The organism is Chelativorans composti (genome assembly GCF_039541695.1).
Lineage (GTDB): Bacteria > Pseudomonadota > Alphaproteobacteria > Rhizobiales > Rhizobiaceae > Chelativorans > Chelativorans composti.
This window is the reverse complement of record NZ_BAABGS010000068.1, coordinates 1-41,657: the sequence shown is the minus strand read 5'-3', so window position 1 is coordinate 41,657 and position 41,657 is coordinate 1. Positions and strand designations below refer to the sequence as shown.

General features: G+C 62.4%; 38 protein-coding genes and 1 pseudogene. 11 read left to right on the top strand and 28 right to left on the bottom strand.

What is annotated here, in order from left to right; translation table 11 throughout:
* Positions 1-106: 106 nt before the first annotated feature.
* Entirely contained in the window at positions 107-511 is a 405-nt protein-coding gene (locus tag ABD906_RS12165; protein WP_345099674.1) for a winged helix-turn-helix transcriptional regulator, read from the bottom strand.
* 101 nt (positions 512-612) lie between these two features.
* Between ABD906_RS12165 and ABD906_RS12160 the strand changes: the two genes are divergently transcribed.
* The gene (locus ABD906_RS12160; RefSeq protein WP_345099673.1) at positions 613-1,638 is read left to right on the top strand and encodes a zinc-binding alcohol dehydrogenase family protein; all 1,026 of its coding nucleotides are present in this window, start codon (positions 613-615) and stop codon (positions 1,636-1,638) included.
* An 82-nt stretch (positions 1,639-1,720) separates the two neighbouring features.
* Here ABD906_RS12160 and ABD906_RS12155 read toward each other — a convergent pair whose 3' ends face one another.
* Positions 1,721-3,214 carry a CoA-acylating methylmalonate-semialdehyde dehydrogenase gene (locus tag ABD906_RS12155; protein WP_345099672.1) on the bottom strand — a complete coding sequence of 498 codons (1,494 nt, stop codon included), beginning with the start codon at positions 3,212-3,214 and terminating at the stop codon, positions 1,721-1,723.
* Positions 3,215-3,401: 187 nt separating this feature from the next.
* On the opposite strand from ABD906_RS12155, the gene ABD906_RS12150 reads away from it, so the two are divergent.
* A complete protein-coding gene (locus tag ABD906_RS12150) occupies positions 3,402-4,292 on the top strand; it encodes a LysR family transcriptional regulator (RefSeq protein WP_345099671.1) in 891 nt (296 codons plus the stop codon).
* Positions 4,293-4,364: 72 nt separating this feature from the next.
* Here ABD906_RS12150 and iolB read toward each other — a convergent pair whose 3' ends face one another.
* From iolB to ABD906_RS12105, 9 genes are all read right to left on the bottom strand, one after another.
* Positions 4,365-5,162 carry a 5-deoxy-glucuronate isomerase gene (gene iolB / locus ABD906_RS12145; protein ID WP_345099670.1) on the bottom strand — a complete coding sequence of 266 codons (798 nt, stop codon included), beginning with the start codon at positions 5,160-5,162 and terminating at the stop codon, positions 4,365-4,367.
* On the bottom strand, positions 5,155-5,364 hold the full coding sequence (locus tag ABD906_RS12140; protein WP_345099669.1) for a hypothetical protein: 210 nt from the start codon (positions 5,362-5,364) through the stop codon (positions 5,155-5,157). The genes iolB and ABD906_RS12140 overlap by 8 nt, the downstream gene beginning before the upstream one ends.
* A 12-nt stretch (positions 5,365-5,376) precedes the next feature.
* Positions 5,377-6,276, bottom strand: coding sequence for a myo-inosose-2 dehydratase (gene iolE, locus ABD906_RS12135; RefSeq protein WP_345099668.1), 900 nt, complete (start codon positions 6,274-6,276; stop codon positions 5,377-5,379).
* Positions 6,277-6,295: 19 nt separating this feature from the next.
* Complete coding sequence (gene iolD / locus ABD906_RS12130) at positions 6,296-8,122, bottom strand: 3D-(3,5/4)-trihydroxycyclohexane-1,2-dione acylhydrolase (decyclizing) (protein WP_345099667.1); 1,827 nt, start codon at positions 8,120-8,122, stop codon at positions 6,296-6,298.
* Positions 8,119-10,038, bottom strand: coding sequence for a bifunctional 5-dehydro-2-deoxygluconokinase/5-dehydro-2-deoxyphosphogluconate aldolase (locus ABD906_RS12125; RefSeq protein WP_345099666.1), 1,920 nt, complete (start codon positions 10,036-10,038; stop codon positions 8,119-8,121). Before ABD906_RS12125 ends, iolD begins: the two co-directional genes overlap by 4 nt.
* Entirely contained in the window at positions 10,035-10,814 is a 780-nt protein-coding gene (locus ABD906_RS12120; protein WP_345099665.1) for an ATP-binding cassette domain-containing protein, read from the bottom strand. Before ABD906_RS12120 ends, ABD906_RS12125 begins: the two co-directional genes overlap by 4 nt.
* Position 10,815: 1 nt before the next feature.
* Complete coding sequence (locus ABD906_RS12115; protein WP_345099664.1) at positions 10,816-11,970, bottom strand: ABC transporter permease; 1,155 nt, start codon at positions 11,968-11,970, stop codon at positions 10,816-10,818.
* Positions 11,971-12,086: 116 nt separating this feature from the next.
* The gene (locus ABD906_RS12110; protein ID WP_345099663.1) at positions 12,087-13,028 is read right to left on the bottom strand and encodes a sugar ABC transporter substrate-binding protein; all 942 of its coding nucleotides are present in this window, start codon (positions 13,026-13,028) and stop codon (positions 12,087-12,089) included.
* 132 nt (positions 13,029-13,160) lie between these two features.
* Entirely contained in the window at positions 13,161-13,985 is an 825-nt protein-coding gene (locus tag ABD906_RS12105; protein WP_345099662.1) for a MurR/RpiR family transcriptional regulator, read from the bottom strand.
* A 110-nt stretch (positions 13,986-14,095) separates the two neighbouring features.
* On the opposite strand from ABD906_RS12105, the gene iolG reads away from it, so the two are divergent.
* Positions 14,096-15,100, top strand: coding sequence for an inositol 2-dehydrogenase (gene iolG / locus ABD906_RS12100; protein ID WP_345099661.1), 1,005 nt, complete (start codon positions 14,096-14,098; stop codon positions 15,098-15,100).
* A gap of 2 nt (positions 15,101-15,102) precedes the next feature.
* Positions 15,103-16,215: a Gfo/Idh/MocA family protein gene (locus ABD906_RS12095; protein WP_345099660.1), complete on the top strand. Its 1,113-nt coding sequence runs from the start codon at positions 15,103-15,105 to the stop codon at positions 16,213-16,215.
* A 180-nt stretch (positions 16,216-16,395) separates the two neighbouring features.
* Here ABD906_RS12095 and ABD906_RS12090 read toward each other — a convergent pair whose 3' ends face one another.
* The 9 genes from ABD906_RS12090 to ABD906_RS12050 form a co-directional block, all read right to left on the bottom strand.
* A complete protein-coding gene (locus ABD906_RS12090; RefSeq protein ID WP_378188474.1) occupies positions 16,396-16,836 on the bottom strand; it encodes a DUF6644 family protein in 441 nt (146 codons plus the stop codon).
* Positions 16,837-16,876: 40 nt separating this feature from the next.
* The gene (locus tag ABD906_RS12085; protein WP_345099658.1) at positions 16,877-17,254 is read right to left on the bottom strand and encodes a DUF6152 family protein; all 378 of its coding nucleotides are present in this window, start codon (positions 17,252-17,254) and stop codon (positions 16,877-16,879) included.
* A 218-nt stretch (positions 17,255-17,472) separates the two neighbouring features.
* The gene (locus ABD906_RS12080; RefSeq protein ID WP_345099657.1) at positions 17,473-18,363 is read right to left on the bottom strand and encodes a DUF1684 domain-containing protein; all 891 of its coding nucleotides are present in this window, start codon (positions 18,361-18,363) and stop codon (positions 17,473-17,475) included.
* Between the two features lie 42 nt (positions 18,364-18,405).
* A complete protein-coding gene (locus ABD906_RS12075) occupies positions 18,406-19,713 on the bottom strand; it encodes an acyl-CoA thioesterase/BAAT N-terminal domain-containing protein (protein WP_345099656.1) in 1,308 nt (435 codons plus the stop codon).
* Positions 19,710-20,621, bottom strand: coding sequence for an Ldh family oxidoreductase (locus ABD906_RS12070; RefSeq protein ID WP_345099655.1), 912 nt, complete (start codon positions 20,619-20,621; stop codon positions 19,710-19,712). Before ABD906_RS12070 ends, ABD906_RS12075 begins: the two co-directional genes overlap by 4 nt.
* Positions 20,618-21,331: a GntR family transcriptional regulator gene (locus ABD906_RS12065; protein ID WP_345099654.1), complete on the bottom strand. Its 714-nt coding sequence runs from the start codon at positions 21,329-21,331 to the stop codon at positions 20,618-20,620. Before ABD906_RS12065 ends, ABD906_RS12070 begins: the two co-directional genes overlap by 4 nt.
* A 17-nt stretch (positions 21,332-21,348) precedes the next feature.
* Positions 21,349-22,161 (bottom strand): ABC transporter permease, encoded by an 813-nt coding sequence (locus ABD906_RS12060; protein ID WP_345099653.1) that lies wholly within the window; start codon positions 22,159-22,161, stop codon positions 21,349-21,351.
* A gap of 1 nt (position 22,162) precedes the next feature.
* Positions 22,163-22,969, bottom strand: a complete 807-nt coding sequence (locus ABD906_RS12055) for an ABC transporter ATP-binding protein (RefSeq protein WP_345099652.1) — start codon at positions 22,967-22,969, stop codon at positions 22,163-22,165.
* On the bottom strand, positions 22,969-23,982 hold the full coding sequence (locus ABD906_RS12050; RefSeq protein WP_345099651.1) for an ABC transporter substrate-binding protein: 1,014 nt from the start codon (positions 23,980-23,982) through the stop codon (positions 22,969-22,971). The genes ABD906_RS12055 and ABD906_RS12050 overlap by 1 nt, the downstream gene beginning before the upstream one ends.
* 450 nt (positions 23,983-24,432) lie before the next feature.
* Between ABD906_RS12050 and ABD906_RS12045 the strand changes: the two genes are divergently transcribed.
* Entirely contained in the window at positions 24,433-24,579 is a 147-nt protein-coding gene (locus ABD906_RS12045) for a hypothetical protein (RefSeq protein ID WP_345099650.1), read from the top strand.
* Between the two features lie 204 nt (positions 24,580-24,783).
* On the top strand, positions 24,784-25,707 hold the full coding sequence (locus ABD906_RS12040) for a LysR family transcriptional regulator (protein ID WP_345099649.1): 924 nt from the start codon (positions 24,784-24,786) through the stop codon (positions 25,705-25,707).
* Positions 25,708-25,714: 7 nt separating this feature from the next.
* Here ABD906_RS12040 and ABD906_RS12035 read toward each other — a convergent pair whose 3' ends face one another.
* The 7 genes from ABD906_RS12035 to ABD906_RS12005 all read right to left on the bottom strand — a co-directional run bounded on the left by ABD906_RS12035 (position 25,715) and on the right by ABD906_RS12005 (position 31,926).
* A complete protein-coding gene (locus ABD906_RS12035) occupies positions 25,715-26,380 on the bottom strand; it encodes an RraA family protein (protein ID WP_345099648.1) in 666 nt (221 codons plus the stop codon).
* Between the two features lie 10 nt (positions 26,381-26,390).
* Positions 26,391-27,215, bottom strand: a complete 825-nt coding sequence (locus tag ABD906_RS12030) for a carbon-nitrogen hydrolase family protein (RefSeq protein WP_345099647.1) — start codon at positions 27,213-27,215, stop codon at positions 26,391-26,393.
* A gap of 39 nt (positions 27,216-27,254) precedes the next feature.
* Positions 27,255-27,989, bottom strand: coding sequence for an HpcH/HpaI aldolase family protein (locus ABD906_RS12025; protein ID WP_345099646.1), 735 nt, complete (start codon positions 27,987-27,989; stop codon positions 27,255-27,257).
* Positions 27,990-28,014: 25 nt separating this feature from the next.
* Positions 28,015-28,806: an ABC transporter permease gene (locus ABD906_RS12020; RefSeq protein ID WP_345099645.1), complete on the bottom strand. Its 792-nt coding sequence runs from the start codon at positions 28,804-28,806 to the stop codon at positions 28,015-28,017.
* A gap of 9 nt (positions 28,807-28,815) precedes the next feature.
* The gene (locus tag ABD906_RS12015) at positions 28,816-29,679 is read right to left on the bottom strand and encodes an ABC transporter permease (RefSeq protein ID WP_345099644.1); all 864 of its coding nucleotides are present in this window, start codon (positions 29,677-29,679) and stop codon (positions 28,816-28,818) included.
* Positions 29,676-30,800 (bottom strand): ABC transporter ATP-binding protein, encoded by a 1,125-nt coding sequence (locus ABD906_RS12010; RefSeq protein WP_345099643.1) that lies wholly within the window; start codon positions 30,798-30,800, stop codon positions 29,676-29,678. Before ABD906_RS12010 ends, ABD906_RS12015 begins: the two co-directional genes overlap by 4 nt.
* Before the next feature lie 67 nt (positions 30,801-30,867).
* A complete protein-coding gene (locus tag ABD906_RS12005) occupies positions 30,868-31,926 on the bottom strand; it encodes an extracellular solute-binding protein (RefSeq protein ID WP_345099642.1) in 1,059 nt (352 codons plus the stop codon).
* Between the two features lie 1,046 nt (positions 31,927-32,972).
* Here ABD906_RS12005 and zorA point away from each other — a divergent pair.
* From zorA to ABD906_RS11980, 5 genes are all read left to right on the top strand, one after another.
* The gene (gene zorA / locus ABD906_RS12000; protein WP_345099641.1) at positions 32,973-35,069 is read left to right on the top strand and encodes an anti-phage ZorAB system protein ZorA; all 2,097 of its coding nucleotides are present in this window, start codon (positions 32,973-32,975) and stop codon (positions 35,067-35,069) included.
* On the top strand, positions 35,069-36,085 hold the full coding sequence (locus ABD906_RS11995; RefSeq protein WP_345099640.1) for an OmpA family protein: 1,017 nt from the start codon (positions 35,069-35,071) through the stop codon (positions 36,083-36,085). The genes zorA and ABD906_RS11995 overlap by 1 nt, the downstream gene beginning before the upstream one ends.
* Positions 36,082-37,386 (top strand): EH signature domain-containing protein, encoded by a 1,305-nt coding sequence (locus ABD906_RS11990; RefSeq protein ID WP_345099639.1) that lies wholly within the window; start codon positions 36,082-36,084, stop codon positions 37,384-37,386. Before ABD906_RS11995 ends, ABD906_RS11990 begins: the two co-directional genes overlap by 4 nt.
* 447 nt (positions 37,387-37,833) lie before the next feature.
* Positions 37,834-40,503: a DEAD/DEAH box helicase gene (locus ABD906_RS11985; protein ID WP_345099638.1), complete on the top strand. Its 2,670-nt coding sequence runs from the start codon at positions 37,834-37,836 to the stop codon at positions 40,501-40,503.
* 9 nt (positions 40,504-40,512) lie between these two features.
* Positions 40,513-41,331 carry an ASCH domain-containing protein gene (locus ABD906_RS11980; protein ID WP_345099637.1) on the top strand — a complete coding sequence of 273 codons (819 nt, stop codon included), beginning with the start codon at positions 40,513-40,515 and terminating at the stop codon, positions 41,329-41,331.
* Between the two features lie 171 nt (positions 41,332-41,502).
* Here the strand turns inward: ABD906_RS11980 and ABD906_RS11975 are convergent.
* Positions 41,503-41,657: pseudogene (locus tag ABD906_RS11975) on the bottom strand (IS3 family transposase); the annotation flags it as partial.

Genomic DNA, 41,657 nt, shown 5'->3' with positions numbered 1-41,657 from the left:
GCGCGGGCGGCCCTGCAACCCCAACCAGCGATGCCGCCCGCGCTGGCGCCACGACCATCATTGCACTAACAATCAAATTGGACCCGTCCGTGGGGGCCGATCACCATCATGCAGGTGTGGAAGAATGCGCGCTTCGTTGGTTGTTGTCCCTCGGATCATGCCCTCTTGGCTTGCCATAGAGCCCGATGTGGGCGTCGCCCCAGTCCTTGAGGGCCTGCAGGATGGGCTCCATCGAGCGCCCGAGGTCCGACAGCGAATATTCCACCCGGGGCGGAACCTCCGCATAAACCGTGCGGATAATCAGCCCATCCTCCTCCAGTTCGCGCAACTGGCGGGTCAGCATCCGGGGCGTGCAGCCCGCGACATGACGCCGGATCTCGTTGAACCGCAACGTGCCGGACAAGAGATGCCACATGATGATCGACTTCCACTTGCCATCGATCAGGCCAATGGAAGCTTCGACAGAACAGCCAGGCGTGCAGTCGAAACGGGAATGGCGAACCTTGGCCATGCCAGTATCCTTCCTGATACTATGTGTATTTGTTGTGCGTATTGATTGAAGCTTTATGTAACTCATCTTTGCCTCATCTCAACCTGATGAGGAGAAAGATCATGAAAGCAGTCGGTTACAGGGTTCCCGGACCGATCGACCGTGAAACTTCGCTGGAGGATATCGAGCTGCCCCGTCCCATCGCTGCCGGACACGACCTGCTGGTGGAGGTCGCCGCCATATCGGTCAATCCCGTCGACACGAAGGTCCGCCAACGGGTGGGGCCCACGGAGGACGAATGGAAGGTTCTGGGATGGGATGCCGTGGGGCGCGTCGTCGAGACTGGGCCACTGGCCCAGGGCTTCTCGATCGGCGATGAGGTCTACTATGCCGGTTCGATCGCCCGGCCTGGCACCAACAGCCAGTTCCATCTGGTCGATGCGCGCATCGTTGGCCACAAGCCCAGATCACTGTCCAATGCCGAGGCGGCGGCACTCCCCCTGACGGCGATCACCGCCTGGGAGATGCTGTTTGACCGGCTGGACATCCGGCGTCCCGTTCCGGGCTCGGCCAACGCGGTGCTGATCATCGGCGGGGCAGGCGGTGTCGGGTCGATCGCGATCCAGCTTGTTCGCGCCCTCACGGACCTGACCGTGATCGCCACGGCATCGCGGCCGGAAACGCAGGAATGGGTCCGCGGGCTCGGGGCGCACCATGTGATCGACCACAATGGTGACATGACCGAACAGATCGCGGCGCTGGACATCGGCGCTCCGGGTTTTGTCTTTTCGACCAACAACAGTGAGCATCACATCGCCGCAATTCAGAAGCTGATCGCACCGCAGGGCCGTTTCGGACTCATCGATGATCCCGCCACGCTCGACGTACTGGGCTTCAAGCAGAAATCCGTCTCGGTCCACTGGGAGCTGATGTTCACCCGGCCGATCTTCGAGACCGCCGACATGGCGGAGCAGGGAAAGCTGCTTAATGAGGTGGCAAGACTGGTGGACGAGGGCCGGATCCGGACGACAGTGGCCGAGGTCATTCGGCCCATCAACGCCGAGAACCTCAGACGGGCTCATGCGCTCATCGAGACCGGCAAGGCCCGCGGCAAGATCGTGCTGGAGGGTTTCCAGGAACCCGTTTAATCAAACGCGGAATTCTCGCTAGACGGCTGTGCCTGCCCTCTCTGTGTGGGCAGGCATGATCGCACCCTCGGCGCACCGGTTGTTACATCGTTGGCATGGAGAAACTGGCGCCTTCCTTGATGCCTGACGGCCAGCGGGAAGTGACCGTCTTGGTGCGGGTCCAGAACCGGATGGAATCCGTGCCGTGCTGATTGAGATCGCCGAAGGCCGAGGCCTTCCATCCTCCGAAAGAGTAGTAAGCCAGCGGTGTCGGGATGGGCACGTTGATCCCGACCATGCCGATGTTGATCCTCGACGCGAAGTCGCGCGCGGTGTCACCGTCGCGTGTGAAGATCGCAACCCCGTTGCCGTATTCGTGCCTGAGGGGCAGCTCCAGCGCTTCCTGATAGGAATTCGCGCGCACGACCGACAGGACTGGCCCGAAGATCTCCTCACGGTAGATGTCCATCTCGGGCGTAACGTGGTCGAACAGCGTCGCGCCGACGAAGAAGCCGTCTTCATAGCCCTGGAGGCGGAACGTCCGGCCATCGACCACGAGACGTGCGCCCTGTCTTTCGCCGCTGTCGATCAGCGAAAGAATTCTCTCCTGCGCTGCCCTGGTGACAACCGGGCCCATCTCCGCGCCCGGATCGGTATACGGTCCGATCTTCAGATTCTCAATCTTGGGGACAAGGGCGTCGAGCAGACGCGAAGCCGTTTCCTCCCCGACCGGAACAGCGACCGAGATTGCCATGCACCGCTCGCCTGCCGAGCCATAGCCAGCGCCGACCAGCGCATTGGCGGCCTGCTCGATATCGGCATCGGGCATGATGATCATGTGGTTCTTCGCGCCGCCGAAAGCCTGGACGCGCTTTCCGTGGGCCGCGGCGGTCGCATAGACATACCGGGCGATCGGCGTCGAGCCGACGAAGCTCACGCCGTCGATGCGGTTGTGAGCGAGAATGGCGTCCACCGCAGTCTTGTCGCCGTTCACCACGTTGAAGACGCCGGCAGGCAGTCCTGCTTCCGCCAGAAGCTCGGCAAGCCGCATCGGAACCGAGGGGTCGCGCTCCGAGGGCTTCAGGATGAAGGCGTTACCGGTGGCGATGGCGGGCGCCAGCATCCAGATCGGGATCATCGCCGGAAAGTTGAAGGGCGTGATGCCCGCACCGATGCCCAGCGGCTGGCGCATCGAGTACATGTCAATTCCGGGGCCTGCGCCTTCCGTAAACTCACCCTTTTGCAGGTGAGGCACGCCGCAGACAAACTCCGCGACCTCCATGCCCCGGATGATGTCACCCTTGGAGTCTTCGATCGTCTTGCCATGTTCGGCCGAGAGCATCTCGGCCAGCTCATCCATGTGCTTGTTGATCAGGTCCACAAAGCGGAAAAACACGCGCGCGCGCCGCTGGGGATTGGTTGCAGCCCAGGCCGGCTGCGCGGCTGCCGCGGCGGCAACCGCAGCCTCCAGTTCGCTCGCATCGGCAAGGGCCACGGCTGCAGTCTGCTGCCCGGTGGCAGGATTGAATACGGGCGCGAAACGCCCCGAAGTTCCTTCCACATGCTTGCCGTTGATGAAGTGTCCAATCGTCTTCACCGCTGTCTCCTCGCCGCGTTCGGGTCGCGAAAGCGTTCTGCTGAGCAGCTTCGCGACCATCGATTGACTGTGATCCGCCCGCCGACCGAAGGGACGGCGAGAGGCGTAATCTGCGAAAGTTTTTACTTTAAAAATCTCACAAGCAAGCGCATAAAATTGTCATCGGTTGTGCAGAAAAAATCATAAGATGGACTGGGACGATTTCAGGTATTTCCTCGCCGTTGCGCGAACGGGCCAGTTTCTGGCGGCGGCGCGACTGCTGCGGGTCAATCATGCCACCGTGGCGCGAAGGGTAACCGTCCTCGAGGAGTCTCTGGGAACGAAACTTTTCGTCAGGCGGACGACGGGTTGCGATCTCACCAGCGAGGGTGACGCCTTGTTGCGCCGGCTGGAAAGCGTGGAAAGTTCCATCGAGGCCATTCGGTCCGAGTTGGGTGGCGTTGATGAAGTTCCGACGGGAACGGTTCGCGTCGGTGCACCAGACGGATTTGGCGTTGCGTTCCTTGCACCCCGCCTAGGCAGGTTCCGCCAGATGTATCCGCGGCTGAAAATCCAGCTTGTGCCCGTCCCGCGCAGCTTTTCGCTGTCGAAGAGGGAGGCGGATATCGCCGTCACGACGGCCCGTCCCACGGAAGGACGGCTGATCGCGCGCAAGCTCGTGGACTACAGCCTCGGCCTCTATGCGTCGAAATCCTATGTTTCACATCATGGCGTTCCGCAGTCCGCCGGCGATCTGCGGTCGCACACGCTGATCGGCTATGTCGAGGATCTCATCTTTTCCCAGTCGCTGAATTACTCGCATGAGATCTGGAAGGACTGGGAGACCGACATAGCCATTTCCACCGCGATGGGACAGGTCGAGGCGGTTCGCGGCGGGGCAGGCATCGGAATCCTGCACGACTTCATTGCCCGGCAGACCGACGGGCTTGTTCAGGTGCTGCCCGAACTGCTCGTGCGGCGCAGCTACTGGCTTGTCATGCATGAAGACTATCATTCATTGCGACGGGTGACGGCCGTGGCGGATTTCATCGGCGATGAGGTTGCAGCCAGTCGCCAAATATTCCTACCGGGAAGATAAAACTTTCCGGCGGGCCCGCCTCTTTCTGGCAAAGCCAGGGGGCGCCGGCAGCCGACGAAAAAGCGGGCAGGGTCAGACGCCGCGGACAATCCAGTCGTGGTCAGGATGGTTCTTGAAGCGCCACTTGCGCAGCGGACCGGCCATCACGTTCAGGTAGTACATCTCGTAGCCATAGGGCGCGCCGCAGGGATGGTGGCCCTTCGGCACCAGAACCACGTCGCCGTCCGATACCGCCATCGTCTCGTCGAGCGAGCCGTCTTCGGTGAAGACCCGCTGGAAGCCGAAACCCTGTGGCGGGTTGAGGCGGTGGTAGTAGGTCTCCTCCAGGTACGTCATATTTGGAAAATCGTCCTCGTCGTGCCGGTGCGGCGGGTAAGACGACCAGTTGCCTGCGGGCGTGAACACTTCCGTGACGAGCAGGCTGTCGGCGACGTCCTTGTCCTCCATCGCGATCGGGTGGATGTAGCGGGTGTTCGCGCCCTCGCCGCGTTCCTCAAACCCGATGTCGGTAATGACGGTGGCCGGATGGTTGCCCTTGCCGGGCGCAGAGCAGACGGCGAGCGTGCATTCGGTCTCGGCGACCGCCTGCCACTGCGTGCCATTCGGCACGTAGACGCAATGCGGTTTCAACCGCTCGAACACGCTCATGCGCTCGCCGAGCAGGCCGAAGTTCTGGCCGGCAGCCGAGATGCGCGCCTTGCCCTCGACGAGGACGAGGATGACTTCGCGGTTACCGGTCGCTTCCGCAGCGGTTTCGCCGGGATGCAGGCGGTAAAGTCCGAAGCCGACATAGCTCCAGCCCGCGCTCTCGGGCGTGATGTCGTGAACTTTGCCATGTGTGCCGCGCGGCTTGACCAGCAGTTCAGCCATTCTGTCCGTCCTTCCCTTCAGGTTTTCTGTAGCTGATGAGCAGCACCCAGCAACAGTACGAACCGATTGCACCAAAGACGAGCGCCCATACGACCTCGCCGTAGGAGAATTCGAACGCAGCCCATGCGAAGGCGACAAGCACGATCGCCGCTCGCACCCAGAGCGGGCGGAAGAACGGGTGCTCGGTCTCAAGGATCCGCATGGTCGCCTTTCCTCAGCTGCGGTCCAGGCCGACCTCGCGCGCCATCTGCTTCAGCGCGTTGAGGCCCATCGACTGGTACCTGACCGGATCGCGCACGTCCGGGTCCTGCTCGGCCTCGATCACCAGCCAGCCGGAATATCCGTGCTCGGCGGCAATCCTTAGCACCGGCTCGAACTTCACTGCACCTTCCTGATCCCCCGGCACTGTGAAGACGCCGCTGCGAACGCCCTCAAGGAAGCTCAGCCCCTCGCTGCGCACCTGCCGCATCACGTCCGGGCGTACGTTCTTGGCATGGATGTGCGAAACGCGGGCCATGTGGCGTCTTGCAATCGCCTCCGGATCACCGCCGCCGAAATAGGCATGGCCGGTGTCGAGCAGCAGCCGCGTAGCCGGGCCGGTCAGTTCCATCAGCCGGTCGATTTCGTGCTCGGCCTCGATGATCGTGCCCATGTGATGGTGGTAGACGAGCCTGATGCCCTGATCGTCGCAATATTGCGCGATCTCCTCGAGCGCTGCCGCGAATTGCGGCCACTGTTCCTCGGTCAGCTGCGGCCTGTTGTTGACGGGAACCGCGTCGTTGCCATGGATGGCGTTGGAGCATTCGCAGACGATGCAGACGGGCGATCCCATCGCTTTGAGGAGGTCGAGATGCGGCTGGATTGCTCGCTTTTCTTCCTCAACCGACCGGGTCAGCAGACTGAGCGAGTACCAGCCCGAGATGAAGCGCAGGCCATGCGGCTCGAGCGCGGCCCTGAGAGAGGCAGGGTCGGTCGGGAACTTGTGGCCCTTCTCGATGCCGTCGAAGCCGATCTCGCCTGCCTGCCGCAGACAGGTTTCGAGGGAGATGTGCTGGCCGAGTGTCTGGTCATCGTCGTTGGACCAGGCGATCGGGTTGGTGCCGTAGAGGATCATGGCTGCCTTCGCTGTCGGTTCAGATTGCCTGGCGGCGGGCGAGCGCCGCTTCATAGTTCTTGCGGGCCGCGCGTACCTGCTCGCGTGCCGAGACCTCCGGCACCGCGACATCCCACCAGTGGCCGCCTTCCTCGGTGGTCTTCATCGGGTCGGTCTCGATGACGATGACGTGGGTGCGCGGTGATGTGCGGGCCCGGGCGAGCGCTTCCTCCAGCCCGGAGATCGACGCTGCCTTCTCGGCGATCGCACCCATCGACGCCGCGTGCGCGACGAAGTCGATGGCGCTCGGCTCAACATGGCGGGCGGTGTCGAGCAGGTTGTTGAAACTCTCGCCCCCCGTGGAGATCTGCAGCCGGTTGATGCAGCCAAAGCCGCGGTTGTCGAGCACCACCACGATCAGCTTGTGACCGAGCATGACGGAGGTGGCGAGCTCCGAATTCATCATCATGTAGGAGCCGTCGCCAACCATCACGACCACCTCACGGTCGGGATGGGCCATCCTGACGCCGAGGCCCCCGGCGATCTCATAGCCCATGGTCGAGAAGCCGTACTCGAGGTGATAGCCGTTCGGGTGCGCGGTCTTCCAGAGCTTGTGCAGCTCTCCAGGCAGTCCACCGGAGGCGCACACGAGGATCGCATTCTCATCGACCGAACGCTGTACTGCGCCGATGACGTGCGCGTCCGACGGCAGGGTGTTGTTGCCGGGATTGGCGGTCGCCGCATCGACTGCGGCGAGCCACGATGCGCGCAGCGACGCGTCGGGTGCGGGCGCGGCATGGTCGCCCAGCAGCGGGTCCAGCTCTTCCAGCACCGTGCGGGCGTCGCCAACCACGCCGATTGCGCCGTGCTTGAGTGCATCGAAGGGTTCGATGTTGATCGCGAGGATCTTCCTGTCCGGGTTCTGGAACAGCGCCCACGAGCCGGTCGTGAAATCCTGGAAGCGCGTGCCGATGCCGATCACCAGATCGGCTTCGGCGGCGACCGCGTTGGCTGCGGAGGAGCCGGTCACGCCGATGGAGCCGAAGTTGAGCGGATGGTTCCAGGGCAGGGACGACTTGCCCGCCTGGGTTTCTGAAACGGGTATCTGGTGTTTCTCGGCGAAGGACTTCAGCGCGGCTGTCGCGCCGGAATAGAGCACGCCGCCGCCGGCGATGATGAGCGGTTTTTTCGCGTTCCGGATCAGCTCGGCGGCGCGGGCAAGCTCGACGGCATCGGCGCGCGGACGACGCTGGTGCCAGACCTTTTCGTCGAAGAACTTTTCCGGCCAGTCATAAGCCTCGGCCTGCACGTCCTGGCAGAAGGCGAGTGTGACAGGGCCGCAGCGCGCAGGATCGGTCAGGGTGAGCATCGCGCGTGGGAGGGCGGTCAGCAGATGTTCGGGTCGCGAGATGCGGTCGAAATAGCGGCTCACCGGCCGGAAGCAGTCGTTGGCTGAGACGATGCCGTCGTCAAAGTCCTCGACCTGCTGTAGCACCGGGTCCGGCCCGCGGTTGGCGAAAACGTCACCCGGGATGAACAGCACGGGAAGGCGGTTGACGTGCGCGAGTGCCGCTGCCGTCACCATGTTGAGCGCACCGGGGCCGATCGAGGTGGTGACCGCCATCGCCTGCTGGCGGTTCTTCGCCTTGGCGAAGGCGATCGCCGCATGGGCCATGCCCTGCTCGTTGTGGCCGCGCCAGGTGGGGAAGGTATCGCCCGCCTGCTGCAGGGCCTCACCGAGGCCGGCAACGTTACCGTGTCCGAAGATCGCCCAGCAGCCTGGGATCAGCGGGTCGCCGTCCTCATTTTTCTGCGCGGCGAGGTAACGAACCATCGCCTGTGCCGCCGTGAGCCTGATTGTCGTCATACTGCCTCCCTTCCAGCCGCCGCCAATGCCGCATCCCAACGCGCGCAAAGATCGGCGTAAATTCCGGCCATTTCTTCCACCGCCACCGCATCGTCGATTTCGCCTGCGAGCCACTTGCGTGCGACCGTGCCGAAAATCGAGCGCCCGACGGCAAAGCCCTTCACCAGCGGGAAACGCGCCGCCTGCCGGAACGACGCCTCCAGCGCGTCGACTTCCGCTTCCAGCCCGAGAACGACGATACCGCGCGTGTACGGATCGTTGCGCTCGATGGCCGCGCATGCCCTTGCCCACGCCTGCTGCGAGGTCATCGGTTCGAGCTTCCACCAGTCCGGATAGACGCCGATGTCGTAGAAGCGTTGGATGACGCGGGCGGTGGTGTCGTCATCGACGGGGCCGACCTTCGACGGGATGATCTCCAGCAGGAATTCGAGGCTGTTGCGCCGGGCGGCATCCGCAAGACGCACGACCGTTTCCTCCTGCTGGCTCTTCATCGCCGCGTCGTCGTCCGGGTGGTAGAAGCACAGCACCTTGACGACGTGTTCGGCCGGCCATTCGGCAAGGTCCGATCCGAGGTCGGGGCCGATTTCCAACTGCAGCGGGCGCGAGCCGGGCAGCTCGACCGGCCGTCCGATCCACAGGCCCTGTCCCGCCGCACGGTAAAGCGCTTCGGTCCCCAGCCTTCCGTCGCAGAGAAGGCCGTAGCCGGGCTTTCCGCCCGCCACCCTGAGCACTGCATCGAGGCAGAGCTGCTTGAAGTCGCCGATCCGCTCACGCGGAGCACCGGCCGCGTCTGCCAGATCCTCGAACTGCTTGCGGTGATCGAAGGCGAACACGCGCATGACGGGCCAGCTGCCCTTGCGCGTTGTCGACCAGTGCCGCTGTTCGAGTTCGCGGTCCAGGCGCAGCGCTGGATTCCTGATGCCATGGCGGAGGAAGTATTGCAGCTCGTCCCAGCTGGGGTAGGAGGGCGCGCAGCCGTGGCGCGATACCGCGAACGCGCCGCAGGCATTGGCGTATTTCAGCGCCGTGGGCCAATCCTCGCCGTCGAGCCAGCCCTTGAGAAGGCCGGACATGAAACCGTCGCCGGCTCCCAGCACATTGAACACCTCGATCGGAAAGCCCTGACCAGAGATGCCCTCGTCGAGCGTGTCGGGAATCTCGCCAGTGAAAGCTGACGCGCCCATCGGTCCGCGCTTGCAGACGAGCACGGCTTGCGTAACCTTCCGCACCTCGCGCAGCGCGGCGATGGTGTCGGTCGTGCCGCCGGCAATGTGGAACTCTTCCTCGGTGCCGACGATCAGGTCGAACAGATGCAGCGTCGATTGCAGCTTGGCGGTCACTTTCTCGGAAGCGATGAAGCGGTTCTCACCGTCACCGTGGCCGGAAAGACCCCACAGGTTCGGCCGGTAGTCGATGTCGAGTGCCGTGCGCGCGCCGCTTTCGCGGGCTAGCCGCAGCGCCTTGATGACGGCTGCTTCCGTGCGAGGATGTGACAGGTGCGTGCCGGTGGCGACCACCGCCCGCGCCTCGGCGATGAAGGCCGGGTCGATGTCGTCCTCGCACAGCGCCATGTCGGCGCAGTTCTCGCGGTAGAAGATCAGCGGGAACTGCTTGCGGTCGCGAATGCCAAGCAGCACCAGGGCTGTCAGCCGCTCGGGATCGGTGATGATGCCGCGCGTGTCGACTCCTTCCGCGGCGAGCTGTTCGCGGATGAAGCGGCCCATGTGTTCGTCGCCGACACGGGTGATCAGTGCAGATTTCAGGCCAAGGCGGGCAGTGCCGACGGCCATGTTCGTTGGCGAGCCGCCGACATACTTGTTGAAGGAGCGCATGTCTTCCAGCCGGCCACCAACCTGCGCGCCGTAGAGGTCGACCGACGAGCGGCCAATCGTGATGACGTCGAGCTTCTTCATCACACAGTACCGCCCAGTGATTCCTCAAGGTCGGCGAGCTCCTGGCCACCGGCCATCATGTCCTGCAGTTGCTCCGCCCTGATCTCGCCGCGCTTTGCGGTGCCGAGCGTACGGCCGCGATTGAGCACGGTGAAGCGGTCTCCGACCGCCATGGCATGGCGGACATTGTGGGTGATGAAGACGACGCCGATGCCCTTCTTGCGCACCTTGTCTATCGTGGTGAGCACATTGGCGGTCTGGCGCACGCCGAGTGCCGAGGTGGGCTCGTCAAGGATCAGCACCTTTGCGCCGAAATAGACGGCGCGGGCGATCGCCACCGTCTGGCGCTCGCCGCCGGACAGCGTGCCGACTGCCTGATCGGGCGAGCGCAGCCGAATGCCCATCTTTGCCATCTCCTCCATGGTGATGGCGTTGGCGTGGTCAAAGTCGAAGAACTTGAACGGGCCGAACTTCTTGATGGGCTCGCGTCCCATCCAGAAATTGCGCGTAACCGACATCAGCGGGATCATTGCAAGGTCCTGGTAGACCGTGGCGATACCCGCTGCCATCGCGTCGCGCGGGCTTGAGAAATTGACCTCCTGCCCGTTGACCAGGATCTTGCCGCGCGTCGGCTTGTGCACGCCCGACATGGTCTTGATGAAGGTGGACTTGCCGGCGCCGTTGTCACCGAGCAGGCAATGGCATTCGCCGGGCAGGACGGAAAGGGAGACGCCCGCCAGTGCAATGACCGGCCCGAAGTGCTTCTCGATGTCAATGAGTTCGATCAGAGGCGTGGTCATGTCACCGTTCTCCCGTGATCATGCGCCGGATGTAGGTGTTGAGAATGACCGCCATCAGCAGGATGACGCCGAGGAAGACGCGGAAGAGCGAGCTTTCAACACCGGCGAAGAACAGGCCCTGCTGGACGACGCCGAAGATCAGCGCGCCGAGTGCTGCACCGATCACCGAACCATAGCCGCCGGTCAGCAGTGCGCCGCCGATGACCACCGAGATGATCGCCTCGAACTCCTTCAGCAGGCCGCGATCGGCGGCCGCCGAGCCGAACTCCATCACCTGGCACGTTGCGAAGACGGTGGCGCAGAAGGCGGAGAACATGAACATCAGGATCTTCACCCTGTTCACCGGCACGCCGACATAGCGTGCTGCCTGCGCGTCGCCGCCGGAAGCGTAGATCCAGTTGCCGAAGCGGGTGCGGGTGAGAAGGATGTGCGCAAAGGCGATCAGCGCCAGCGCCCAGATGATCAGCATCGGGATCCCGTCGACGACCGGCTGGCCGGCCCTGGGACCGGCAACGTACTTACCGATCAGGCCGATGTCGGCAAGCCAGACGAAGAGGAAGCCCAGGATCTTGCCGCCGAACAGCCAGGCAAGCGGATCGCCCTGGGCGACTTCCGCCACGCCGCCGATGATCGTCTGGCGGGTGGTGGCGATGGCGCCGTATATGGTCAGCCCCCGCAGCACATAGAGGAAGGCAAGGGTGACAATGAAGGAAGGCAGCCCGGTCTTGATGACGAGGTAGCCGTTAAGCGCGCCGATCGCCAGCGCGATGGCAAAGGCGACGATGATGGCGAGCCAAACCGGATAGCCCCATGTCACCGACATGAGTGCGATGACGACACCGGCGAAGCCGATCATTGAGCCGACGGAGAGGTCGAACTCGCCCGCAATCATCAGCAGACACGCACCGACCGCGATGATGGCAAACTGGGCCGACACCACGCCCCAGTTGAGGATACCCTGCGGCGCGAACATGCCGGTGCCGCGGGCGACGATCAGAAAGAAGGCGAAGACGAGAATGGTGCCGCAGATGGCGCCTAGTTCGGGGCGGATCAGAGCCTTGCGCCAGGCCGGCAACTCCTTGAGGCGCTCATCCTTGGCCAGCTCGACGACACTGGCTGTACTGTTCTGCTGGCGCTGTAGCTGGCTGTATGTCATCCGTGACCTCCAGAAGTCCTGGCGTGCGCTCGTCCTCGCGGCGCGCGCTTGCCCAGTTGGTTACGGGATCTCGAGGGGAGAGGCGGCCTGGGGCCAGCCTCTCCCCTGCTGTTCGGTTAACGGTATTCGCCGGCGTATTTCTCGACGAGTTCAATGTTGTCCTTGGTCACGAAGCCCGGGCCGGAATTGATCGAGTTGCCCGGCACCACGCCATAGCGGGCGAAGTTGGTCAGGATGACCACGGGAAGGTAGCCCTGCAGGAAGGGCTGCTGGTCGATCGCAAAGGCGATGACGTCGTTCTTGATGGCATTGGCGATGTCGGGAGACAGGTCGAACGTGCCGAAATGAATGGTGCCTGCCTTGCCGGACTCATTGAGAGCGGCGATCGTCGGTTCCGCCGAGGTCGGGCCGAGCGTCAGGATGCCGTTGGTGTCGGGATTGGTTTGCAGGTAGGCCAGCACTTTCGACTTGATTTCCGCCGGGTCCTGACCCGCGTCGATCATCTGGTTGCCGAGCTCGACGCCGAGCGCATCGGCGTAGCCCTGGCAGCGCTCAACCGACGCCGGGTTGGTGATGTAGTGGTTGACGCAGAGGAACTTGGTGACGCCGGCAGCCTTCGCCTTCTCGCCCGCGCCGAAGCCCGCAGCCTTTTCCGGCTGGCCCACGTGCATGAGCGCGCCGATCTGTTTCGACTGCTCCTCGGTGCCGGAGTTGATGGTGATCACCGGAATGCCCTGCGCGACCGCGTTACTCAGCGGACCGGAGAGCACGTCGAAGTCGGCAATGGTCGAGATGATACCGTCGGGACGGGAGGCCGTGGCCTGCTCGATGATGCGCGCCATGTCGGCAAGGTCGCCGGTAGGCGGATTGCGATACTCCACCGTCACGCTCATCTGCTGGCTTGCGACGTTGATCGCATTCTTGATGGTGTTCCACCAGCTGTCGCTGTCTGGCGCGTGGCTGACGAGAACGAAGCGCTCGCCGTCCGCGGCTGCCGGCGCGGCGACGCCAGCGAATATGGCGAGCGATGCCGCCAGTGTCAGAATGGTCTTCTTCATTTGCTCCTCCCTGTACTCCGAAGGTGGTTCTGCGCATCGCCTCGCGGCGTGTCCTCTCGCAGAACCTTATTCAGAATGTATATTCTATTATCTCACAAAAGCAACAGGGATGTTCCAAATTCGGATCACGATTCAGACAACGCGCCGCCTTGCACCTACGGCGACCGAAAGGGTCATCGCCAGAGTCATCGTTGCCGCCAGCACGCGAAAATTGCCGACGTCGATCTCGGAGACGAGCAGATGCACTGCATCGAGGGCGGCGAGGGGGCTTGTGGGCAGGTCCGTGATGACGACGAGATCGAGCCCGCGCGCGGCCGCGGTTTCGGCCAGAGCAACCGTGTCGGCCGTGTAGGGTGCAAAGGAGATGGCGATCAGCGCGTCGCCATCGCCCAGCATGTGATGCTGGGTAAAATTGCCGACCCCCGAATGCAGTATGGCGGGAATGCGCATTTTTTCAAAGGTATAAGCCAGGTAGCTTGCCACCGCGAATGTGCGGCGCAGGCCGACGATGTGAATGGTGCGTGCGCCAGCGAGCACCGTGACGGCCCTGCGCAGCTTGTCCTGGTCGATCGAGCGGGCGAGATTTTCGATCGAGGCCCGGCCAGCCTCCGAAAACTCGGCGAGCAGGGTGGACGGCGACTCCGCGCCGCCATTGCGCAGGCTCGAAAGCCGGGTCGAGTAGTCCGGCCATTTCTGCGAATATTCTTCCCGGTACAGCTTCTGCATCTGCGAATAGCCGGAGAAGCCCATCTCCTGGCAGAAGCGCATCATCGCCGAAGCGGGCACCTGCGCGTCGGCTGCGATGTCGGCGACGGTGGAGAATGCAATCTTGTCCGGGTTGCTTGCGACATATTCCGCGCACTGCTTGAGCCGTTTCGGCAGGCTGCGGCTGACGCGGCGCAGCCTTTCCTGAAACTCCGCAAGGCTCCTGGGGGCAGTGATTTCTTCGGTAGGCATAGGTGGTCCCTTGACACGGTCCATTTTCCCTGATTTTGGAATATTCATTCCGTTTTCGCAAGCGCGCCGCTTCCGGCCGTGCACAGGCGGCGGAACTGAGGGAGGACAGCGTGACCATCAGATTTGCACTTCTTGGCGCCGGTCGCATCGGTCGCGTCCATGCCGCTGCCATCGCGGCGGACCCGGACGCGGTGCTGGCTGCAGTCGCCGATCCGGTCAAAGATGCGGCAAACGCCGTCAGCGCCCGTTTCGGCGGTGAGCTGCGCACGATCGATGAGATCGAGAAGGCGTCCGACATCGACGCCGTCGTCATCTGCACGCCCACCGACACCCACGCGGACCTGATCGAGCGCTTCGCCCGCGCCGGCAAGGCGATCTTCTGCGAGAAGCCGGTCGACCTCTCGATCGCCCGCGTGCGCCAGTGCCTGAAGACGGTCGAGGAGACAGGCGCGACGCTGATGATCGGCTTCAACCGCCGCTTCGACCCGCACTTCCGCGCCGTGCGCAAGGCGATCGATGACGGCAGGATAGGCAATGTCGAGATGGTGCAGATCGTCTCGCGCGATCCCGGTCCGCCTCCGGCGGACTACATCACCTCGTCGGGCGGTATCTTCCGTGACATGACGATCCACGACTTCGACATGGCGCGCTTCCTGCTGGGCGAGGAGCCGGACGTGGTGTTCGCGACCGCATCGGTACTTGTAGATCCGGAGATTGGCCGCCTCGGCGACTTCGACAGCGCCTCGGTGACGCTGACGACCGCTTCCGGCAGGCACTGCACGATCTCCAATTCGCGCCGCGCGGTCTATGGTTACGACCAGCGCATCGAGGTGCACGGCTCGAAGGGCGCGGTGTCGGCTGAGAACCAGCGCCCGGTCGCGATCGAGATTGCCACCGCCGAGGGATATACGCGTCCGCCGCTGCACGACTTCTTCATGACCCGCTACACGGCCGCCTATGCGGCGGAAATCAGCGCCTTCATCGAGGCGGTGAAGGAGAAGAAGACGCCGTCGCCGTCCGGCGCCGACGGGCTTGCGGCACTGCTGCTGGCGGAAGCGGCGCTGAAGTCGGTCGCCGAGGGACGCGCCGTCAGGCTCTCCGAGATCGGAATCTGATCATGGACAGCGTCGGCATTGGTCTCATAGGCACGGGTTTCATGGGTAAGTGCCATGCGCTTGCCTACGGTGCCGCAAAGGCGGTGTTCGGCGATGTTCCCACGCCGCGTCTTGAACTCTTGTGTGAGGTGCCGGCCGAAAAGGCGAGGGCGATGGCGGACCAGTTCGGCTTTGCCCGCGCGACCGGCGACTGGCGGGCGCTCATCAACGATCCGGCGGTGGATATCGTATGTATCACCACGCCCAACAAGCTGCACGCCGAAATCGCGATTGCGGCGCTCGAGTCGGGCAAGCATGTCCACTGCGAGAAGCCGATGGCGCTGACGCTGGACGAGGCGGAAACGATGGCGCGTGTGGCCGCGGGCGCGAAGGGCAAGACAATCGTCGGCTACAACTACATACGCAACCCGGCCTTCCGGCATGCCCGCAAGCTGATCGAGGAGGGCGCGATCGGCCGGGTGATCCACTTCCGCGGCTTTGTCGATGAAGACTACCAGGCGGACCCCGACCTGCCGTGGACGTGGAGAGCGACCAGGGCCGAGGCGGGCCTTGGCGCGCTCGGCGATCTCGGCTGCCACATGATCAGCATGGCGGTCGAACTGATGGGGCCGGTCCGCAGCGTGATCGGCGACATTCGCACCGTGCACGCCACACGCGTATCGCCCGATGATGGCACCCCCAGGCCCGTGGAGAACGAGGACATCGCCTCGGCGATCCTCGAATTCGACGGCGGCGTGCAGGGCCTGTTCTCGACCTCTCGCTCGGCCTGGGGCCGAAAGAACTACATGGCCGTCGAGGTGCATGGCACGCAGGGCATGATCTGCTTCGACCAGGAGCGGATGAACGAACTCAGGATCTACCAGAATGCCGGTGACAGGTCGGTCCAGGGGTTCACCACGATCATGACCGGTCCCGAGCATGAGCCGTACGGCAATTTTGTCCCGGCGGCAGGCCACCAGATCGGTTTCAACGACCTCAAGACCATCGAGGCGGCGAGTTTCCTGCGCGCCGTTGCCGGCGGCACTGACGCCTACCCGTCGTTCCGGGAGGCGCTGGAATTCGAGCGTGTCATCCATGCCATTGCTTCCTCCAACGGCAGGCGCGTCATTCTCTGACACGCCTGCCAATCCGACCAAGTTCAACAAGGAACCCGCACTGGGGATCTTCGACCGCGCCATGGAAGGCCGGATCGACTGAGCTATCCGCGAGACGGAACCGGGAAAGGGTGGTGGAGCCCGCCCGTTTCCTCTGTGTGGGTTCCTAATGACCGCTTGGAGGTTCTTGTGCTTGCGGGTCTAGATGAACCCGATCCAGCGGCCGGCGATGACGGACGAAATCCAGGTGACAAGGGAGATGCCAGCCAGGATCCGGGCTGGCAGCTGCTTGGTGCCGGCGTCGTAATGCTGCCGCCAGGGCGCAATCGTCTGAAAGAACAGGGCATTTGCGATGCCGAGGCAGAGCAGCCCCATCTTCGCCAGGAAAGCCGGGTTCTGGACATACTTGTCTGCCCGGACCGTAAACAGGGTGAGGCCCGAGGCGATCGCAAGCAACACGCCGATCATGGCGCTGCGGGAGAGAAACGGGCCGATGACATGGACCGGAACGTTCCGGAAGAAGCCCATCAGGCGAAGGTCGAGCGGGATGATCGCACCGGTGAGCAGCCCGATCGACAGGATGTGCGTGGCATTCACCAGCATGTAGAGCGTCGGCGACGCGGTCAGCGTCTGCGCGACCATACTTCCTGTCAGCCACTCGAACACGATCAGAGGGCCGTCCTCAATCCCTGATGCGGTCGGGGTAGAGGTCGAAATTCCTTCCGCTTATCGTGATGCGCACCGCCTTCATCAGTTTTTCGGCCGGATCGCGCGAGCGGTTTCCCAGAACGGTTACCTCATCGCCGACCTCGGCGGCACCCGGCACGAAGCCTGCGCGCTGGGTCTGGCCGGGATTGGCGAGGTCAACCTGCCAGATTTCGCCCCCCGCGTCGACCACGAGCGAGGGATGCGGCGGGGCAAAAGAGATTTCCCGGATGATCCCCTTCAGTTCCGTCTGCTCGCCTTCCGCCCAGCTCCAGCCGTGGTGGGCCGGCGCTCCGGTCGCGGCAAGAACGACGAGACTGAGAGCAGAAAGAAGGGATAACGGTTTCAGTACCATGGCAATCTCCCCTGTGCTTGGGCCGGAAACCGAATGCGGCCAGACAGCCTGACCGACTGTCCGCGCCTTTCAAGAAAGGATACCAGATCGCCGGCGCTCTGGGGAGGCCGGAGGGTGCGCGGCCCGTGGGAGCAGCCAACACCATCAACCCGGGCCACGTGTGAGCGTGACCCGGGCTGCGCGAGCGTGAACGAATAGATGCTGGAAAATGGGCCCTGCTATGCGGCGGAGGCGTCCTTCCGGTAGGTCATGGTGCGCTCGACCTGGCGTTCCGGCTTTTTCTCGCCGGCCAGAACCTCGAAGTCGAGGTGATTTTCCGGCGGGGCGATCGGACAGGTCACGAAATTCGTGAAGGCGCAGGGCAGCGCGACCGCGTAGTTGAAGTCGATCCAGTCGATGCGCGTGTTGGTCTCGTCGGTGAAGTGGAGCTCCACCACGCGGCCAGCCGCGTAGGTGGTCTTGCCATTGGTGAGGTCGCGGAAATGCGCCACCGGCTGGATGGTGCCCGCCGCAGTTTCCTTGCCGATCAGCACGAGCGTATAGCTCCGGCCATTGTGCTCGAACGTGAATGTGCCGATGCGCGGCGTGGACTCGCGCACGCCAGCCTCGACCGTCTCGGCCTCATAATCGGTGATCGGCGCGGGCGTATAGGTGCCCGGGATGCGCCAGGCCGGATTGTAGTCATAGGCCGTCACGCCGGCTTCCGCGATCGGCGTGGCCTTGCGCGGATCACGCACGCGCACGCCGTAGAGCTTCTGCCCGTCCTTGGTGGTGCGCACGATGGTCTCGACCTCGCATTCGCCGAAATAGACCGGAACGCTGCGGCCGTGGCCATAGGTCTGGTTGCGGCCCGGGATGATCTCTACGGGGCCAATCGGGTATTCGCCGTTCACCGAAAGGTTGGGGCCGGATGCCGGGGGCGTGTACATGACCTTGCCATCTTCCACGGACCAGGTGCCCGGGAGCAGCTCAAAGGTCACGCCGCTGTCATTCGGCTCCAGCCAGTACTGGGCGACCAGCGACGTCCAGCCATAGGGCCGGAACATGGTCGTCACATGGGCGTGCCGCCACTCCCGCCACTGGCCTGCCAGATGTTCAACTGTCGGCATTGTTCAAGCTCCTTGAATAGAATTCCTGTTTTCGGCGGGCCCTCAGCGCCCGCTGTGCGCGGCGCCCGTCACTTCTTTGAGGAAATCAAGCATCCCCGCCCACGAGCCCTCGTTGGCCCGGGCGTTGCCCGAAGGCGTCCCGCCATTGGTATAGGGCACCTTGGACACCGGATGGATGCGCGTGATCTGCGTGGACGGAACGATCGGAAGGTTGATCGCATGGCCAGCGTCATCGAAATCGAGGTGACGCACGACATGCGGATGATTGTGCCGGCGCAATGTGGAGACCACCATCTTCGAATAGAGGCTCGACGGCCAGGCCCTGTCATCCCGGCCCGAGATCAGCAGCACGGGTCCTCTGATCTTCTCCACCGGGATGCGCGCCCTTGCAGCGAGCTCGCGGTCCTTGAGCCCCTCGAAGAAAACCGAGTGGTGCCGGTTCGGCGGTGCGTCGCCGCCCCAGGGATGCCAGTGAACAGCCTTGTTGTTGTTCCAAAGATGCTCGAGCGGCACCCCGTCCTTGGTCCAGGCGACCCCCTTCCAGCCACCGCGCGCCGGATCGCCGGCACCCTGCGCCCCGTGCACCATGGCGCCGGGAACATAGGCGATCACCGCCGAAACGAGGTCCGGATAGGTGGCGCCCAGAAGAAGCGCAAGCTCCCCGCCGCGCGACTGCCCGCTCACGGCAACAAAACCGTCCTTCGGCGCAAGTTCGCGGTGTGCCCAGTGCAGGCCGGTCTCCAGATATTCGAGCGGCGTTTCGGTGATGTAGGGCGATAGTCCCGGCGCCTTGAAATAGGCGAGCGCAAAGGCCGTGAAACCGCGCGAGGCGAGCATGGCTGCGCGCGGCTCGTTGATGCCGCCACCCGATCCGTAGAGAACGAGCACCACCGGATGCGGCCCTTCGCCAGCTGGAGTGAAGAGCGTGCCCACGAGCCCTTCCTCGCGGATCTCGCGGCGGGTGACGCCGGGAGCGGCAAAGCGCTGGAGAAGCTCAGCCTCCGCCGTCTCGTCCTGGTCTGTCCGGGCGGTGAGCACCGTCTTCAGCGGCACCATCACGTCATCCGGAAAAAGCTCCGCACTTTTCCCGTCATCGGGCAGCTGGCTCCACAGCAGGCCCATCGGGGCCACTTCCGCATAGTCGCCGCCCACGGGCGCATCGCGCGTCAGGTCGACCGTGCCATTCTCGTCTGCCATGAAGGTTGCCTGGCTCATCCAGCTTGCGCCGCCCCCGCGAATGGTCCGCGCGGAGATGGCCACCAGCTGGTCGGGCGCAAGGCCGGTGACCGTGATCCGGCGCGGTTCATCGACCAGGCCGTCGGCCGGTTCGATGGTGAGTTTCGGGGTCATTTGCCTTCTCCCGGATTGGATGCGGTGATGCGGGCGATGTGCGCTTCGAGGCGGTTCTCGAAGTTCGCGTCCAGTTCCATTTCGGGCGACACGGCGCCACCGCGCGGCCAGTATCCGCCGGCGCTAATCCAGTCGCGGCGCAGTTCCGCGAGCAGCCGGTCGACCCCGTTCATCCTCGCGGCATCGACGGCGATGAGGAAGACGCCGCGACCGTTTCGGTCGCCCCGGCCCTTGGCTGCAACGCCCGCCAGAACCTCGACCATGAGCCCCATAAGCGAGCCGATCTGTCCGCCACGTGGCAGGAGAGCGGCAACGTCGGAGGCGACGGTCGTGGGCTCGCCCTGCGAGTTGATCGCGATGCCTTCGCCAAGCGGCTGGCCTGTCAGGCGCGCCGTCTTCATGTCGGCCATGGTGGCGGTGCTGGTGGCCATATCGATGACAATGCGGTCATCGCCGGTGCCGAAGCCAAGCGTGATCGGGTTGGTGCCGATGACGGGGCGGTTCCCGCCGTAGGGGGCCACGAAGGGCGGTCCCTCGGCGCCCGCGATGGCGAGCAGTCCCCGGTCGGCCAGATGGCGGGCGAAGGGCGCAAGGCGGCCGAAGCCCTTCACGCCCTTGAGGAAGACGGCAGCAAGGCCGAACTCCCGCGCCGCCCGTTCGATGCCGAGCGTCGCGGCAGCAACGGCGAGCGGAGAAAAATTGTCGGAGCAGTCCCGCCATTCGACAGGACCGTTGATGCCATCCTCCGGCGCAGCAAGGCCGGGCTTCCATTCGGTGAGCATGTCGATGCCGAAGCGCGGCAGGCCGAGGGCATCCGCCTCGACAAGCGCGGAGGCGGCAAGGTATGCCGCATCGCCGTCGCCCAGGGCGGCGGAAAGCCTTGCAGTGGCATTCGCAACGCTGATCATTGGTCTCCACCCCGTCCCGGAGCGTTGAACCCCACTTCGCCCTGTGTGAGATAGCCCAAGGTGATCAGCCGCTCGATGACGAATTCCCGGCTCCGGCGGATGTGCTCCGCCTCGATCGCCGCGGCGCGTTCGCCGTCGCCTTTCTCGATCGCGTCCACCAGGGCGGTGTGCTCGTCGGAATGCTCGCCTGCCTTGACCGTGAAGTCGATGGCGAAGCGCAGCAGCCGCTCGAGTTCGTCAAAGAGGCTTTCGGAGAGCGCCACCATTCGCGCGTTGCGGCTGCAGCGGGCAATCGCCACATGGAAGCGGCGCGCCACCTGCTGCATGGCGCCGATGTCGAGAGGCTCCGCGTATTCACGCACGATCCGGCGCAGCTCCGCAACGTCCTCCGGCGTGGCATAGCGGGCCGCCTGCCGCGCGGCATGCGGTCCTATGGCGGCACGCATGTCGAGGATCTCGTGGACCGCCTGGAAAGTGATTGGCGCAACCCTGTATCCGCTTCGTGGCAGGATGATCACCAGGCCGTCGGCTGCCAGACGCTGCATCGCATCGCGCACCGGCGTCTTGGAGACCTCGTATTCGCGAGCGATCTCCGCGGCGTCGAGCTTCGCGCCGGGGGCGAACTCGCAGCGCATGATCCGCTGGCGGATCGTCGCATAGATGCGTTCCGAAGCCGTCACGACGGGAGCATGGGGCTGGCGGTTGCTCATGCGTGCCTAATCCTGCCTCAATGCTTCGCCCAGGGCACGAACTTGCGTTCGAGGGCTTCGAGCAGAAGGATTGTGAAGTAGCCCATCGCCGAAATCACCACGATGCCCACGAACATGCGCGAGACGGCAAATGTCTGCCACGATGCCCAGATCATGAAGCCGACACCGCTGCGCGCGCCGAGGAACTCGGCCGCTGCGATGATGATGTAGGACGACCCGGCCGCAAGTTTCAGGCCCGTGAAGATGTTGGGCAGCGCCGAGGGCAGGGCGATGTGTCGGAAGGTCTGGTAGCGCGAGGCCCCAGCATTGCGCGCCACGTCCAGGTAGATCTGGGGGATCTGCATCACGCCGCCCAATGTATTGTAGAACATCAGGAAGAACACGCCGATGGCGATGATCACGTACTTGGATGCATCGCCTACGCCGAAAATGAGCAGGATGAGCGGCAGGATCGCGATCTTCGGCACCGGATAGAGCGCAGCGAAGATCGGGCCGAGCACGCGGCGGATGGGCGTCGAGAGGCCCAGGATCAGGCCGAGCAGGATGCCGGGCGCTGCGCCCAGAACATAGCCGATGGCCACGCGCTGGACCGTCGCCCAGATATGGTCGAAGATCTCGAGGCTGGCGGTCATCTGCCATGCCGTTCCGGCGATCGAGCTCGGCGGCGGGAAGAAGCGGCGGTCGATCAGGCCGGACTGCGAGGAAATCTCCCAGAGAAGTAGCAGAAGCAGCGGACTGAAGTAGGAAATCATCCGGTGCAGCTTCTCGCGGCGGGCACCGCTTTTCAGTCGCTCGATCTGTGCTGGTGAAAGGGAATATTGGTTCGACACGTCAGTGCTCCGGTGAGACGGCCAGGAGACGCCAGACTTCATACGTCAGGTCCCAGAATCGCTTGTCGCGGCGCAGCTCGACCACATCGCGTGGCCGCTCGAACGGCACCGCGAGGTCGGCCACGATGGTGCCGGGGCGCGGCGACATCACGAGCACGCGGTCGGCCAGGGTCAGCGCTTCATCCACACTGTGGGTGATGAAAATGACAGTCTTGCCGGTCCGCTCCCAGATGCGCAGCAGTTCCTGCTGGAGGACGAGACGGGTTTGCTCGTCAAGCGCACCGAAGGGCTCGTCCATGAGCAGGATGTCGCGGTTATCGACAAGTGCGCGGGCAACGGAGACGCGCTGCTTCATGCCGCCGGATAGCTGGTGCGGGCGGGCGTCCGCAAAATCGGTGAGACCCGTGAGAGCCAGCAGCTCGGAAACGCGGGCGCGCTGCTCGTTCGCCGGAACGCCCTTGAGCTTGAGCGGGAAGGCGACGTTCTGGGCGACGGTCAGCCACGGGAGGACCGAGGCTTCCTGGAAAACCATGGCGGGCGAAGCGGCGCTGCCGATCTTCACCTGTCCATCGGTTGCCTGTTCGAGACCGGCAATGATGCGCAGGACCGTGGTTTTGCCGCAGCCGCTGGGACCCACGATGCAGACGAATTCGCCGCGGCGAACGGTAAAGTTCACGTCGGCCGCGGCAAGGGTGATGCGATCCCCGGAGGTGTCGTAGAACGCCTTGACGAGGTTCGTCACCTCGATCGCGGGGGCGGAAACCGGGACGCTTCCGTCCCGGCTGATCTGTTCAGGCTGCACGGTCATTATTTCGCGAGCAGAGTGTTGGCCTTCTCGAGCAGGTCCGTGCGGTACACGCTGTCGATGTCGATCTGGCCTTCGTATTCCAGGGCTCCCTGAGAACGGAAGAAGTCCTCCTGCTCGCGCACCGAGGCGAGGTCGATCGAGCCGTCCTCCGAGCGGACCGTGTAGGAAATACCTTTGAGCGTGTCCTTCGGCGTTCCGGTGTATTCAGCAACGATGTCGAGGATCTTCTCGTCTTCCCAGCCCCCGTTGTCGAGCAGGCGGGCCGCCTTCAGGAACGCGGCGAGGAAGCGGACGACAACGTCCTCATTCTCCTTGGCGTATTCGTTGTTGAAGGCGAGGAAGCCAAGCTCGGTGCCGAAGGTGTGGTCCTCGACGAGACGGCGGCCAAGACCTTCCTTCTCAAGCTGCAGGGCGAAGGGTTCGATGCTCCAGCCGGCATCGAGACCGCCATTGGCGAAGGCAGCAGCCGTGGCGGGCGGCGGCAGGTAGATCGCCTCGATGTCGTCGAGTGTCAGGCCCCCCTTTTCCAGCGCCTTGGCGACGGAATAGAGGCCGAAGCCGCCCGGTCCAGGAATGCCGACGCGCTTACCCTTCAGATCCTCAACCTTGCGGATACCGTCCTGCCAGGCCTTCTCGGAAACCATGAAGGGAGAGGGCGAGGGAACAGTGTCGGGCATGCGGGCAAGCGTCGCGACGATGGTCACGGTCGCGCCCTGACGGATGGAGTTGAACAGACCCGCGCCCCAGGTTGCGGCACCCGCGATCGAATTGCCGGAGGCCAGCATCTGGATCGTCTCGGCCGTCCCGCTCTTCGGAGCAAGCGTCACGTCGAGGCCGAACTCGTCAAAATAGCCGAGCTCCTTGGCAAGGAAGAACGGTGCGTAGTCGGCGAATGGCGAATACAAGAACTCGATCTGCGGCTTGTCCTGGGCCTGGGCCGACGCGCCCAGCGAGAATGCCGCTGCCGCGGCGGTCGCGCTGGCAAGGAAGATTCGACGAGATAGGGAAAGCATGAATACGACTCCTGCGCGGAACAACGGCAGTCCCCTCGACCAACCGCTGTCAACAAATGGCTTGCATCGCCTCTCGGTGACACCCGAAATCATTAGAACTGATGTATCAGTATTGCAATCTGATGCATCAAAATAGCAATAGCTTTTCCTCGTCCACCCCGTTACCGGTAAACCTGTCCTGCAAGGCGGCAGTCCTGCGATAGCGCCGTTCTCCGTTCCGGCCCTTGTGCGGAATATTGACCCAGCGACCGGACCGCCGATGTCGCGCTGGTGGGGGCATTTTCACAGCTAATCAGAAAGGCTGCGCGACGGGGCGGCGCAGCCATTTTCCTGCAAGGTATAGCCGACATAGGCTATCCGCCAGGGACTCCACCACATGCGTGGCTGTCACGCCGGGCACTGCTGCCAGCATGTTGCCGACAAAGATCTTCCGAGTCGGCAACTGATGCGATGGGGACACGCCTTCGAGCGCTGGAAGAGTTCCTCCCGGCCCCCTTCGGGAATGGCATCAGGATCATGCAGCATCTGACGCGCAATGTCGTTCACAGAGGCGATTACGCCTGCATGGTGGGCAACCTCGAAGGTGCCACCGACTGACGGAGAGCCTGGAGCAGGGGCAGGAGAATGAGCCCAATGAGCCGGACGGGCACGAAAAAAACTGCGGCGAATTCTTTCCCTCTTAATGAGCTGTATAACCCCTTTCCCTAGAAGGGCACCCATCGGCTCGGGAAGCCGCTGCGGCAGCAGCACTGCACACCGGATTATTGTCCCGGTGTTCAGTGAAAGGAAGGAGTTTATGCTGTGAACATAAGGTTTATGGAAACAGTGATCTGCCTCGCGCAGTGCCTGAACTTCAGGGTCACGGCCGAGCGGCTCAACATCACCCCCGCTGCCGTATCCAGCCGAATCCTGACGATAGAGAACGAGCTTGGCATCAAGCTTTTCGAGCGTGATTCGAAGGATGTTCGCATCACGCCCGAAGGCAGCATCTTTCTGTCCGGCGCACTCAAGATCGTCCAGAGCTACCATGAGCTGCGCGCACAGCTGCAGCCGGCGGGTGACGCAGGAGGCACGATCCGGCTTGGCGTCATGCCGTCCGTCGCGCCGTCACAGCTCCTGCCGCGGATGATCCGGCGCATGGAGCAGGACTACCCCCGACTGTCCGTGCTGGTAGAAACGGACGGGAACCCGCGGCTCCTGGACATGCTCGACAGCGGGGATCTGGACGTGGTGATCGGCATCAAGCGCGAGGAGCACCCGAGCCGGATCTGCCAGCCGCTGTGGAACCTCGGCATGTACTGGGTGGCGCGTACCGGCGTGTTCCCGTCCGGTGAGCAGCTGGGCATCAGGGACATCGTCAGCCAGCCGATCATCTCCTATGCGCGCGGCACGCTGAACCATGACAGGCTGCTGGAGTATCTTGGCGAGGAGGCCGCGGCCGACTGCGAGATGCACTATTCCAATTCGCTGGCCACCACGATCAATCTGGTGGAGGCGGGGATCGGCATTGCGGTGCTGCCGCCGGTGGTGGTGCAGGACCAGTTGCGCAGCGGCACGCTGAGCGTTCTCGACGTCCATCCGGTGTTCCCTCAGACGCCCTATCACATCATGTGGCAGCGGAGTTCCTCGTCGGGAATTCCGCTGCTCGTTTCGGAGATCGCGCGCGGTATCGCTCGTGAAATTGCCGGGGAGTATTCCTGGGATCTGGTGAATATCCCCGACTGAGGTTGCGTCAGGCCAGCTTGGCCAGAACCTTGGCGGACGCGCCGGAAAGTTCTCCGAGGCGGATCTCACCGCGGCGAACGCGGGCTTCACGCTCCTTGCCGGCCGTCTGGATGGCGATGGCCTTCTCCGCCACTTCGCGGACTTCGTCGCGCGGCAGGACCAGAACGCCGCTCTCGTCCGCGAGGATCGCATCACCCGGCATGACGACGGCGCCGCCGCAGGAAACGGGGACGTTCATCGCGCCGCCGAGGTCGTATATGCGGGTGGTGATTGGCGACAGTCCGCGCGACCACATCGGGAAATCGCTTTCCATGATTTCCGTGAGGTCGGTGCAGGGGCCGTCCACGATGCCGGCGACGGCGCCTGCAGCCTTGGCGGCGACGGTCACGCCGCCACCCCAGCAGGCGTACTTGTCATCGCCGAGGCGGTCGACGACGAGGATGTCGCCGGGACGCAGCAGCCCGGTCGCGTGGTGCAGAAGGGTCGAGTCCGAGGCCGAAATGGCAAGCGTGACGGCAGTGCCAACCACGCGGCGGCCCGGAATCAGTGGCTGAATGCGCCGATCCATGAAGCCCATCAGGCGCCAGTGGCCGACAGTGGCCGTTTCCACCTGGGCAAGAAGTTCCAGGTCCTCGGCGGGAACCTGCTCAGGCATGGGTCTTACGGTGTACATCAGCGGCTCCTCAGGCACAGGCCAGACGGCGGTGCTTGGTCATGGGGATGAGATTGCGGACGCGCGCGATCTGCTTCGGGTCGATGCGGGCGGTCACAAAGCCCTCGCCGTCTGAGGCCCTGGCCACGGTATGGCCCCACGGGTCCACGACCAGCGAGTGACCGTAGCAGGACTTGACCTGGCCATCCACGGTGACGGAGCCCGTCATGCCACAGGCGACGAAATAGGTTTGGGTTTCAATGGCGCGGGAGCGTGCAAGCACTTCCCAGTGGTCCTTGCCGGTCTGGAGGGTGAAGGCAGCGGGCAGCACGATGATGTCGCAACCCCGCTTCTCGAGCTGGAGGAAAAGCTCAAAGAAGCGAATGTCGTAGCAGATTGCGCAGCCAACCTTCAGGCCATCGATCTCGTAGGTGACGATGTCCTCGCCCGGCTTCACGCTGTCGGACTCGCGAAAGGTCATGCCGTCCGGCGTCTCGATGTCGAACATGTGGATCTTGCGATAGGCCGCGACTTCCTTGCCCGTACGGTCGAAGACGAAAGAGGTGTTGTAGATACGGTTCTCTCCTTCGATCTTCTCCATGATGGTGCCAGCGTGGACGTAAACGCCGTGCTTGCGGGCGAAGTTCTGCGCCATGGTGTAGGCATCGCCGCCGGGGGCGGGCTGGGCTGCGGCAAGTTTCTCGGCAAGCGTCGTGCCGTAAAGCTCGAAGTATTCGGGCAGAACGATCAGGTCCGGAGAATCCTCCTTAACGGCGGCCTCCATCAGCGCTTCGATGTCGCGGAGGTTCTTGGCACGATCCTGCTTGGGATTGGTCTGAATGAGCGAGACTTTCATCGCTTGGGTTCCTTGCAAGAGAAAAACTGGTGTGCGGCTTCAGGCAACGACACCTTCGGCCTTCAGCATGTTGACGGTGGATTGGATGCCACTGCGGATGATCATGTTCTGGGTCGCCACGACGATCAGCTCGGCGCCTTCCTCGATGGCGAACTGGCGCTCGGCCGGGGTCCAGGCGGGCATGATCCAGGGCTTGCCGGCCTCGCGGGCTGCACGGGCAATGCGCTTCAGGTCGGCGCGATCGGCCTCGTTGAAGGAGTAGGCGCCACGGCCGCAAGCAAGCGCCAGGTCCGTCGGTCCGGGGAAGAGGCCGTCGACGGTATCGAGCGCGATGATCTTCTCCACGTCCTCAAGGCTCTCCGCCGTCTCGATCATGGCGTAGCACTTGGTCAGTTGGTTCTGATCATCGATGCCAGTGGTGGAGGGACGGGTGTAGTCGAATACCCGACCGCCGGCGAAGGAGCGCACGCCCATCGGGGGGTACTTGGCGGCCTTCGTGATTTCGGCCGCATGGGCCACATCGCGGATATGGGGGATGACCACGCCGGAAGCGCCGAAATCCAGCACCTGCTGGACGGACTCTACGTTGGGCGCGATCAGCTTGCAGATAGTGGGGATGTTCAGAGCTTTGGCGAAGGCCAGAAACTGATCCAGCGTACCAAGGTCGAAGGTGCCGTGCTCAAGCTCGACCACCAGCGACTTGAAACCGCACAGCTTCGACATTTCGAGAAAGCTGAAATGCGGCTGGGACATCCAGAGGGCGACATTATCCATTTGAAATACTTTCTTGTTGTGTGAGTTACTTGCCCATGGCCTTCGAGAAGCCCAGGGTGCGTTCGAGGATGAGAATGATGGCCAGGGTTGCGACAATGAGGGCCACCGAGATGGCAGCAGCCATGGGATCGGTGCGGCTCTCCACGTAGTCGAAAATCTCCACCGGCAGTGTGCGGACCTGGGGGCCAGTGACGAAGAGAGAGATGATCACTTCGTCAAAGGACATCAGGAAGGAAAGGGCCGCCGAAGCGATCAGGCCAGGCATCATCAGGGGCATGGTGATGCGGCGGAAGACCGTGAAGGGCGACGCCCCGAGCATTGTCGCGGCCTCCTCGACGGAGGGTGGCATGGTGCCGAAGGCCGTGACCATGATGCGGATTACGTAGGGGGTGGTTACGACCAGGTGGGCCAGGATCAGGCCGGAATAGCTTCCCAGCAGGCGGGCCTGGACGAAGACCAGCAGGATGGCGAGGCCAAGCACGATCGACGGCAGCAGAAGCGGCGCGGTGAAGGTGTTCAGCAGCAGGTCGCGGCCGCGGAACTGGAAGCGGCTGATCGCGAAGGCAGCAGGCACGCCGAGCAGGAGGCTCAGCACCGTCACCACGGCTGCCAGCCAGAGCGAGAGGCGGAAGGCCCGTGTCAGACCCTCATGCTCGAACATGGCGACGTACCACCGCACGCCCCAGCTTTCCGGCGGAAACACCATGAAGGTATCGTTGCTGAAAGATAGCGGCAGGACCACCAGGATCGGCGCCAGCAAGAAGATGTAAAGGAAGAATACGAGGATCTTCAGGCGCAGAGTGAGCTTGCCAATCATCTGCCTACCTCATTCATAGCGCCGCGCGATGCGCGTGTAGAGCATCATCGCCAATCCAAAGATCAGCAGGACGATGACGGATGTCGATGCGGCCTGCGTCCATTCCAGGCGGACGATGGCCTGGTCGTAAACCTCGGTGGCGAGCAGGAAGACGCGTCCGCCGCCCAGCAGCTTCGGGGTGATGAAGGAGCTCACCGAGAGCACGAACACCAACAGGCAGCCCAGCAGGATGCCCGGCATGGTGAGAGGAACGATGATGCGGTAGAAGCGCGTGAAGGCGTTTGCACCCAGCATCGCCGCAGCCTCTTCGTAGACGGGGTCGAGCCTGCCGAAGCCAGCGATGAGCGCCAGGGCCATATAGGGAATCATGATTTCGATGAGGCCGATGTACACGCCCAGCTCGTTGTTCATCAGGCGGATGGGCCCGTCGATCAGACCGGCGGACATCAGCAGGCCGTTGATGAGGCCCTTGTTGCCCAGCAGGACCATCCAACCGTAGGTGCGCACCACCGCCGAGACGAGAAGCGGCGAGATGGTGATCACGAAGAGAATGTTCCGCCAGACCGGATTCACCCGGTACAGGAACAGGGCGATGGGATAGGCGGCCACAAGCGTGCCGAGTGTCACGATCAGCGACATGCGCAGCGAGTTCCAGATCAGTTTGTAGCTGAACGGATCGCGAAAGAAGTCGATGTAGTTGCCGAAGGTAAAGACGTCGGTCAGTACGCCGCCCGGACGCGCCTCGATGAAGGAGATCATGCCAAGGCGCAGCATCGGGAGGATGAAGGTGACAAAGTTGACCACCGCCATGGGCAGAAGGAGCGCCCACAGCAGCAGCCGGCGCTGCGCCGCGCGGGAAAGGGACATGGTCATGTCTCTTCCCCGTAGACAAGCATGTCGGCCGGCGCCCATTCGCACATCAGGGTCTGGCCGCCGGAATAGCGGGCGCCCTGGCTGGTCGTATGGTGCTCAACCTTGAACTCAGCACCGCCGATGTCGAGGTCATACTGGACGATGTCGCCGATGTAGGTGACGCGCAGGACGCGGCCACGCACGGCGTTGGTCTGCCTGGACATGAGTGCGCGGTCGCGATCCGGGCTCAGGGCGATCCGGTGCGGGCGGACGGTGGCCCATACGGTACCCTCGCGGCGGCCGCCCGTGTCGGCGCTGAAGACTTCCGAACCAATGCGAATCCTGTTCAGGTCCACAACCTCGGCGCGGACCTTGTTGGTGCGGCCGACGAACTCGGAAACGAAGAGCGAGTTCGGCCGCTCATAGATGTCCTCGGGCGTGCCGAGCTGGGCGAGGCGCCCCTTGTGCATGACGCCGACGAGATCGCACATGGTTAGGGCTTCGACCTGGTCATGCGTGACGAAAACAGTCGTGATCTTCAGGCGCTGCTGGATTTCGCGGATCTCGACCCGCATCTCGTCGCGCAGCTTGGCGTCGAGATTGGAAAGAGGCTCGTCGAGCAGGAGGATGCGGGGCCGGATGACCAGTGCGCGGGCGAGCGCGACACGCTGCTGCTGGCCGCCGGACAGTTCCTTCGGCTTGCGGCTGCCATAGCCGGGAAGGCGGACCATCTCGAGGGCCTCTTCCACCCGGGTGCGGGCTTCGCGGAAGGGAATGCCACGCATCTGCAGACCGAAGGCAACGTTCTCGGCCACCGTCATATGCGGAAAAAGGGCGTAGTTCTGGAAGACCAGACCCATGTCCCGCTTATGCGGAGGTTCCTGTGCCAGTTCGCGGCCCGCGACGCGGATGTGCCCGGAGGAGATCTCGATGAGACCGGCGATCATGCGCAGGGTGGTGGTCTTGCCGCAACCCGACGGTCCCAGGAGACCCAGCATCTGCCCTTCGGGCACATCGATGTTCAGGCTGTCCACGGCACGGTAGCCGTTGGGATAGATCTTGCGGACATCAGTCAGGCTCAGATAGGCCGGATCTGATCCCACCGCGGCGGGGGACTGCTCGCGCAACGCAGATGGCGTCATTGTTCTACCTATAGGTCTGAGCGGGTCCGCGCCCCGCGGACGGGTCCAGCGAGGCGCGGCAGGGGAATTAACGTCCGGCGGGGATGATTTCGCGCTTCCACGGGGTGAGGAACGTCTCCCGCAGGTCGCCGATGGCCATCCAGTCGACGTGAATCAGGTGCTCCTGCTTCTCCGGATCGAGGAAGGGGATGCGGGCCTGGACCTCCGGGGAAACTTCCGCCTTCGTGTTGGTGGGGGCGTAGAACATCGCCGCGGCAAAGGCTGCCTGGGCTTCCGGGCTCAGGGCATAGTTGATGAAGGTGAGCGTCGCTTCCGGCTCGTTCGAGTTGGCGATCTGGCTGATTACGTTGATCTGGGCCGGAGCGCCTTCCTTCGGGAGCGAAGTACCAAGGCGACCCTCGGTGAAGTCGACATAGTACTGGCCGCGGGCGTTGTAGCCGATCGAGAGGTTGGCGGTACCGTCGGCAACGATCGTATAGGAGTCAGGCTTGGGCTCCCAGGTCTGGACCATCGGGGCCAGTTCCACCAGCTTCTCGACACCCGGGCGGATGTTGGACTTGTAGTCCGTCTCACCCGCCAGCTGATTGGCAACGATGGTCAGCAGGATGGCCTGGATGTCGCCTCCGCCCTGGGCCGGGAGAACAAGCATGCCGTCGACCTTCGGATCCCACAGGGCTTCCCAGCTTTCAGGAGCTTCCGGATAGGCCTTGGTGTTGTAGATCAGGTTGAGAGTGTCGTAGGTCAGCGGAATGGCCTGCCCGCCGAGCTCACGGCCCATGTCGAAGATATCCTGATAGTGGGTCAGCTTCTCCAGCGGGATATCCTCGACGAGGCCTTCCTCGGAAGCGATCTTGGCAACGGAAAGGTCGAAGATCACGGCGTTAACGGCCGGGTTATCCTTCTGGGCACGCATGTTGCCGAGCGCGGTGGCGGCATTCTGGACACCGAAGAAGTTCACCTTGATGTCCGGGTGAGCCTTCTGGAAGGGCTCAATCACAGCCTTGACGTAGTTCTCCTCAAAGGCACCACGGTAGCCCATCACGGTAATCTCAGCCGCAATGGCAGCCGAGGACAGGCCGGTAGTGAGCGCAAAGGCCATCAAGGCCGCTTTCTGAATGCCGATCATTGGAATTCCCCCTTAGGTTTTTTACGAGGTTGGCCCCTGGGGCTCATTTCCGTCAAACGGGAAAAATTGAGCGCTCAAACAGAGAAAGTTATCGGTGAGGGGGAGAGGGGATCACAACTTCGGTTCAAAGACAGGAGGAGATCTGATGACCGAAATAAGGCACGCAGCCCGAGCAAGCCTCTTGGCACTGTCTCTTTCCGCGTGGCTGGACGGGGATTCGCCAGAGTTCTGAAGTCTTTTTCCCCGGGCAGAAACGGCCACGTTAACATCAGTCTCAGCTACTACTCGTGGCTGCCGGAGGAGGATAAACTGTCCTTTCTCAATAGGTTTGCATCAGCTATTGGTCCATTGTCCAACGGAGGAGTGAACTCTTTCGTCAGCTTCCCGCTGGACAGGCTTCCCGAACCAAATCGGGCCGAAAGCTTCATTGCTGTTGCCTGTGACTGGTTCATGCCATCCGGGACGTCCGCAGACCGCCATAGTGCGTGTCCGGCTGACGGAGCGATAAAGTATCCTAAACCGTCGCAAGCAAGAAAAAGCAGGCGACAATTGGGTAAAGTCGATGGGGTTGGTCATTCAAATTGGACGCGCTGATAAACATCGGTGAGCGCCGCCTACTGCTCGCCAAGGCATTCCCGATACGCGAACGGCAACGATCGCCGAGCTGGGCGAAGAGTCATTCCTGGTTTCGTGTGAAACCTGGACCAAGATTTCAGCAAATGCTCTGCTACGACTGGTCCCGACCAGCGGCCTTGACGCAGTCGAGGTTGATGTTGATCTGCTCGAAACGGCCCCGATCTGGCGGAATTCGCTGAGCTGGGCAGAGCGAGAACATGTAGCACCCCTCACGCCTATGCCTTTCATGCATCTGGCATCCGCTTCACGGACGATCGAGAAATACGGTCGCCTAGCCTCTTGGGCAGCATGGCCTGGGATGTGTTGGTTTGAGAGGCGGTGCCCGCGATTAAAGAGTAGCCCCATCAGCCAGGCCAAGTGGAAAAGCTCAGGCTGGCCTTGAACAACCCTCGACAGTTTGGAAGATCAGAGTGCCCGCTGAGATGGAAGATTCGCGGGGTGGGAAGCGGATTCGCTGGAATCCGAGGGGGCATATCTTGTGGCAAGAAAAAGGGAGTAGTGTTGTCGCTGCAATTCTTGGCGTGGCAAATGTGCTCGTCCGGGATGAGGCAGCCCCTGGTATTGTTGCGCTTATTATTGTCGCGCTATTGTTGCTTGGCAGTGCGGTTTTCATTTTTCGAGTTAACCAGCGCAGAAGAGCGGTCAACTGGCTAAGGAAGCAAATCCAAAGCCGGGCCGATGGCAAAGAGTTCAGCCAGCAAATCGATATCATTTCCGCGGCCATACGGTCAGGAAGTACGAACAAGTATCGCCGCCAGCTTGCTGCAGCCTGGGAAGAGTACAGGGAAACGCTTGTTCCCCATGAAGAGGGTGGTGAAATCATTCTGCGCAATGCCGTGCGCCCGTCGGTGTTCTTGAACGCCGAGGATTTGAGATTCGGCGTTGGTGGGTGGCGTATCGTTCCGGGCCTGTTTGTCTCCGTTGGATTGTTCCTGACGTTTCTTGGGCTGATCGCGGCCCTCCAGACGATGTCAGGAGGTGCTGAAATCGACGGCGAAGTCATGCGCCGGCTGCTGACGGTGGCTTCCGCAAAGTTCATCATGTCGCTTACAGGATTGTTCTGCTCAATCGTGTTCACGATTGAGTTGAGGGTGCTCTACGGCTGGCTTGAGGAAGCGCTGCATGAGCTTTGTTCGGTGATTGAGCAGCGGCTTCCGTACATCAGTCTTGAGGCGTTGGCGTCCGAGCAGCTGCAGGCAATCCGGGAGCAGAGGGAGCATTTCCGCCTGATCGGCATGGAGCTCGTGGCAGAACTGGGGCGGCCGCTGAGGGAGGAGCTGCCCAACGCGATCCGGAGCTCGATTGGCGATGCCATGGCTCCGATCGTCGAACGCGTGAGCAAAATGGGTGCGGAAGGCGTCGGAGACATGGTGGCCGGTCTCTCCGACAGGCTTACGGAATCCGTTGGAATTGCGCTCTCGGAAGCCAGCCAGAAAATCTCCGACGCAAGTCAGCGCCTGTCTGATCTCGCTGGCCGCCTGGACCAGAGTTCGGGGCGGATCGGCACCGAAATGGAGAACGTCACGCTGCAGGTCGCCAAGGCTGTGGAAGATCTCCGTGCTGCGGTCCTGAATACGGCCGAGGTTACTGGAGGAACTTTCAACGAAGGGGCGGAGAAGCTTCTCAGTGTCATGAACCGCACCCTGGAAGGGATTCGCGACAACACGGCGGATGGGGCACGGGCCATGTCGGAGGCCGCCAATGAAATGCGCAAGGCCGCGGAAGCCTTCAAGCAGGAGATCGAGGCGGCAGCAAGGGTTGGCACTGAGGCCGCCCAGGAACGCATGAACCAGGCGAGCCAGCAGGTCAGCACGGCAATCGAGGGGGCTGGCAAGGACGTTGCCGAGGTGTTTACGCGGACCAGTGCGGAGATCGCCCGGGTCGCCTCGGGAGTGTCCGAAAGGGCCGGTGCAGGTTTGCTCGCGCCGCTTGGGGAGATCAGCAACCGCCTCGAAGCGCTGGTCCGGCAGCTGGACGAAGGAGCGGCAGACCTGCGCCGCATGGCGGACGGCGTCAAGGCCGGTGCGGATGCCTCCGAGAAGGCTGCGGCAACGTTCAACGGCGCAGCAGGTGTCCTGGTTTCGGCAGTTACTCCGGTGAAGGCTGTGGTCGACAGCATGGAGGGCTCGATCCGCCAGCTGTCGGACAGCACCCAGCATACGGCGAGTACTATTACGCGCTCGGCAGAAGCCACGGCCCAATCCGCTGCGTCCGCACTCGATGCCGCCCGGGAAATTCTTCAGGCCGAGGCGAGGGCGATCGAAAACGCGCTCGAAGGTGTCACCCACATGCTGGAACGCCTGCGGGGGCAGGGCGATCGTCTGGACGAAATGGACGTGAAGCTGGGGCAGGCCTTCGAGCTTTATACTCAGAACGTCGAAAAGGCTGTTCAAGGCATGTTCGGACACGTCCGGGAGCTGCAGGATCGGCTGAATCCGGCATTGGACACCTTGCGCGAGGTCGTTGAGCAGGCCGAACAGTTTACCCCGCAGTCTAGGAGGGCCTGATGCGGGGCGGGCTGCGCACACGCTACAGGGAGGAAGAGGAGGAAAGCGCGTTCGTGTCCATGACGGACATGACGGTCAGCTTCCTTTTCATTGTCATCCTGCTGCTGGCCTATTTTGCCCAGCAGTACAGCGAGAATGACACGGTGGCCCGGTCGATTTACGAAAAGGTCGACAAGGAGCGGGAGGAGGTCGACAAGCAATGGAAAGAAGCGCAGCGGAACATCATCCTTCTTCAAGAGGCTATCCGGGAAAAAGAAAAAATAATTGCCGATCTGCAGGATCAGCTTAAGGACAAGCAAAAAGAGATTGATGAACTGAATAAACAAATTCAGGCTCTGCGCGACAAAATCCGGCAGCTGGGGGAGTTGAAGAGACTCCGCCAGGTGGACCCGCTCGAAGCCTATCTCGCGTCATCTGCTTCTCAGCGACGGCGGATCCTTGAGAGACTTCGAGATCAGCTGAAGATCGACTTTCCGGAACTCGATGTCGTCATCAGCGAAGAAACGGATGCGCTGCGGTTCCAGGGGGATGGCCTGTTTGACACAGGCTCCTCCACGTTGCGCTCCGACAGAAAGCCGATTGTGGAAACACTTGCATCCAGATTGGCCCAGATCCTTCCGTGCTACACGTTGGGTAAACACGCCCGTTGGTCTGTCGACTGCAATCCAGGTCATGCGATCATTGAAGCGCTTCAGATTGAGGGGCACACGGACTCGACGGGGGATTTCACTGCCAATCTCACACTCTCAACCAATCGGGCCAACAGCACCTTCACGACCATGTTGGAAAGGGCTTCAGAGCTGGTGGAGTTCCTGAATTTCCGCGGGCAGCCTGTCCTTTCAGTGGCCGGTTATGGTCAGATGCGGCCCGTCAAGGACAACTCGACGAAGGAGGGACGCGACACAAATCGGCGCGTCGATCTTCGTATCATCATGTACACGCCGAGCTGGTCGGAAGAGATCGAACGCATTCGTGCAGCGCTTGAACTGACCCGTCTGGGAGAGATTGCGAATTGACGTTGCTGAAGAGCATTGGACGAGCGCGAGAGTTTGTCAGCCCGGCTCTGCCGGCGCTTAATCCGCTGCTGTCCCGGGTGGAGCGGATCTTGACCCGGTGGCCGGACGTTGTCGCCAATCCGCCTGAGAAGGACCGGGAGAGGTTGGTCCAGATGGTCAAGGAGCGCTACGAGAGCGACAATTGGGAGCATACCAAGCTTTCGTTGGTCACAAGCGCAGCCCGGGCGCTCTTCGATCCGGATCGGCGGATGCGGGAAGATCTCGCCGAGCTGCGCACCTTCTACTATCGAGAGACAGAAGCATCGACCCGTCCCGGCTTTCTCGCCGCAATGTTCTCCATTTACATGGAGACGTTTGATGCTCAGTCCGACCACACCCGTCAGCTGGCGGACGCGCTGAAAGTATCAGCCGGTCACCTGGGGGCGTGTTGGCGCAAGATGCTTGATGCGGTGCCGGAGCTGCTATCCCCCGAGCAGGCACCCAGAGCCGTCGCGAGCAAGATGATTGCGATGGAGGATCCCTGGAGTGGATTGCAGAGGCTGGGGTTCAGAAATCCGCATGCGCCGGGACTGATGAATGAAGCACATCTCGCCTTTGTGGAGCTGCTGGAGTCCCATCTGGACAAGCGCCTGCAGATGGAGCGCCTGATAAACTGGCTCAAGCCAGAGGGGAAGCGGGCCAAGGCATCGGGAGGAGGAGAGGCCATATCCGCCCTTCTGGGGCATTGGCGGGACCGTACACCTTCGTCCGAAGTGGTCAGCTATCTCACCGAAAGCATCATTGGCATGTATGGCGACCCGCGGGTCCAGCGCGGCGGCGTGTGGGCCGCTGTTCCTGGTGACAGGATGGATGTGCTCCTGCGCTGGCTCACCGGCGAGAACATTCGCTTCTTTATGGACGTGGTGTCGGCGGTGGAGGACAGTTACATGTGGGAACCGCGGCGCAGGTTCTGGCTGCGATTGTACGATCAGGGTCGAATCGATGGGGCGTGGGTTGCGTTCAGTGAGGCTGGGGCAAGGGAGGCCAGAAAGCGCGGGGGCGGAAAGGGTACGCTGAACTATGGTGTTCAGGTGGTCGGCGGGAGCCGGTCAAACACATCCCTTCTCATTCTGAAGATCGGCCGAAAAATCGTCGTGGAGGGGTCGCACAACTACAAGATTCATATCTTCGACGAGACCAACCGGCTTGCTCCCAAACTCTACCAGGCGCGCTATGACTGCGATCAGATCAGACTCATTCCGGGAGCCTTAGCAAAACCTCACCTGGGTTACTGGGAAGGCTGGGTGCTAGAACACATCTGAGGCACTGTCGTGAAGCTGGAATTTTCGTTCTCGCCGGACGCGATCGTTCTCACGCCAAGAAGTGAAGCAAGTAATCTGCTCCATCGGCTGATCAGACGGAGCGTTGGGGCGGACCTTTTGAACCTTCCTGCCGATGAGCGCCCGCTGGCTTATGCCATTGCTGACCTTCGGGCAGCCGCAGATGCTCTCCGCGAGCCGCTTTCGGTTGACTCGGATCGCATCGTCATGTCTCACCGCATAGCAGCGCACGTTTCAAGCGAAACGGGCGCTGTCCTTGGACTTCCCCCCTTCGTGGACATGATCTTGAGGACGGACGCCGACGGAATCGTGGGGTCGCCTGGCTTCCGTCTCCGTTACGAATGGTCCCGCAACGGTCAACGCCAGATGCCACGGCGGACCGGAGCAATTCTTGAGACGTCGAATGGGCGGCGGCGTATCCCGCTGTGGATGCTCGATGCAATTGAGATCGCCGATTCCTACCGGTCTTCCGGCAATGATGCCGCAGACTGGGAAGCGCTCGCGCGATTCCGCAAGGCGCTTGATCCGGGCTCTGTCGGGGAAGCGGATACTGAAATGGCCCGGATCTCGATGACCGATTTCCTCACAGGCCTTGAGGTACGGCTGGTTGACCGCTTTTCCATTTCGCCGAAGAGCGACACCGACTTCGATGTCGTGCCCTTCTCTGGAGACACGCTGGAGGCCCACCGGGGTGGCAACGATGCCCTGGAAATTTCCGAGGACATGGGCGAGGTGCAGGGGCTCGACCTGCAGCGTTTCCAACGATTGGTGAGAGAAAGAGGGGCTCTTTCCGCCTATCGTCTCAGTCCGGGCCGCTACGTTGTGGTGGAGCGTTCCGCCGCCACCGCGCTGCGTGTCATGGCAGACATGCAGAAGGCGTCACCGGAGGAACGGCGCGACTTCATCCGCAATCCGCTTGCCAAAATTACCGAAGCCGTGGAGGCCCAGCTGCGAAAGGCTGGCCAGCTTGAGGGGCTGTCGCCTCAGGCGGAACAGGAAGCCATTGAACAGGCGGTCGGCCCGGTTCTCGTTGAGACGCGTGAGTTCTCGGAGCGGGTTCTCGGCATCGTCAAGTACGAAAAGAAGCAACTGGAGGAGTACAAGGCTGGCGAGAGCTCCTGGCTTCCTGAAGACTTCAGCGAGCGTCTGAAGGAGGTGCTTGGTCGGATGGATCTCGACGACCTGCGAAATCTCCGCGCGGAGGTGCAGGCGGCGATGGAACGGGGCGAGCGCGAAATTCCTCTCGATGACCTCCAGATCCCGGCACGGCAGGAGATGCTCAACCTGCTGGATGAACGGATCGAGGCCGGTGAGTTGTCCGGCGATCATCAAAGCAGCACCGGATTTGAGGAAGAGCCAACCGGGCCTTACGTCCTCGACACCGAAGTCAATTTCGAGGAGCTCAAGTGGCTAACCTCCATCAAGCCGCGCGTCTCGCAGATCGAAGACCGTCTGCCTGCCAGCATTCGGACACCCCTCAAGGATCATCAGAAGGAATGCTTCGCATGGCAGGTCGCAGCCTGGCGAGCCGGCCTTCCGGGAGTGCTGAACGCTGACGAACAGGGGCTCGGCAAGACGCTCCAGACGATCACCTTCCTTGCCTGGCTCAAGGAAGTGATCGCCGATCCCCGTAGCAGAAACAGGGGGCCGTTTCTTATCGTTGCTCCCACCTCGCTGCTGGAAAACTGGGAGCAGGAGGTTGCCCGGCACATGCACGAACCCGGTCTTGGGCATCTGATCCGTCTGTACGGATCCGCCATTTCCAGACGCAAGCTGACCGGGGCTCGGGGCAAGGATACGGACGATGGAACGGCGAAGCTCGATCTTGGCTTTCTGAGAGAGGCGGTGGCAGAGGGGCGGGCGCACAGGTTCTGGATCCTCACGACCTATACGACGCTGACCAACTACCAGCATTCCCTTGCCCGCATTCCGTTCTCCGCAGCAGTGTTCGACGAGATCCAGGCGCTCAAGAATCCGGTGAGTCTCCGAGCCGTGGCAGGGCGCTCGATCAATGCGGATTTCCGGATTGGTCTCACGGGCACACCCATCGAGAATACGACAGACGAACTCTGGGCCATCATGGACCAGCTCGCGCCGGGTTCCCTCGACACGCTGCGCAAGTTCCGCGAGCGGTATGAAGAGCCAGCCGAAGACAATATGAAGGAGCTGCACGCCAGAGTGTTCCTGTCGCGTCACGGACTGCCTCCACTTGGTATAAGGCGGCTGAAGGAAACGGTGGCCACCGATCTGCCGCCCAAGGTGCGGCGCATCCATCCACGGCTCATGCCAACGATCCAGGCCGAAGCCTACGACGATGCGCGTCTGAAACTTGCCACGGGGGGCATGGGGGCCCAACTCAAGATGCTGCATCATATCCGCAGCGTCTCGGTCCATCCCGCACTGAACATCAAAACGAGTAACGACGACTTCATTCGGGCATCCGCCCGCCTTGAGGCCACCATCGACATTCTGCGGCGGATCAAGGCGAAGGGTGAACGCGCTCTGGTGTTCATTGAGCACCGGCAGATGCAGTACCGGTTCATAGAACTGGTGCGCAGCGAGCTGGGCCTTCATCACGTCGACCTGATCAACGGCGATACGCCCATTCCGCAACGCCAGGCGATCGTAAACCGTTTTCAGCGCCATCTGGAAAACGACGGAGGCTTCGACATTCTCGTTTTGGGCCCCAAGGCGGCTGGTACCGGCCTGACGCTGACTGCTGCAACCCACGTCATCCATCTGTCCCGCTGGTGGAATCCAGCCGTCGAGGAGCAGTGCAACGACCGCGTGCATCGTATCGGTCAGGCTCGGCCTGTCACCATTCATTTGCCGATGGCTATTCACGGGGCCTATCAGGAGCACTCTTTTGATTGTCTTCTCCAGAGCCTGATGACCCGCAAGCGGCGTCTTGCGACGTCTGCCCTGTGGCCCATGGGAGATGCGCGGGAGGACGTTGAAGGGCTGCAAAAGGGACTGGCCGCCGAAAGGGCTGGCGGCACTCAAGACGATCCTCTCGGAAAGGCGATCGTCGCCATGTTCGAGCGCGATCAGATGGCGGTACCACCGAGGGAACCTGACGGTTCCTATGTCGTACAATGAGTGTAGTTGATGGAAGTGTGTGAACCGATTGTTCGCAAGGGGCTTGTGATCGGTAACCCCTGGATCAGCCATATTCTCGCCGGTCAGAAGGACTGGGAGATGAGGTCAGAGGCGACCTCCCATCGGGGATGGTTCGGGTTGATCTGGAAGGGCATGGGATGCGTCTATGGTGTGGCGCGGCTGGTAGAAGTGCGCCAACCGCTCGACGTCGAGCAGATGGTGGCAACGTTCGATCATCATCGCATTCCGGAAGACATGATCCGGTTTGGCGGTTTAGCCAAGTGGAACATACCCTGGGTACTATCAGATGTCATAAGACTGCCTTCACCCGTTCGTTACAGACATCCCAGTGGCGCTGTGACCTGGGTAAGGTTTACAGAGGAAGTGAGCCGAGCAATCCAGGAGCAGCTTACATTGCTGAAGATTCCAGCTGGGCATTCGGCGTTGCCCGCAATAGGCCAGGAGCAACAGTACACGCCGTCGAACCCATCGGGATGGTTGGTGATAGGCAGGACAGAGCTCTCCCAGGGCAATCTGAACAACAATCACTTCTATCTTGGAAAATTCTTTGACCGCTTTCCGAAAGATGCCGTTGGTGGTTCCAACAAGGCGGCGAAGGCACCCCGCGAAGTATCGGTCTCGTGGGAGGGCGGCCCGGTCATACACACGGATCTGGACGGTACGAAGAAGATGTTCCGCCAGCGAGGGTGGGTTGGAACATTTCTCAGACTGCACAACGCGCGTGCGGGGGATTTTGTCGTCGTGGAGGCAGAAGGCCCGTACCGTTATCGAGTCAGGATCGAGAGGCGAAGCACAATTGCAATATAGAGGACGGATACTGTCACCGAAAATGAGGGCGGATACTGCACCGAAGCGTCGGCGGAGCTAGGCAGCGGCCGCGACTGCTAGGTCTCGGTTGAACTGAAATGTTCTTGAAGAGCAAGACGGCCCGTAACGATCTGAACCGCGCCGGGTTTGCCGGAGGCTGATTTGGTTTAGTTACGCGGCCATGGCTTCAGTTTCCAGAGCCGCGTAGAAGTTTGCCTCGACTTCGGCGGGCGGGATGTTCCCGATCGGCTCGAGCAGGCGGCGGTTGTTGAACCAGTCCACCCATTCGAGGGTTGCGTATTCCACGGCCTCGAAGCTGCGCCAGG

Coding starts and splice junctions, on each gene's coding strand:
- ABD906_RS12090 (WP_378188474.1), bottom strand. CDS start 16,836: ATGGTCGCGCAGACGCTGACCGCGTCGCCGACGCTCTACATGCTGGTG.
- ABD906_RS12045 (WP_345099650.1), top strand. CDS start 24,433: ATGGGGACACGCCTTCGAGCGCTGGAAGAGTTCCTCCCGGCCCCCTTC.
- ABD906_RS12095 (WP_345099660.1), top strand. CDS start 15,103: ATGGACAGCGTCGGCATTGGTCTCATAGGCACGGGTTTCATGGGTAAG.
- ABD906_RS12035 (WP_345099648.1), bottom strand. CDS start 26,380: ATGTACACCGTAAGACCCATGCCTGAGCAGGTTCCCGCCGAGGACCTG.
- ABD906_RS12065 (WP_345099654.1), bottom strand. CDS start 21,331: ATGAGCAACCGCCAGCCCCATGCTCCCGTCGTGACGGCTTCGGAACGC.
- ABD906_RS12050 (WP_345099651.1), bottom strand. CDS start 23,982: ATGCTTTCCCTATCTCGTCGAATCTTCCTTGCCAGCGCGACCGCCGCG.
- ABD906_RS12080 (WP_345099657.1), bottom strand. CDS start 18,363: ATGCCGACAGTTGAACATCTGGCAGGCCAGTGGCGGGAGTGGCGGCAC.
- ABD906_RS12150 (WP_345099671.1), top strand. CDS start 3,402: ATGGACTGGGACGATTTCAGGTATTTCCTCGCCGTTGCGCGAACGGGC.
- ABD906_RS11980 (WP_345099637.1), top strand. CDS start 40,513: ATGGAAGTGTGTGAACCGATTGTTCGCAAGGGGCTTGTGATCGGTAAC.
- ABD906_RS11995 (WP_345099640.1), top strand. CDS start 35,069: ATGCGGGGCGGGCTGCGCACACGCTACAGGGAGGAAGAGGAGGAAAGC.
- ABD906_RS12010 (WP_345099643.1), bottom strand. CDS start 30,800: ATGACGCCATCTGCGTTGCGCGAGCAGTCCCCCGCCGCGGTGGGATCA.
- ABD906_RS12025 (WP_345099646.1), bottom strand. CDS start 27,989: ATGGATAATGTCGCCCTCTGGATGTCCCAGCCGCATTTCAGCTTTCTC.
- ABD906_RS11985 (WP_345099638.1), top strand. CDS start 37,834: ATGCTCGATGCAATTGAGATCGCCGATTCCTACCGGTCTTCCGGCAAT.
- ABD906_RS12110 (WP_345099663.1), bottom strand. CDS start 13,028: ATGAAGAAGACCATTCTGACACTGGCGGCATCGCTCGCCATATTCGCT.
- ABD906_RS12165 (WP_345099674.1), bottom strand. CDS start 511: ATGGCCAAGGTTCGCCATTCCCGTTTCGACTGCACGCCTGGCTGTTCT.
- ABD906_RS12075 (WP_345099656.1), bottom strand. CDS start 19,713: ATGACCCCGAAACTCACCATCGAACCGGCCGACGGCCTGGTCGATGAA.
- ABD906_RS12005 (WP_345099642.1), bottom strand. CDS start 31,926: ATGATCGGCATTCAGAAAGCGGCCTTGATGGCCTTTGCGCTCACTACC.
- ABD906_RS12140 (WP_345099669.1), bottom strand. CDS start 5,364: ATGCGGATCCTTGAGACCGAGCACCCGTTCTTCCGCCCGCTCTGGGTG.
- ABD906_RS12105 (WP_345099662.1), bottom strand. CDS start 13,985: ATGCCTACCGAAGAAATCACTGCCCCCAGGAGCCTTGCGGAGTTTCAG.
- ABD906_RS12055 (WP_345099652.1), bottom strand. CDS start 22,969: ATGACCGTGCAGCCTGAACAGATCAGCCGGGACGGAAGCGTCCCGGTT.
- ABD906_RS12085 (WP_345099658.1), bottom strand. CDS start 17,254: ATGGTACTGAAACCGTTATCCCTTCTTTCTGCTCTCAGTCTCGTCGTT.
- ABD906_RS12160 (WP_345099673.1), top strand. CDS start 613: ATGAAAGCAGTCGGTTACAGGGTTCCCGGACCGATCGACCGTGAAACT.
- iolB (WP_345099670.1), bottom strand. CDS start 5,162: ATGGCTGAACTGCTGGTCAAGCCGCGCGGCACACATGGCAAAGTTCAC.
- ABD906_RS12115 (WP_345099664.1), bottom strand. CDS start 11,970: ATGACATACAGCCAGCTACAGCGCCAGCAGAACAGTACAGCCAGTGTC.
- iolE (WP_345099668.1), bottom strand. CDS start 6,276: ATGATCCTCTACGGCACCAACCCGATCGCCTGGTCCAACGACGATGAC.
- ABD906_RS12015 (WP_345099644.1), bottom strand. CDS start 29,679: ATGACCATGTCCCTTTCCCGCGCGGCGCAGCGCCGGCTGCTGCTGTGG.
- ABD906_RS12120 (WP_345099665.1), bottom strand. CDS start 10,814: ATGACCACGCCTCTGATCGAACTCATTGACATCGAGAAGCACTTCGGG.
- ABD906_RS12070 (WP_345099655.1), bottom strand. CDS start 20,621: ATGATCAGCGTTGCGAATGCCACTGCAAGGCTTTCCGCCGCCCTGGGC.
- ABD906_RS12020 (WP_345099645.1), bottom strand. CDS start 28,806: ATGATTGGCAAGCTCACTCTGCGCCTGAAGATCCTCGTATTCTTCCTT.
- ABD906_RS12030 (WP_345099647.1), bottom strand. CDS start 27,215: ATGAAAGTCTCGCTCATTCAGACCAATCCCAAGCAGGATCGTGCCAAG.
- iolD (WP_345099667.1), bottom strand. CDS start 8,122: ATGACGACAATCAGGCTCACGGCGGCACAGGCGATGGTTCGTTACCTC.